The 55,508-nt window shown below is 57.5% G+C and carries 57 protein-coding genes, 1 tRNA gene and 1 pseudogene (2 of these 59 only partly in view); 30 read left to right on the plus strand and 29 right to left on the minus strand.

Translation table 11 applies throughout. From position 1 onward, the window contains the following. The 7 genes from Q0955_RS01665 to Q0955_RS01695 all read right to left on the minus strand — a co-directional run. Positions 1-442 carry the beginning of an FAD-dependent oxidoreductase gene (locus Q0955_RS01665; RefSeq protein ID WP_299419089.1) on the minus strand. The gene continues 797 nt to the left of window position 1, outside the view, so only the first 442 of its 1,239 coding nucleotides appear in the window; the start codon lies at positions 440-442; its stop codon lies beyond the left edge, outside the window. Between the two features lie 66 nt (positions 443-508). Continuing rightward, the gene (locus tag Q0955_RS01670; protein WP_299419091.1) at positions 509-1,441 is read right to left on the minus strand and encodes a proline racemase family protein; all 933 of its coding nucleotides are present in this window, start codon (positions 1,439-1,441) and stop codon (positions 509-511) included. Beyond that, positions 1,432-2,391 carry a dihydrodipicolinate synthase family protein gene (locus Q0955_RS01675; protein ID WP_299419093.1) on the minus strand — a complete coding sequence of 320 codons (960 nt, stop codon included), beginning with the start codon at positions 2,389-2,391 and terminating at the stop codon, positions 1,432-1,434. The genes Q0955_RS01670 and Q0955_RS01675 overlap by 10 nt, the downstream gene beginning before the upstream one ends. Before the next feature lie 31 nt (positions 2,392-2,422). After that, positions 2,423-3,145 carry an amino acid ABC transporter ATP-binding protein gene (locus Q0955_RS01680; protein ID WP_299419095.1) on the minus strand — a complete coding sequence of 241 codons (723 nt, stop codon included), beginning with the start codon at positions 3,143-3,145 and terminating at the stop codon, positions 2,423-2,425. After that, on the minus strand, positions 3,142-3,804 hold the full coding sequence (locus tag Q0955_RS01685) for an amino acid ABC transporter permease (protein WP_299419098.1): 663 nt from the start codon (positions 3,802-3,804) through the stop codon (positions 3,142-3,144). Before Q0955_RS01685 ends, Q0955_RS01680 begins: the two co-directional genes overlap by 4 nt. A 10-nt stretch (positions 3,805-3,814) precedes the next feature. Beyond that, positions 3,815-4,444: an amino acid ABC transporter permease gene (locus Q0955_RS01690; protein WP_299419100.1), complete on the minus strand. Its 630-nt coding sequence runs from the start codon at positions 4,442-4,444 to the stop codon at positions 3,815-3,817. A 99-nt stretch (positions 4,445-4,543) separates the two neighbouring features. Continuing rightward, complete coding sequence (locus tag Q0955_RS01695; protein WP_299419102.1) at positions 4,544-5,344, minus strand: transporter substrate-binding domain-containing protein; 801 nt, start codon at positions 5,342-5,344, stop codon at positions 4,544-4,546. Between the two features lie 359 nt (positions 5,345-5,703). Here Q0955_RS01695 and Q0955_RS01700 point away from each other — a divergent pair, with 359 nt between their 5' ends. Next, positions 5,704-6,798: a Xaa-Pro peptidase family protein gene (locus tag Q0955_RS01700; protein WP_299419104.1), complete on the plus strand. Its 1,095-nt coding sequence runs from the start codon at positions 5,704-5,706 to the stop codon at positions 6,796-6,798. A gap of 23 nt (positions 6,799-6,821) precedes the next feature. Here the strand turns inward: Q0955_RS01700 and Q0955_RS01705 are convergent, their stop codons facing one another. The 4 genes and pseudogenes from Q0955_RS01705 to Q0955_RS20855 form a co-directional block, all read right to left on the minus strand. Beyond that, entirely contained in the window at positions 6,822-7,724 is a 903-nt protein-coding gene (locus tag Q0955_RS01705) for an HAD family hydrolase (RefSeq protein ID WP_299419106.1), read from the minus strand. Positions 7,725-7,777: 53 nt separating this feature from the next. Next, positions 7,778-7,960: pseudogene (locus Q0955_RS01710) on the minus strand (phosphonate ABC transporter, permease protein PhnE); the annotation flags it as partial. 327 nt (positions 7,961-8,287) lie between these two features. Beyond that, positions 8,288-9,151, minus strand: coding sequence for a calcium-binding protein (locus Q0955_RS01715; RefSeq protein WP_299419108.1), 864 nt, complete (start codon positions 9,149-9,151; stop codon positions 8,288-8,290). A 462-nt stretch (positions 9,152-9,613) separates the two neighbouring features. Then, entirely contained in the window at positions 9,614-9,862 is a 249-nt protein-coding gene (locus Q0955_RS20855; protein ID WP_366140642.1) for a TerB family tellurite resistance protein, read from the minus strand. Between the two features lie 109 nt (positions 9,863-9,971). On the opposite strand from Q0955_RS20855, the gene Q0955_RS01720 reads away from it, so the two are divergent. The 6 genes from Q0955_RS01720 to Q0955_RS01745 all read left to right on the plus strand — a co-directional run bounded on the left by Q0955_RS01720 (position 9,972) and on the right by Q0955_RS01745 (position 14,189). Beyond that, a complete protein-coding gene (locus tag Q0955_RS01720; RefSeq protein WP_299419110.1) occupies positions 9,972-11,195 on the plus strand; it encodes an AIPR family protein in 1,224 nt (407 codons plus the stop codon). Positions 11,196-11,502: 307 nt separating this feature from the next. Further along, entirely contained in the window at positions 11,503-11,676 is a 174-nt protein-coding gene (locus Q0955_RS01725; protein WP_299419112.1) for a hypothetical protein, read from the plus strand. Then, positions 11,669-11,863, plus strand: coding sequence for a hypothetical protein (locus Q0955_RS01730; RefSeq protein ID WP_299419114.1), 195 nt, complete (start codon positions 11,669-11,671; stop codon positions 11,861-11,863). Before Q0955_RS01725 ends, Q0955_RS01730 begins: the two co-directional genes overlap by 8 nt. 34 nt (positions 11,864-11,897) lie before the next feature. After that, a complete protein-coding gene (locus Q0955_RS01735) occupies positions 11,898-13,214 on the plus strand; it encodes a DUF6538 domain-containing protein (protein ID WP_299419116.1) in 1,317 nt (438 codons plus the stop codon). Further along, positions 13,211-13,384 (plus strand): hypothetical protein, encoded by a 174-nt coding sequence (locus tag Q0955_RS01740; protein WP_299419118.1) that lies wholly within the window; start codon positions 13,211-13,213, stop codon positions 13,382-13,384. The genes Q0955_RS01735 and Q0955_RS01740 overlap by 4 nt, the downstream gene beginning before the upstream one ends. Positions 13,385-13,514: 130 nt before the next feature. Further along, the gene (locus tag Q0955_RS01745; RefSeq protein ID WP_299419120.1) at positions 13,515-14,189 is read left to right on the plus strand and encodes a hypothetical protein; all 675 of its coding nucleotides are present in this window, start codon (positions 13,515-13,517) and stop codon (positions 14,187-14,189) included. A 519-nt stretch (positions 14,190-14,708) separates the two neighbouring features. Here Q0955_RS01745 and Q0955_RS01750 read toward each other — a convergent pair. After that, positions 14,709-15,701, minus strand: a complete 993-nt coding sequence (locus Q0955_RS01750; protein WP_299419122.1) for a hypothetical protein — start codon at positions 15,699-15,701, stop codon at positions 14,709-14,711. 1,039 nt (positions 15,702-16,740) lie between these two features. Continuing rightward, positions 16,741-16,815, minus strand: a tRNA-Gln gene (locus Q0955_RS01755). Positions 16,816-17,036: 221 nt separating this feature from the next. On the opposite strand from Q0955_RS01755, the gene Q0955_RS01760 reads away from it, so the two are divergent. Both Q0955_RS01760 and Q0955_RS01765 read left to right on the plus strand, forming a co-directional pair. After that, the gene (locus tag Q0955_RS01760; protein WP_299419124.1) at positions 17,037-18,266 is read left to right on the plus strand and encodes an acyl-CoA dehydrogenase family protein; all 1,230 of its coding nucleotides are present in this window, start codon (positions 17,037-17,039) and stop codon (positions 18,264-18,266) included. 280 nt (positions 18,267-18,546) lie between these two features. Further along, positions 18,547-19,623: a hypothetical protein gene (locus Q0955_RS01765; RefSeq protein WP_299419126.1), complete on the plus strand. Its 1,077-nt coding sequence runs from the start codon at positions 18,547-18,549 to the stop codon at positions 19,621-19,623. A 146-nt stretch (positions 19,624-19,769) separates the two neighbouring features. Here Q0955_RS01765 and Q0955_RS01770 read toward each other — a convergent pair whose 3' ends face one another. The 3 genes from Q0955_RS01770 to carB all read right to left on the minus strand — a co-directional run bounded on the left by Q0955_RS01770 (position 19,770) and on the right by carB (position 25,647). Continuing rightward, entirely contained in the window at positions 19,770-21,014 is a 1,245-nt protein-coding gene (locus tag Q0955_RS01770) for an Hsp70 family protein (RefSeq protein WP_299419128.1), read from the minus strand. Positions 21,015-21,080: 66 nt separating this feature from the next. Beyond that, positions 21,081-22,061, minus strand: coding sequence for a hypothetical protein (locus tag Q0955_RS01775; RefSeq protein WP_299419130.1), 981 nt, complete (start codon positions 22,059-22,061; stop codon positions 21,081-21,083). A 256-nt stretch (positions 22,062-22,317) separates the two neighbouring features. Next, positions 22,318-25,647, minus strand: a complete 3,330-nt coding sequence (gene carB, locus Q0955_RS01780; protein WP_299419132.1) for a carbamoyl-phosphate synthase large subunit — start codon at positions 25,645-25,647, stop codon at positions 22,318-22,320. A 201-nt stretch (positions 25,648-25,848) separates the two neighbouring features. Between carB and Q0955_RS01785 the strand changes: the two genes are divergently transcribed. The 6 genes from Q0955_RS01785 to Q0955_RS01810 all read left to right on the plus strand — a co-directional run bounded on the left by Q0955_RS01785 (position 25,849) and on the right by Q0955_RS01810 (position 33,312). Next, on the plus strand, positions 25,849-26,973 hold the full coding sequence (locus Q0955_RS01785) for an aminodeoxychorismate synthase component I (protein WP_299419134.1): 1,125 nt from the start codon (positions 25,849-25,851) through the stop codon (positions 26,971-26,973). Next, positions 26,931-27,572: an aminotransferase class IV family protein gene (locus Q0955_RS01790; RefSeq protein ID WP_299419136.1), complete on the plus strand. Its 642-nt coding sequence runs from the start codon at positions 26,931-26,933 to the stop codon at positions 27,570-27,572. Before Q0955_RS01785 ends, Q0955_RS01790 begins: the two co-directional genes overlap by 43 nt. Before the next feature lie 263 nt (positions 27,573-27,835). Then, on the plus strand, positions 27,836-29,692 hold the full coding sequence (gene aspS, locus Q0955_RS01795; RefSeq protein ID WP_299419138.1) for an aspartate--tRNA ligase: 1,857 nt from the start codon (positions 27,836-27,838) through the stop codon (positions 29,690-29,692). A 179-nt stretch (positions 29,693-29,871) separates the two neighbouring features. Then, on the plus strand, positions 29,872-31,272 hold the full coding sequence (locus tag Q0955_RS01800) for a DUF1800 domain-containing protein (protein ID WP_299419140.1): 1,401 nt from the start codon (positions 29,872-29,874) through the stop codon (positions 31,270-31,272). 10 nt (positions 31,273-31,282) lie between these two features. After that, positions 31,283-32,530, plus strand: a complete 1,248-nt coding sequence (locus tag Q0955_RS01805) for a DUF1501 domain-containing protein (RefSeq protein WP_299419142.1) — start codon at positions 31,283-31,285, stop codon at positions 32,528-32,530. A gap of 65 nt (positions 32,531-32,595) precedes the next feature. After that, positions 32,596-33,312, plus strand: a complete 717-nt coding sequence (locus Q0955_RS01810) for a GNAT family protein (RefSeq protein ID WP_299419144.1) — start codon at positions 32,596-32,598, stop codon at positions 33,310-33,312. A gap of 78 nt (positions 33,313-33,390) precedes the next feature. Here Q0955_RS01810 and Q0955_RS01815 read toward each other — a convergent pair whose 3' ends face one another. Further along, positions 33,391-34,104, minus strand: a complete 714-nt coding sequence (locus tag Q0955_RS01815) for a response regulator (protein ID WP_299419146.1) — start codon at positions 34,102-34,104, stop codon at positions 33,391-33,393. A 174-nt stretch (positions 34,105-34,278) separates the two neighbouring features. On the opposite strand from Q0955_RS01815, the gene mce reads away from it, so the two are divergent. Together mce and Q0955_RS01825 are read left to right on the plus strand one after the other, a co-directional pair. After that, positions 34,279-34,683, plus strand: coding sequence for a methylmalonyl-CoA epimerase (mce, locus tag Q0955_RS01820; RefSeq protein WP_299419148.1), 405 nt, complete (start codon positions 34,279-34,281; stop codon positions 34,681-34,683). A 69-nt stretch (positions 34,684-34,752) separates the two neighbouring features. Further along, positions 34,753-35,058, plus strand: a complete 306-nt coding sequence (locus Q0955_RS01825; RefSeq protein WP_299419150.1) for a DUF1467 family protein — start codon at positions 34,753-34,755, stop codon at positions 35,056-35,058. Here Q0955_RS01825 and Q0955_RS01830 read toward each other — a convergent pair. The 4 genes from Q0955_RS01830 to Q0955_RS01845 all read right to left on the minus strand — a co-directional run bounded on the left by Q0955_RS01830 (position 35,003) and on the right by Q0955_RS01845 (position 37,892). After that, positions 35,003-35,725 (minus strand): EI24 domain-containing protein, encoded by a 723-nt coding sequence (locus Q0955_RS01830; protein WP_299419152.1) that lies wholly within the window; start codon positions 35,723-35,725, stop codon positions 35,003-35,005. The genes Q0955_RS01825 and Q0955_RS01830 overlap by 56 nt on opposite strands. Further along, positions 35,710-36,288, minus strand: coding sequence for a nitroreductase family protein (locus tag Q0955_RS01835; RefSeq protein WP_299419154.1), 579 nt, complete (start codon positions 36,286-36,288; stop codon positions 35,710-35,712). The genes Q0955_RS01830 and Q0955_RS01835 overlap by 16 nt, the downstream gene beginning before the upstream one ends. Positions 36,289-36,340: 52 nt before the next feature. Beyond that, positions 36,341-37,456 (minus strand): class II histone deacetylase, encoded by a 1,116-nt coding sequence (locus Q0955_RS01840; RefSeq protein ID WP_299419156.1) that lies wholly within the window; start codon positions 37,454-37,456, stop codon positions 36,341-36,343. Between the two features lie 196 nt (positions 37,457-37,652). After that, on the minus strand, positions 37,653-37,892 hold the full coding sequence (locus tag Q0955_RS01845) for a hypothetical protein (protein WP_299419158.1): 240 nt from the start codon (positions 37,890-37,892) through the stop codon (positions 37,653-37,655). Between the two features lie 115 nt (positions 37,893-38,007). On the opposite strand from Q0955_RS01845, the gene Q0955_RS01850 reads away from it, so the two are divergent. From Q0955_RS01850 to Q0955_RS01875, 6 genes are all read left to right on the plus strand, one after another. Next, positions 38,008-38,736, plus strand: a complete 729-nt coding sequence (locus Q0955_RS01850) for a M48 family metallopeptidase (RefSeq protein ID WP_299419160.1) — start codon at positions 38,008-38,010, stop codon at positions 38,734-38,736. 4 nt (positions 38,737-38,740) lie between these two features. After that, a complete protein-coding gene (locus Q0955_RS01855) occupies positions 38,741-39,094 on the plus strand; it encodes a YigZ family protein (RefSeq protein ID WP_299419162.1) in 354 nt (117 codons plus the stop codon). Between the two features lie 99 nt (positions 39,095-39,193). Continuing rightward, positions 39,194-39,463, plus strand: coding sequence for a DUF6455 family protein (locus tag Q0955_RS01860; protein ID WP_299419164.1), 270 nt, complete (start codon positions 39,194-39,196; stop codon positions 39,461-39,463). A 29-nt stretch (positions 39,464-39,492) separates the two neighbouring features. After that, the gene (locus Q0955_RS01865) at positions 39,493-39,774 is read left to right on the plus strand and encodes a DUF6455 family protein (RefSeq protein WP_299419166.1); all 282 of its coding nucleotides are present in this window, start codon (positions 39,493-39,495) and stop codon (positions 39,772-39,774) included. Further along, complete coding sequence (locus Q0955_RS01870; RefSeq protein ID WP_299419168.1) at positions 39,774-40,040, plus strand: DUF6455 family protein; 267 nt, start codon at positions 39,774-39,776, stop codon at positions 40,038-40,040. The genes Q0955_RS01865 and Q0955_RS01870 overlap by 1 nt, the downstream gene beginning before the upstream one ends. A gap of 33 nt (positions 40,041-40,073) precedes the next feature. Then, entirely contained in the window at positions 40,074-40,322 is a 249-nt protein-coding gene (locus Q0955_RS01875) for a DUF6455 family protein (RefSeq protein ID WP_299419170.1), read from the plus strand. 3 nt (positions 40,323-40,325) lie between these two features. Here Q0955_RS01875 and Q0955_RS01880 read toward each other — a convergent pair whose 3' ends face one another. From Q0955_RS01880 to rimO, 3 genes are all read right to left on the minus strand, one after another. Then, the gene (locus Q0955_RS01880; RefSeq protein ID WP_299419172.1) at positions 40,326-40,703 is read right to left on the minus strand and encodes a thiol-disulfide oxidoreductase DCC family protein; all 378 of its coding nucleotides are present in this window, start codon (positions 40,701-40,703) and stop codon (positions 40,326-40,328) included. Between the two features lie 118 nt (positions 40,704-40,821). Further along, complete coding sequence (locus tag Q0955_RS01885; protein ID WP_299419174.1) at positions 40,822-41,976, minus strand: Shedu immune nuclease family protein; 1,155 nt, start codon at positions 41,974-41,976, stop codon at positions 40,822-40,824. Continuing rightward, positions 41,930-43,318, minus strand: a complete 1,389-nt coding sequence (gene rimO, locus Q0955_RS01890; RefSeq protein WP_299419176.1) for a 30S ribosomal protein S12 methylthiotransferase RimO — start codon at positions 43,316-43,318, stop codon at positions 41,930-41,932. The genes Q0955_RS01885 and rimO overlap by 47 nt, the downstream gene beginning before the upstream one ends. 204 nt (positions 43,319-43,522) lie before the next feature. Here rimO and Q0955_RS01895 point away from each other — a divergent pair, with 204 nt between their 5' ends. The 3 genes from Q0955_RS01895 to Q0955_RS01905 all read left to right on the plus strand — a co-directional run bounded on the left by Q0955_RS01895 (position 43,523) and on the right by Q0955_RS01905 (position 47,656). Beyond that, the gene (locus Q0955_RS01895; RefSeq protein ID WP_299419178.1) at positions 43,523-45,466 is read left to right on the plus strand and encodes an AsmA family protein; all 1,944 of its coding nucleotides are present in this window, start codon (positions 43,523-43,525) and stop codon (positions 45,464-45,466) included. A 44-nt stretch (positions 45,467-45,510) separates the two neighbouring features. Continuing rightward, entirely contained in the window at positions 45,511-46,674 is a 1,164-nt protein-coding gene (locus tag Q0955_RS01900) for a multidrug effflux MFS transporter (RefSeq protein WP_366140643.1), read from the plus strand. 193 nt (positions 46,675-46,867) lie between these two features. Beyond that, positions 46,868-47,656, plus strand: a complete 789-nt coding sequence (locus Q0955_RS01905; protein WP_299419182.1) for a prephenate dehydrogenase — start codon at positions 46,868-46,870, stop codon at positions 47,654-47,656. Here Q0955_RS01905 and Q0955_RS01910 read toward each other — a convergent pair. Both Q0955_RS01910 and Q0955_RS01915 read right to left on the minus strand, forming a co-directional pair. Further along, entirely contained in the window at positions 47,653-48,372 is a 720-nt protein-coding gene (locus Q0955_RS01910; protein ID WP_299419184.1) for a hypothetical protein, read from the minus strand. The two genes, Q0955_RS01905 and Q0955_RS01910, sit on opposite strands and share 4 nt — an antisense overlap. 131 nt (positions 48,373-48,503) lie before the next feature. Further along, complete coding sequence (locus tag Q0955_RS01915; RefSeq protein WP_299419186.1) at positions 48,504-49,094, minus strand: GcrA family cell cycle regulator; 591 nt, start codon at positions 49,092-49,094, stop codon at positions 48,504-48,506. A gap of 173 nt (positions 49,095-49,267) precedes the next feature. Here Q0955_RS01915 and Q0955_RS01920 point away from each other — a divergent pair, with 173 nt between their 5' ends. Continuing rightward, positions 49,268-50,077 (plus strand): ABC transporter permease, encoded by an 810-nt coding sequence (locus tag Q0955_RS01920; protein ID WP_299419187.1) that lies wholly within the window; start codon positions 49,268-49,270, stop codon positions 50,075-50,077. A gap of 72 nt (positions 50,078-50,149) precedes the next feature. Here the strand turns inward: Q0955_RS01920 and Q0955_RS01925 are convergent, their stop codons facing one another. Together Q0955_RS01925 and gap are read right to left on the minus strand one after the other, a co-directional pair. Beyond that, on the minus strand, positions 50,150-50,293 hold the full coding sequence (locus Q0955_RS01925) for a hypothetical protein (RefSeq protein WP_299419189.1): 144 nt from the start codon (positions 50,291-50,293) through the stop codon (positions 50,150-50,152). Between the two features lie 86 nt (positions 50,294-50,379). Then, a complete protein-coding gene (gene gap, locus Q0955_RS01930) occupies positions 50,380-51,378 on the minus strand; it encodes a type I glyceraldehyde-3-phosphate dehydrogenase (RefSeq protein ID WP_299419191.1) in 999 nt (332 codons plus the stop codon). Positions 51,379-51,787: 409 nt separating this feature from the next. Here gap and Q0955_RS01935 point away from each other — a divergent pair, with 409 nt between their 5' ends. Together Q0955_RS01935 and Q0955_RS01940 are read left to right on the plus strand one after the other, a co-directional pair. Further along, the gene (locus Q0955_RS01935; RefSeq protein WP_299419193.1) at positions 51,788-52,246 is read left to right on the plus strand and encodes a (2Fe-2S)-binding protein; all 459 of its coding nucleotides are present in this window, start codon (positions 51,788-51,790) and stop codon (positions 52,244-52,246) included. A gap of 3 nt (positions 52,247-52,249) precedes the next feature. After that, positions 52,250-54,490, plus strand: coding sequence for a molybdopterin cofactor-binding domain-containing protein (locus Q0955_RS01940; RefSeq protein WP_299419195.1), 2,241 nt, complete (start codon positions 52,250-52,252; stop codon positions 54,488-54,490). A 35-nt stretch (positions 54,491-54,525) separates the two neighbouring features. Here the strand turns inward: Q0955_RS01940 and Q0955_RS01945 are convergent, their stop codons facing one another. Continuing rightward, positions 54,526-55,290, minus strand: coding sequence for an enoyl-CoA hydratase-related protein (locus Q0955_RS01945; RefSeq protein WP_299419197.1), 765 nt, complete (start codon positions 55,288-55,290; stop codon positions 54,526-54,528). 182 nt (positions 55,291-55,472) lie between these two features. On the opposite strand from Q0955_RS01945, the gene Q0955_RS01950 reads away from it, so the two are divergent. Beyond that, positions 55,473-55,508 carry the beginning of a response regulator gene (locus Q0955_RS01950; RefSeq protein ID WP_299419199.1) on the plus strand. 348 nt of this gene lie beyond the right edge of the window, so the window shows 36 of its 384 coding nt (coding positions 1-36); the start codon lies at positions 55,473-55,475; its stop codon lies beyond the right edge, outside the window.

A 55,508-nucleotide genomic window follows, 5' to 3' on the forward strand; every position in this document is an offset into this window, starting at 1 on the left:
ACTCTTTTTCGCCTTCATAAAGCTGCAACTGGCCCTCGCGCTGCATCATGTCTTCGCCTTTTGTGGCGGTGATCTGACGCTCCAATGCGGCGCAGGAATGGGTCATCAGCCGGGTTTGGGCATTCACGGAGGCGGTGTAGCGGTCTTGCCAGCTAGCGCGCCAGAAGCGGAGCATCCAAGGGGCGATTTTCAGAGCGTAGGCAGGTGGGATCGACAGGGGGCCGAGCGGATCAAGCAGCCACTTGGGGGCTTTGCGCATGATGCCGGGGGTTGCGAGCGGGACAATGTCGGTAAAGGCAAAAGCGCCTGCGTTGCCCTGTGAGGCTTCCGCCGCAATGCCCGCGCGATCCAGAACACGGACCTGATGGCCGCGGCGTTGCAGTTCCAATGCGGTGGAGATGCCGATGATGCCGGCGCCGATGACGATGATGTCGTTTGTCATGCCTGTGACCTGTCGTGAGAGGGAGGGACCGGACAGGCACGGGGCGGGATGTCTGTCCGGAAGGCGCTAATGCGCGATGCCGTGTTTGAACGGGTCTTCGGTTTCAAACAGGATGGTGCTTTGGGCCGTGACAAACGCCTGTCCTGTGATGGAGGGGATCACTCCGCCGTTGGGACCGGTCTGGTATGACAGCGTGTAGGGGCTGCCGATGACGCTGTGCTGCACGATCTCTTCTCCTGGCGCCAAACGATTGTCCGCAGCCAAACAAGCCAGTCGGGCCGAGCTGCCTGTGCCACAGGGCGAGCGATCGTAGGTGTCGTCCGGGCAGAGCACGAAGTTGCGGCTGTGAACGCCTTTTTCCGGAGCTTTGCACTGAAAGATCACGTGGTCGATTGGCTCTCCGTTCTCCCCGCCAGCACCAACTGCGATGGCGGCCTGACGGATGGCGATGCCCATGTCGGTCAGGGCCCGAATGTTGCCGATGTTGACCGGCAGCGGGCTGGGATCGAGAATGAAGAACCAGTTGCCGCCATAGGCCACGTCGCCTGTGACCGCGCCGTAACCGGGCACGTCCACGGTGACCTGTTTGCGTACGCGTCGGCTTTCGACGTTGCGCACGGTCACGGTGTTGGCGTCGCTGAGTTCCACCTCCACCACGCCCGCCGGGGTTTCGATACGATGCACGCCGGGTGTGATGCGGCCCAGATGGGCCAGTGTCACAGTGAGGCCAATGGTGCCATGGCCGCACATGCCAAGCACGGCGCCCATGTCAAAGTAGATCACTCCGGCCACACAGGTGGGGTCCACGGGTTCGACCAGAAGCGCGCCGACCATGGCGGGTTGGCCACGCGGCTCGCGCATGACGGAAAGATAGAATTCTTCATGCTCGGTCGCGAGGCGCTCGGCGCGCTCCGCAAGGGAGCCGGTCCCCAGATCCGGCCCCCCGTCCAGGATCACCCGTGTGGGCTCTCCTCCCGTATGGCTGTCGATCACATGCATTCAGCGATGACTCCGCCTTGCTTGGACCAATCGGCAAACCAGGTGCGAAACAGGCTGTATTGCGCCTCGCAGTAGTTGCGCTGGGCGTCGCTCAGAACGTCGGTCTCGTTGAAGTGCAGGCGGTATTCCTCTTCGCCGTTCAGCACGAGCAGGTACTTGTAGTAGAGCACCAGATCGGTGCCTTCATCAAAGCTGGCCAGAACGCCAAAGGCCTCTTCGAGTTCCTGTGCGCGTTTGCGGGCCTCGGCGTGACCTGCGGCAGCTTTCTGCGACAGGGCGGCGAGCAGCAGGGCTTCTTTGGGCAGAGCGGTGCCGATGCCAGTGATGGAGCCGGTGGCGCCACAGTTGACAAAACCGTGGTAGACTTCGGTGTCCACTCCGACCATCAGGGTGACCTGATCGTCTTGCGAAGTGATGTGCTCTGCGGCGTAGCGTAGATCGTCTTTGCCGCCGAACTCTTTGAAGCCAATCAGATTTATGTGCTCTGCGCGCAGGGCGAAGAACAGATCAGCCTTGGTGGCAAAGCCATAGACCGGGCTGTTGTAGATGATCGCTGGCACATCTGGTGCGGCCTCAAGGATGGCTTTGAAGTGGTACTTCTGCGCCGCCATGGAGGAGCCACGGGACAGCACACGCGGGATTACCATCAGGCCAACGGCGCCAACTTTTTGCGCGTGTGCGGCGTGGGCAACGGCGGATTTCGAGTTGATGGCGCCGGTGCCAACCACCACGGGGATGCCCGCCTCAACCAGGCGCTCCACGCCGGTCATGCGCTCTTCGTCGGTCAGCAGGGGCCAGTCGCCCATGGAGCCGCAGTAAACAACGGCGGACATGCCCGCTGCGATCATGTCGTGGCCTTTTTTCACAAGCGCGTCGTAGTCGGGGGTGCGGTCGGCTTTGCACGGGGTCATGAGGGCCGGCATGGTGCCGGAGAAGATGTTTTTGGTCATAGCTTTTGCCTTTTTGGTCTTGCGTGCGGGGTTAGCGCACGTTGGCGAGGAATTTTTGGGTGTGTTCAGATTGCGGGTTGCCGAAGATTTGCTCCGGTGGGCCGATCTCTTCCATGACGCCTTGGTGGAAGAAGGCGACGCGGTCGCTTACGTCGCGGGCAAAGCCCATCTCGTGGGTGACGCAGATCATGGTCATGCCTTCTTCGGCCAGCATGCGCATGGTTTCGAGCACTTCGCCGACCAGCTCGGGGTCAAGCGCGGAGGTAGCTTCGTCAAAGAGCATATACTCCGGCTCCATCGCGAGGGCGCGGGCGATGGCAAGGCGTTGCTGTTGCCCACCGGAGAGCGCTGACGGGTAAACGTCGAGCTTCTCGCCCAGGCCTACGTGCTTGAGCTGTTGCGCGGCAATCTCGCGGGCTTCGGCTTTGGATTTGCCCTTCACGATCTTGGGTGCCAGGGCGACGTTTTCCAATGCGGTCAGATGCGGGAAGCTGTTCCATTGCTGAAACACCATGCCCAGTTGCTGGCGCAGCTTGTTGATGTCGGTGCCTTTGGCATGCACGTCGGTGCCGTCCACCATCACGTTGCCCTGCTGCACGGGTTCTAGCCCGTTGATGCAATAAAGCAGCGTAGATTTACCGGAGCCAGACGCGCCGATGACGGAGAGCACTTCGCCTTTCTCGACGTTCAGGTTGATGCCTTTGAGCACATGCAGAGAGCCAAAGTATTTGTGCAGGTCATGAATTTCGATCATTGGGCCCACTTTCTTTCAAGCGACGCGGCATAGCGCGAAATTGGGTAGCTGAGCGCGAAGTAGAACGCGCCAGAAATTGTGAGGATGAGGAAGGGTTCCTGTGTCCGGGTGATCAGGATCTGGCTGGCTTTGAGCAGCTCGACGTAGCCGAGCACGGAGACCAGCGCGCTGTCTTTCATCACGCCAAGGGCAACCCCAACCCAGGCCGGGAACACGGCGCGGCCCCCAATGGGCAGCACCACATAGCGTAGATCTTGCCAGTAGCTCATACCCAGGCTGCGTGCGGCGCGGCGCATTGGCGGTTCCACAGCTTCGATCCCGCCGCGGGCGACGTTGGCCACAAGCGCAGCGGTGTAGATTGTCAGGATCACGACGCCAGAGGCAAAGGGATCGAGGTTGAGGCCAACAATGGGCGCGAAGTTATAAAACAGCACCAGTTGAATGATCAGAGGCACAGAGCGGAAGACGTCCAGGACGGGGGCAACGGTCAGGGCTGCGGCCCATTTGCCTTCGTACAAGATCCAGCCGAAGATCACGCCCAGCACGGTTCCGATGGAAATCGACAGGACCGAAATCCACATGGTGCGCAGGGCGGCTTCGCCGAGAAACAGGAGGTCTTTGGGAGCAAAGCCGCTGAAGAAGCTTACAGAAGGTTCCATGGGGCGCTCCTCAGTACCGGAAGAGCCGGGCCGCCAGTAGGCGGGAGGCTCCGAGGATGAGTTTCACGATCACGTAGTAGATGACCGCGGTGACGGCGAAGTATTCAAAAATCCGGAAGGTGCGGGAGGCAAAGAACTGCGTCTCACCAGAGAGTTCGCGGAAGCCCACCAACATGCCGAGAGAGGACATGAGCACAGCCCAGACCATCTGGTTGGTGATTGGGTGGTAGACGATGCGGAACACCTGCGGGATCACGATACGGGTGTAGGCCTGCCACGCGGTCATGCCGAGGCTGCGCGAGGCGCGGACTTGTGTGTCAGGAATGGCCTGAAAACCGCCGCGAAAGTTCTCCGCCAGATAGCCGGCGCAGTTGAAAGTCAGGCCCATGAGCACAATCATGTAAGGCGAGAGGTGCAGGCCAAAAGAACCGAGCCCAAAGCCAAAGAAGAAAAGCTGAAACAGGGCAGGGGTGTTGCGCGCCAGTTCGACCCAAGTGGAGGCGATCCAGCGCAGCGGGCCGCGCATGTGCAGGCGGATCAGCGCAAGGCAGAGGCCGATGACGATGCCAAGGATCATGGCCAGCACTGCCACCTGCAAGGTCAGCAAAGCCGCCTCAAGCAGGTCGGGCAGGCTTTTCATTACCGGTCGCCAATGGAAGTTGTAATCAAACATGTGGTTTGTTCCCGTGGCCCCCGTCCAGCTTTGGCAGGACAGGGGCGGGTTTTAGGGAGTGGTGGATCAGTACATCACGCCGGGGATGCGCAGCTCTGGCGCTTCGCCACCGACGTATTTGCCCCACAGCTCGGAGTAGCGGCCGGAGCGCACCTGGTGGGTCACAAACAGGTTGAGGTAGTTCAGCCAGGTCACGTCTTCTCGTTTGCCCACTACGGAGGTGTAGTCAGTGGTCCAAGGCATGCGTGGGCCGGCCACAATGGTGTCGTACTGCTGCGTGATAGGCAGAACGGCGGTGTTGGTGGTGATGCCGATGTCAGCTTTGCCCTGTGCTACAGCCAGGAAGACTTCGTTTTCGGATTGGTAACCCTGATAGTTGCCTTCTTCGCCCCATTCAGCGGCGATTTTCAGCCATTCTTGCTCTGGCACGGTGCCGATGGCAGCAGCGACTCGCTTGCCGCGGATGTCTTCAAAGGTTTCGATGCCGCTGTCTGCGTTCACCACGCCTTGGGCGTAATAGATGGCGTAGGGAATGGTGAAGCCAACGGTGCGCGCGCGAGCGAGGCTGTCAGATGTGGCGCCAAACACCACGTCGGCGCGTCCGGTGACGATCACTGGCAGGCGTTCTGCCCAAGTCACTGGCAGAACTTCGGCTTCTACTTCCAGCGCGGCAGCGAGGTCGTTGCAGTAGTCAACGTCGTAGCCCGCTGGTTCGTTGTTGGCATCGCGATAGCCGATTGGCGGGAAATCCAGAACCACGCCACAGCGCAGGGTGCCGCGATCAACGACGTCATCAAGGGTGTCCGCTTTGGCCGGAATGGCCGCGAAGGTGGTGAGTGCCGCGATGGCAGCAAGTTTCTTAAGCATAGGGTCCTCCCAAAAGTTGGTGGGTCGAGTGCTAAGGGAAATTGGATACAAAATCCAATATAAAATTTGCGCATGTGACTAACGGTGCGCATTGGATTGGGATGGATTGGATTTAACGCTTTGAAAATTCGCCATTATTTACTGTGAAGGGCGGATTGGGATTTTGGGGTCTTAGGTGAGGTGGGCGTCCATGGAACGGGGTGATGAGGCCGAAGCCGCAGCCCAAAGCTGCCTGCTGGCGCGATTCCTTGGATCACCGCGTCGGCTTGCTTATGGTGATTGTGCCCGGAGATGATTTGGGGATATTGTATCCAAAAAATCACGCATTGCGTTGAAACGAGAGTTTTCAGGAGATCAGAATGTCGAACCTGTCCGAATACCGCCAAGTGGCGCGGGATCTGAATGTGGATGCTGTGGCGCTGGTGCCGGGGCCAAATTTCACCCGCGCATTTGGCAAGCCTTTCATGAGCCACGAGCGCCCGTTTCTGGCGGTGATCCCGGCAGAAGGCACACCCGCAGCGATTGTGCCTAACCTGGAATTGGGCAGCTGGGCGCTGGTGGATTTTGACGGCGCGGTGTTTGATTGGCGTGATCAGGATGGCTACGACGCGGCTTTTGCCGCGATCGCAGAGCATTTGAAAATTGGCTCATTGGCCGTGGAGGGCCAAGTGATGCGGGTGTTTGTGCAGGTTGCCTTGGCGAAAGCACAGCCGGATTTACGGATCGTGGATGGCGAAAAGGCGATTTCCGGACTGCGGGTGATCAAAACCGAAGCAGATGTGGCCGCGCTGCAATCCGCAATTGATGTGTCTGAGCGCGCTTTGACGCATGTGTTGGATGGTGTGCGGATTGGGCAGATAGAAAAGCAGATCGAGAGCGCATTGATTCAGGCGCTGTTTGCCGAAGGCGCGGATGATCTGGCGTTTTCCCCCATCGTTGTGGCGGGCGATAACACCGCGCGGCCACATGGCAAGGCGCGGTCCGACTATGCAGTCCAGGCAGGTGATGCGCTGCTGTTTGACTTTGGCGCACGCAAAGACGGGTTTGCGGCGGACATCACGCGCACCGTGTTTGTGGGCGATGTAAGCGATGAAGGGCGGGCGGTTTATGAGACTGTTTTGGCAGCCAATATGCGTGGCTTTGAGGTGACGAAACCTGGGGTGACTGCGCATGAGATTGATGATGCTGTCACAGGTGTGTTGGAAGCTTCCCCCTTTGCGGATCGCATTCGCACCAAGACCGGACATGGACTGGGGCGCGAGGTGCATGAGGCACCCTACATCATGCGTGGAAACCACGAAGTCATCCGCGAAGGTATGGTGTGGACCAATGAGCCGGGGCTGTATGATCTGGGCAACTTTGGTGTGCGGATTGAGGACGATATGCTGGTCACGGCCGATGGTGTGCGGGCGTTGACGTCCTTTCCCAAAGAGTTGCTGATTGTGGGGCGCTGAGACGCGTCCCATTCTGTAACGCCTTAAGTTGTAGAGATAATCCAGTCCGGTTGAATGCCGGACTTTTGGATGTAAGGCGTGACGTCGAAGCCTTTGAACAGGCCATGATCGGTGATCAGGATGCTGCCGATGTCCGCTGCGGCCCCGCCAAGCACGTCGGTGTGCAAAGTGTCGCCGACCATTGCTATGCGATGGCGGGGGAGGCCGTCCAGACGCGCTAGTGCGGTGTCAAAGGCGTTGCCGTAAGGTTTGCCATAAAACGCAGCATCTGCCCCGGTTTGCGCAACGATGTCATGGGCGATCATGCCAGGCTCGATAGTCAGGCCGTCTTCCCGCGGGGCTACGAGGTCCGGATTGGCGATCACAAGTGGGCGCGGATTGGCTTTGAGGGCTTGGCATAGCGCCGTTGTGTTCGTGCCCTCCCAGCGCGCGGTTGAGAGGAATAGGAAGCCGCCAGCTGTGTTTAGGAGTTCTGGTTGGGCGATGAGGTCTTCGAGGCTGGCGTATTCCGGGGCATCGCTGAAGTCATCTCCTTTGTCAGAGATAGCAGCCCAGACTTTACCGTCTGCCAGCGTGGGCAGGTTTGCGAAGGCCACATCGCGGCTAGAGACCACTTCGTCTGCGGTGAAGTCAAAGCCAAGGCGATGGTATTTGGCGAGGATTTCCACACGGGTGTAGCTGGCGGCGTTGGTCAGCACGATCAGCTGTTTGCCTGCGGCGCGCAGGTCTGCCATGCGCTCAACGGCGCCTTCGATGGCGGTTTCGCCTCGGTTTAAAACACCAAAGGCATCCAGGATATAGGCGTCATAATGCGCGGTTGTGTCGGTGAGGTCTTGGCCAGTTTGGTACGTGGTCGGGAAGGTTGCGGACGGCAGCGTGTCGCGCAGGCTTTCGTAGCGGTCAAACGCCGTTTGCGTGTCGATCATAGATAGGGTCCGGAAAGAAATGGTGGCCGAGGGTGTCGTCCGCCGTTGTAAGGTCAGTGGATTTTCTTACGCAAGTAGGAAGAGACCATTTCGCGAAAGACCACCCGTGCGAGGATGGTGAGCAACACCATGGAGACCTCCGGCCGCTTGAAGGTGTCGATTGCCCCTTGCAGGCTGATGCCAATGCCGCCCAAGCCGACAATGCCGACAACGGCAGAGGCGCGCGGGTTGCTGTCGCGCAGGTGGATATCAAGGCCCACGAGACGGGGCATGATTTTCTGGAAGACTGCGTTGGCCAAGGTAGCTGATTTGATTGGGGAGACGAGTTTTGCTCGCCAACCACTCGGCAAATGAGCATGGCGGGTTTGAGGGGTATTTTGGTGCGGCTGCGTGACGTTTTGGGTTCGCTGAGAAAATGACGGGCAACCGATCAGATGGGGCAATGCTTTTCATCTCGGGTTACATGGCCACGAAAACAAAAAGTGGCCCCTAACAAACCAGGGCCACTTCAAAATCCCGTTCCACAGCGGATCTGGGACCCGCAGTCAGCCCTATAGGAGCTTTTAGCCCAGCGCGATGCCAAGATCCTCGAAATGATCTTGGACATCAGCGATGCTGACTCCCTCAAAGGTGATCGAGTCATTTGAGCCGATGTTAAGAACTGCGTTGCCATTAACTTCGGTCACCAAGTCCAAGCCAAATGTCGCCGCAAAAGCCAGATTGTTCGCCAGCCAGGTTTGCGAGTCCTGACCGCCAATGATCAGGTCATCAATACCCAGCTCGAAGTCGGTAATGACGACGTCGGAACTCTTCTTGTGGGTCTGATAGACAAATTCGAATGTATCGGCACCGTGCCCGCCGGTCAGAATATGGTCGCCGCCTTTTTTGAGGCGCGCCACGATGAGGTCGTCGCCAATACCGCCATCGGCAGTTGACGTGTGATCACCGGTGTTGACCGTATCATTTCCAGTACCACCGGACAGAGTGTTGAAGCCTTTTGTTCCAAAAATGAAGTCGTCGCCGGATCCGCCATTAATTGTGTCGTTGCCGTGATCGCCAGCGAGGTAGTCATTGCCCCCGGCGCCATTCAGGAGATCGTTGCCTTCTCCGCCAAAGACATCGTCGTTGCCATTGCCGGCGTTGACGATGTCGTTGCCGGAGCCCCCCAAAATGTAGTCTTCGCCGCGGCCGCCAAAAATGACGTCATTTCCGCTGCCACCATTGATTGTATCATTGCCACGATCACCGCTGAGTGTGTCGTTGCCCGCATCACCGGCGATCTCCGCGGGTGTGAATCCTGTTACAGTGATGACGTCGTCGCCATCGTTGCCAGAGATTTGAAAGCCTGTGTAGGCGCCTGGGTAAGTGAATTCATTGACCAAAAGGGTGTCAGCCAAATGGGTTCCATCAATGATCAAAGTTGGCATTATTAGATCTCCTCAAATGCGAAAAAGCTTAAAGAGCAAAGTAATTTGGTTGTGTATCTAAAACCGGTACCAAAATTTCGATCAGAAGTCGCCTAAAGTTTGCCACATTTTGTTAGTGTGACAATAAGTTTCCAAGGCGGGAGCACTTTCAAGCGCGGCTTCGCCGAAAGGGTTCGGTAGGGCGGGCTAAAAGGAAATCAATGTTCACTGATGTCCGAGGAAGTGGCTGGGGTGGTAGGAACCCTTGCGTCTCGATGAAACGCATCGGCTTTCCCGAACCAACTCAAAAACTGGGGCACTTATTGGGGCACTTTTGCCTGTCCGCGTCCCGATCTCTTGGCCCGTCCTGAAACCACGGGGGCGGCAAGCATTCAGCGACGGACATCGCCAATAACTCCATCTCATGTAGCTGACCATCCGCCTCAGCAATCTCTCTCAGCAGCGCCACCGCTCGCTCACGGACTAGCAGTCCTTGCTCTGTCTGAACCGTCTGAGGCCCTCGGTAAGCTCCTGGAGGGTCAGTTGGTCGAGGCGGTCTAGGAAGAGAGTGAGGGCAGCATCAACGAACACGGGATCGTACCCCCAGTTCTCAATGAAGTAACCGCGAATAACGTCTAGCTCCTCTTCAGAGACCTCACCATCCGCAGCGGCAACCTTCAGGCTGAGCGGGGCGATGAGATCGAGTTGTGGCGTTAGATTTCCGAGCCACAAAATATTGATTCACAACAGCTATGATGCTACATAACTTTTAGGCAATCCCGCCGTCCGGGGCCATCGTGCCCCGTAACATAGGTCCATCGTGACCAGTGGAGAACTTTACATGAGCATCAAGCCATACCGGTTTGAGGTGTCTGAAGCGCGCAGCGTTAAGCACCCAACACTACCTAACATCCTCAAGCACACTTTTCTCGTTCCAGCCCACCTTTTCCCAAAGGGTGTTCCGAGCGGTGCCAACCTGCGCGACCCAGTCGGAATGAACCGCCAAGTGTACAAAGACGTTAAAGCGAGCCTTGAGGGGAAGGAAGCACTTCCTGGAACTTTTGACCTTCTTAATCTCGGTATCACCATTATTGCAGAAGACGTGAAGGTTATCGATAAGCGCGTTTTCGACGTAATGATTGACGATGAGTATGGGATCGCAAATGGCTCTCATACAACGCAGATCATTTATGATTGCCAGGATGACGACTCGATCGCTGAAGGACAGCATGTCGAAGTAAAGATAATCACTGGGCTTGAAGGTGGTGATAACCATTCTCTACGGGTGGATATTGCTCGAGGTCAAAATACTGGCATCTCCGTACAGCCTCGTTCCATTTTCGAGTTGGACGGAGCTTTCAATAGCATCAAAGCCATCGTGGTGGATGAGGATTGGGCTGATGACATTGGCTACAAAGAATCGGACAAAAAGGACATTGACGTTCGGGAACTCGTAGCGGTTCTGGAGTTGCTGAATGTAGTTGATTTCCCAATCCGCGACACAAAGCACCCAATTCCAGCTTATGAAAAGTGGTCGACTCCCTTGAACAAGTTCGGTGACGACTACAAACTCAACCGCGCAACACCGGACAATCGAAAATATGCCATTTTTGAGCCTCTTCTTCTCGAAGCGTTAGAGCTCTACGATCACATTCGTCGGGACTTTTTACGTGTTTACAATGAAACTGTCGGTGGGCGTGCAGGTAACTTGCGGATAGTTGAGAAGGCTCCTGCAAGCAAAGGGCGCTTTAAGTTTCCATATGCCAAGCTGGACGAGCACGAACAGCGCCTCACCAAAGGTGCCGCATATCCAATCTTGGGGGCGTTTCGGAACTTCGTAAAAATTAACGAAGAAACTGGGATGGCAGAATGGCAAGGTGGCTTTGAGAATGTTCTGAACTCTTGGCGTGACTTGGCCCCTGAACTAGTTGCGGAAACCAAGCAAGCCATAAAAGACATCGGCAATGCCCCTGACTCTCTTGGTAAAAACCGAAATCACTGGGCCAACTTGTTTAAGACTGTCCGGCTGCATGTGATGGAGCAGCAACTGGATGCGATGGGTTGAGGGGAGTGTGGTCATGAAAAGCCAAGAAAACAAGGTCCTAATCAAAATCGGCAAACATTTCGAGGCAAACGCTAGCGGTAACTTTGCGGTGTTTGTTGTGTGCTTTGCGATCGTAGTTCTCCTAGTTACAGGAGTGCTATTAGAGTGATTGTCGTTGGCGATCGGCGGCTGTTTCAATATTCCACTTGAATCGCAACTTTGGCATGATGACAACTCGCTCGAAATGATCTGCTTGCAGAGGCCGCCTCAGGTCCAAAAAAGAGCACCCTTGCGTATCTAAAATAGAAACAACGTAAGGAGATACATCATGAAATCGTTTTGTACCCTCGGCGATGCCGCCGGGGGTTTTCTTATGAGCGCACCACCGCGTTCAGTGTTGACCGCGATCCTCTGGCTTGGGGCTCGCACACATCCCGCCGTGTCGATGATGTTGATACTGGTCTTCCTAGCCGCCTGGATAAAGGGCGCAAGTGATGGCTGAGCTCACGCTCCAACCCGACGACATCGTAGTAATTCGCGCAAGCGACGATTGGCCCGAACATCTGTTTCGGGTCGATTTCGTTTTTGACGACTGTGTGGGTGGCTACTCGATCACTGGACCTTTGGCGGGGGAGTACGGCGAGCCGGAGTTCGACCTCATTCTCAGGGTCCACCATCGCGGTGGCTAACCGCTCTTTCCCAAAACAGAAAAGGAGGAGACACATGTCTGCTCATATCAAGTATGCGTACTTGAAGGGTCACACATGGCTCTATCGACGCAACTGGCCCAAGGACGTGGCGATGGTCCTTGGTCAGCAAGCCCTAAAGCAACCGCTGAAGACCAACTCAACTAACACCGCTCGCACAAGAGCCGCTGAGGTCAATCTTCGTTACGAGAGGACAGTCTCTGAGGTGCGGGATCGCTCTGAGGAGGCTCTCTCTGTGCCTGAGCGCAACGCTACCTCTCTCGATTGGGAAGCAGCATCGGGAACTGCTCTCGACCACCTACGGGCCACTCTGGAGCTCTCTGGGCAACTGGGTGAACGGTCGCGGTTCGAACGTCGGACACCGCGAGAGAAGATCTCAATTCAGGATAGGGGTACTGTCTACTTATCTCGAAGGTCCAACGAGCTACGGCCCGGTGGGTTTAAATCGGTTCGCTACTCTGTTGGGTTGTTTCTCTCGAAGTATGGCGATCGGTCCCTGTGCAGCCTGACCAGAGCTGAGGGGCGCGAGTTCCTTGGTTTGGTGGCTCAACTCTCTCCGGTCATTGGTAAGTCGGAGAGAACCAGAGGGCTATCGCTGGATCAGTTGGTGACCTTCTCCGCTCAAGGAACGGCTCGAATCACTACGCGAACTCAGAAGCGGATTTGGGCTCAGGTCAACGCCTTCATCGATTGGACAGTCTACGAAGGTCATCTTGAGCAGAACCCGTTCAAGACGGTCTTGTTCGATCAGAAGATCAAGCCACAGCCTTATGCCGTTCCAACGGACGGGGAAGTGGTTCAACTTCTATCCACCAAGGATGATGTCTTACGTCCGGTGATGCTGACCTGTCTTTTGACGGGAATGCGTGCTGGAGAGGCGATTGGTTTGCTCCGAGGGGATCTAGTCTCAAAGGGAAACCTCGGCGGCTTCATCCATGTGCGACCCAATGACCTTCGGTTGCTCAAAACCGATGCGGCTGAACGGCAGGTCCCGATGCATCCGGTGCTGGAGGAGGTGTTTCGCTCACTGCCAAGCGAAGGACCTCTGTTCCCTGAGACCAATGTCGAGCAGGTAACCAAACGGTTCGCCCGTTTACGGCAAGCCAAGAAGTTGGATCGGCCTCGTCTGGTGTTTCACTCGACGCGCAAGTGGTTCATCACCCAATGCGAACGCACCGGTGTGCCAGAACACTTCACGGCAAGCATCGTTGGCCATAAGTCTGCCCGGTCCGAAAACGGGATCACCTACGGCATCTACAGCGCCGGTATCTCGGATGAGCAAAAACGGGGTATCGTGGATCAGATACGTCTTCCCAAGGGCGTATCACCATGATCGTTCCAGACATCGACGCATTCGAAGAGAGGGCCGCTATCGCTGAACACGATGGCGGTCTTTCTCGTTTGGAGACGGAGAACTTTGCAGCACGAGTTCAGGGCTTTGATAGCGCTGAGGCTTACTGGCAGTGGCTCGCAGACTACGTAGTGACCCGAAAGGTGCCCTAAACTTACCCCGGCTGGCTTCGTGCTGGCCGGGGTTCACTTCTCTTTTTTTCTTGCCGCTTCAAAACTACGCGGGTGAAGGCCTCAATCTGTGGCTATAGTGGGATCACTGAATTTAACCTTAGGATTTCCCATGCTCAAACGAAGCATTCTCTCTATGTCATTGCTTTTATCCACACAATCGATTGCCTACGCATCTAATGTCGAGGCTCTGTTGTGTCATTTTGGAGAACAAGAGATTGGGCTTATTTTCGCGACCGGCTCTGATCAAAAGAAAGGGTTTATCAATGAATTCCCTGTGGAAGTCATGTACTTGAATGACGGTGTTACCCTTGTCGATGCTAATGCACAAACCATGGTACTCATCAAAGAGATGCGCGATCGAATACTTGCTGAAGGTTTATTTCGAGGTCGCGTTGTCAATGGTGGCTGCCTCGACTTTGGCGAACAACTGCTTGCAACTACGGAACTTTTATTGCCTGCAATCGTAGACGAGTTAACTAACCAATCGGGTCAGCTTAAATTGAAATTGGAAGAGAAAAAGGCAGTCATTAATGGACTAACTGCAGCGGTAGACGAGGCTTCAACAGAGCTAGAACTGGCCAAAGCTAGAGTTGATGAACTGGAGGGGCTATCCGCTGCAGTAATACTCGCCAACGAAGAGGCAAATAGACAATGCGGCGAGAAAGAAAACACGCTAACTGCGCAAGTCGAAGCTCTGTCAGCTGAGAACTCCAGACTTGAGAGAAGTCGCAACACACTTCGAGGATGGGTTGCCGAACTGGAAAAGAAGAGTGAGTGCAACTGAAAAAGCCGCCCTGTCTCTCTTCCTAGACCGCCTCGACCAACTGACCCTCCAGGAGCTTACCGAGGGCCTCAGACGGTTCAGACAGAGCAAGGACTGCTAGTCCGTGAGCGAGCGGTGGCGCTGCTGAGAGAGATTGCTGAGGCGGATGGTCAGCTACATGAGATGGAGTTATTGGCGATGTCCGTCGCTGAATGTTTGCCGCCCCCGTGGTTTCAGGACGGGCCAAGAGATCGGGACGCGGACAGGCAAAAGTGCCCCAATAAGTGCCCCAGTTTTTGAGTTGGTTCGGGAAAGCCGATGCGTTTCATCGAGACGCAAGGGTTCCTACCACCCCAGCCAACAATCCGAACATCAGTGTTTATTAATCTTCCAGGCCCTCTAGGCATCAAAAATGCCCCTAAAAGTGCCCCTGCTTTAGGCTCTGTCTGAGTATAGTCAGCAAGGCCAACGATAGAGATAAGTAATGATGGCGCAGGATAGAGATGCGGAGAAGCCCGGAAGCTCCCCCGCCTTGCATAATCATCCTCCCAAACCCAAAGAACGAAGATAAGAAACTCTCTCTCCGAACAGCCTCTGACGGATACGATACTCAGAGCAGCGGTCCCGATGACGGAACTCGATATAGTCTGCTACCAGCTCCGGACTATCCCGCTCCATCTCATCCAGACCCTGATAGTTGTTGGAGAGAGCTACTTGCCTCCCAACCTCGAACAGGCAGGCGCCCCGCATGACCGTCTTCAGCATGTTGGCGTGGCGGTAGTTGATGAGGAAGCTGTCATGAACACACAGAACTGGGATTTGCCTCTTCGTTAGGTAGTTGATGACACGAGACGCAATCCGACTGTCGATGTTCATCAAGCGAATACCCTGATCCGAGCAAAGACCATCCGCCAAGAAAGGATGTTTCTCCGAGAACGCATCAAGCACCCGAAGCAACTCCTTGTTGGTCATTGACTTCTCCTCCGAACCCACAGGCGCATCTTGACGAAACGCCTTGCAGGCTGTGCCTCGGTCACGGGCATTTAGAGCCATAAGAACAAGAGACTTCACCAGCTTTCGCTGGCTCGGCGCATCAAGCCCTGTAACCAAACCCTCAGGAAGCTCATATGGGTCTCCAGAAAGATCAACTCCTTTCTCTGCCGCCAAGATCGCCACGTGAAGAGCCTGATAGTCCACCTCAACAGTTGGCTCATCGTCTAAGTGAATCCGCTTCCTGAATTCGGAGCCAACACTCTGCCACCATCCGCCATAGAACCGACCGCCAGACCTCCAGTCAGAACGATTGAAGATGCGCCGGACATGGTGATCCCAGCCGCAGATCGGAACTCGATTCAGTTCACCTTGGCGCGGACCAGACTTGATTGGTCGCTGAATGAACGTCTCAACCTGATCCGGAACATCGATGAAAGTCCGAGCGAGCAGTTCGTTGTAGGCCTTCAGATCTGCCCGGATGGCTTTGGTAAAATCTGTGTCTTGGTATTCAGCCTCTTTTTTGCGTTCATCATGCAGCACAACACTCTCTTTGCTCGGAAACACAAAAATGTGCTCCCGACCAAATTTGGCTTTCCGAAATAGCTTACGAAGAGGCTCCGCTGCGATGATCCGTGCGGTTCGGTTGGTCTTCGCTCCTGAACCTGCGAAACTTCCCTTTGAAAGCTCTATATAGCCTTGTTTCGCCAGCCTATGAACCAATCTCGGGATTATCCTCGAAAGGCCAATCGCGTTGTACCTAGAGTTAGTGTTCCAAGCTGTGTTGGACAGATGAACCCCTATCGAAAGCTTAGGGTCCGTTTTCCAAGCAACATAGAGATCAAGGATCAGAACTCTCAATTGACCGCGATAGTTAGTCTTCGGACGAGCTCCCCCTCGTGGTTTGCTGCATGGCGAGAGATCCAAGCAACTTTTCTGCCAAATATGCTCCACCGTTTTCCCAATCTCTGAATGCTCCGAATACACGTGAACATCGAGTGGTCGCGAATACGAAGGGTCGAGCCCCATTGTGATAGGCTTGGTGCTTCTGTTTCTTGATCCGTTTCTTTCCATAGATCATTTCCTGACCTTTCAAGTGTTTCAAATGAAAGCATCAGGGAAGACCTCCCCCCCTGACGCAGAGCGAAAGGTGGGAATAAAAAAAAACGCCTCAGCGAAGACGCTAAGACGTACGTACTCTGTTCGTTATGTGTGCTAAGTCCAGCCTCTCCCACCTCAGGCAAATAGTCGATACTAAATCAACAGGTGGTAATGGGCATGGGTACTCCTTTGGTTGCCTCAAAATCACCTAAGAGCGGCTCAGCCTAACTACAAGTGTTTTCTTCAAAAAAAATTCGGAGAGAGAGTTTCTTATCTTCGTTCTTTGGGTTTGGGAGGATGATTATGCAAGGCGGGGGAGCTTCCGGGCTTCTCCGCATCTCTATCCTGCGCCATCATTACTTATCTCTATCGTTGGCCTTGCTGACTATACTCAGACAGAGCCTAAAGCAGGGGCACTTTTAGGGGCATTTTTGATGCCTAGAGGGCCTGGAAGATTAATAAACACTGATGTTCGGATTGTTGGCTGGGGTGGTAGGATTCGAACCTACGATGCGCTGTACCAAAAACAGGTGCCTTACCACTTGGCTACACCCCAACTGTGAGGCAGGGTTTACTTAGCAGCGCGGGGAGGTGCAAGAGCAGAAATGCATTTTTGGCAGAAAAAATTTCACTCAAAATGCAGAAAAATTTTCGGAATTTTTTAGGGCTTCGCTAACCCCTGATTTTTAAGACCCTGCGTCATTTTCAATCCCTCTCGTGGACAAGAGGACCGCCCGCGCGACATGGTGGGACAAAGAGTTGGAGAGGAGTTGGGCGATGTTTCTGGGAATACGACCTGAAAACGAAAAGCTGTTGGCGCAGGTCAAAGAGACGATCCGCGAGGAGGTGATGCCTCTGGAGGATGAATACCATGCGGAGATCGCTAAAGGCGACCGCTGGACCTACACAGAGCGACAGGCGGAAATCCTTGAGGGGCTTAAAGCCAAGGCCAAAGAGCGGGGCTTGTGGAACTTCTGGCTGACCGATTCCGACAAGGGATTTGGGCTCTCCACCGTGGAATACGCCTTCTTTGCCGAGGAGATGGGCAAGACGCCTTTGGGCGCCGAAGTGTTCAATTGCTCGGCGCCGGACACCGGCAATATGGAGGTGTTTGAACGCTATGGCAGTGACGCTATGAAAGAAGACTGGCTGAAGCCGCTTCTGAATGGCGAAATCCGCTCAGCCTACCTGATGACAGAGCCGGACGTGGCCAGCTCGGACGCCACGAACATCGAGATGTCCTGTGTGCGCGATGGCGATGACTATGTGCTAAATGGCGAGAAATATTGGGCTTCTGGGGCAGGGGACCCGCGCTGCAAAGTCTATATCGTGATGGTGAAAACCGGCGGTGAGGAGCTGCCGGTACACAAGCGTCAGTCGATGATTGTGGTGCCAGCGGGGGCGGAGGGCATCGAGGTTTTGCGGCCCATGATGGTCTATGGGCAGGACGACGCGCCGCATGGGCATATGCATCTGAAGTTCACCAACGTTCGGGTGCCAGCGGAGAATATTTTGCTGGGCGAGGGGCGTGGCTTTGAGATTGCGCAGGGGCGGCTTGGGCCGGGGCGCATTCACCATTGTATGCGCGCGATTGGACAGGCTGAGGCGGCGCTGGAGCGGATGTGCAAACGCGCGCTGAGCCGAGAGGCCTTTGGCAAGAAGCTGGCGCATCTGGGCGCAAACTACGACATCATTGCCGAGTGCCGCATGGAGATTGAGCAGGCGCGGCTGCTGTGCCTGAAGACCGCCTGGATCATGGATCAGGGCGACGCACGCGCGGCGGCGCCGTGGATCAGCCAGATCAAAGTGGTGGCGCCCAATGTGGCCCTAAAAGTGATCGACGAGGCGGTGCAGATGTTTGGCGGCACCGGCATATCGCAGGACACCCCGCTGGCGCAGGCCTGGACACACGTGCGAACGTTGCGCCTTGCAGACGGTCCCGACGCGGTGCACCGCCGCCAAGTGGCCCGCAAAGAGCTGCGCCAATACACGCAAGAAAAAGTCTGATTTTCACGTCGGTATAACGTCGGTATCGCGACTGTTTTGCGGCGGTGCGTGTTTTGAGGCCCCGACTCGGTGAGACGGGGCCTGTTTTTGTTGCATAGGCGGGGAGTGCAACAGCGGGCGGTGGGGTTAGAAAGCTTAATTTGCTTTGTTTTCTGTGATCCGATCTTTGAAACAATAAAGTCGCTAAAGCCAATACTTTTGAATTCTGCAAGGTATAGCTGTATTCAAAATTTAATAATGCGCATAGCCTTTCAAGTGAAAGGACCAACTTGGGCGACCCATGTTTTTTAAGCTTCAGCATTCTCTAGGTAACCAGTTTGCCAGCAACTCAGTTGACCTCCCGGTTTGTATTGAGATGGGAGAAAATCAGAGAAAATTTGAGTTTTGGAACTTTGAAGGCACACTTCCGCATCAACCCAAGTCGCAACTGTGTTGTGACTATGTGTCTTCCCTAGAGCCGCCAGACCGAGTGGTGGCAACCTTGACCGCTCTCACCGAGGGGCTGCTACTGCTCGACGAGCCTGTTCAAAGTGGTATTCCTTTTCACGCGGGGCAGACAGAGATTGTGAACTCCGAAGGACAAATAAAACCGGGGTTTGGATTTCCTTTTGAACTTCTTCCTAGGGGCAGCAAGCCTTGGCTAAAGTGTCTGCACCAACAGATGACTGATCAATTGGTTCAGTTTTTGAAGTGTGTACGTTGGCATCAGTCGAACTCAGGCGGCTATCAAGTTTCCCGGGAGATCAGTTTTCGGTACTCGTTTGATGGTTTGGAGTGGCATGGGATTCCAAGAAACAGCGACCTTCGCGTTGTCGAGTGGGAAGGGCTTTTGCTGAAGAAAGATTCATTGGATTTCGCGGTTAACTTGTTCGAAAACTCATATCGCGAGCCTGTTTCGCATGAGCTTGCTCGAGAGGCTTCTGAATTGGTGCAAGTCGCGCCAAGGAGCGCCCTTCTTGTAGCGGTTACAGCACTTGAAACTGGTGTTGCAGACTTGTTGAGTTCCTTACTCCCGAAAGCCTCTCCCCTTTTGAAGGAAATTCAATCTCCCCCGCTGATTAAACTTCTCAATGAGGTAATTCCGCAAATTCTTAAGGAGAGTGGGACCCCTAGTGAATTTTTCCCGATTAATAACGAAGCCACGAAGTACTTAAAGAAGTGGATAAGTCAGAGAAATGAACTCGCCCACGGACGAAGAGAGCAAGTGGATGCGACAAAAGTTAGTGAGTTCGTGGAGTTTGTTATTTCGGCTTTGTACATTCTTGATTGCACAAGAGGCCATTCTTGGGCGCTTAAATACGTCACCCACGATTGCTTTCTCAATGATAGTAGGTACGAGAAACACCCTGACGCTTAGCGGCATCTTACTGTGGCGCACGAACCGAGGGGCTAGGAAGCGAAGCGCCCGCCCCGTGGGGGCGGTTCGGGCGCTGCCAATGCAAAGCATTGGCATAAGGAGGGGCGGTTCACTTCTCGGGCGTTTGGTGGGCAAGGGGGCGGACGCTACCGCCGCTCCGCTGCAATTGCCAAGCCATCTGCGACGGCTGTGAAGACCTCGGAAACTTTATGCTTCGCCTGCGGGAAGCGCGCTTTGGCGGTGTCTTGCACCACCGACAACAGGCTAGAGCCGCCGACGTAGATCACTTGGGTGACGTCCGGCGCGGCGGTGCCTGTGTCTGTCAGAATGTCCACCATGGCTTGATCGAGCTTGGCGGCGTGGCCGGCGAGGATGTCGGGCAGTAGCGCGGGGGGAAGGGGGACCGTCAGGTTGCTGTCGAGCACTGAGAGGTCGACTTTGGGGTTGGCCGTGGCCTTGCTGGCGGAGACTTTGCCGGCCTCCACTGCAAAGGCGATGTCGTGGCCCAGCTCATCGCGCAGGACTTCGGCGAGGCGGGCGATTTGGTCGGGCGCTTGGGCTTGGCGCAGCATGTCGTCCACGGCGCGGCGGGTTTGGGCGGTGTAGAGGAAGGGGATTTTCTCCCAGGTAGCGAGGTCGTTGAAGATCGCCGCCGGGGCGGTGTGGGTGCCGCTGCCAAACTGGTTGCGCAGCTCGGTGCCGCGGCCAAGCAGAGGCATCACGCGGTCGATGCTGATGGCGCGGTCAAAGTCGGTGCCGCCGATGCGCACGCCGTGATTGGCGAGCGTGTCGATGCCTGCGTCAGTGGTGCGGAAGAGCGTGAAGTCGGAGGTGCCGCCGCCGATGTCGACGATCAGACCGAGTTGGCCGGGGTGTTCCAGCGCTCCGTTGGCGATGGCGGCGGCCTCGGGTTCGGCCATGAAGGTGACGTCCGTGAAACCGGCGGCCAGATAGCATGCGCGCAGGTCGGCTTCGGCTTGCGCCTCGCGCGGGTCGTCTGCGCCGTGGAAGACCACTGGACGGCCGGAGAGGGCGTGGGCGAAGGTCAAGCCGGTTTGGGCCTCAGCCGTGGTTTTGATGTGGCGCAGGAAGCGGGCGATGATGTCGACAAAGGTGACGCGCTCGTTCAGGATCTGGCGCTTTTCGTGCATCAGCGTGGTGCCGAGCACGCGTTTGAGGGCGCGCATGAAGCGGCCTTCGATGCCGTCCAGAAGGGCTTGGTTCGCCGGGGCGCCAAGCAGGGTTTTGCGGCTGTCAAAGTCAAAGAAAAACGTGGTTGGCAGGGTGGTTTCGCCATGCGCAAAGGTCATCAGATGGGGCGCGCCATTGACGGCCACACCTGCGGCGGAGTTGGAGGTGCCAAAGTCGATGCCAAGGGTGTGGGTGTGCATGGTCCGGTCTCCGCCACTCAAATCGAAGGCGCGGGTTTAGGGTTTGTTGCGGAGGTGGTCAAGAGGTCAGAACAGGGGACCTGACGGGGCGCTGAGCAGCAGGGCCTCGTGTTCGTCGTAGAGGCCGCGCATTTGTGGGGTTTCGAGGTGTGTCATGAACAGGCGGGTGACGGGGACGTGTTGCCAGTAGAGTGCGGCGTGGCGTTTGGCTTGACCGGCTTTGAGGAAACGCAGGGCAACCTCTTGGCTAAAGGTGGCAGAGGTGAACCCGCTCGGTCGCGGCGGTGTGAGTGCGGTATCGGAATAGATCACGCGGTAGAGCGGGACGTGGGACATTCCGAGCAGGGCGAAGACGGCGCGGAGGAATGCGAGGCGGGCGAGGATGTGGCGCCTGCGGTGGGGCATGGCTTTGGAGCCGGTGAGCTCGGTGGTGTCGCGTAGGATGCGGCCTTCAAAAGGGCAGAGCCCGAGGTCTGCCAAGGCGAGGCGGTGGGCTTTGATGGTTTCGCCGGCGTGGGGATTGCTGACGTATTGGGTGGCGACATCGGTTTCGATGTGCTGGACGTTGTGGTGTGTGAGCCAAGCCGACAGGGCGTCGGGATCGGTGAGGGCGGAGAAGGTTTCTGGAGTTGATGCAGGGGCAGTGCGGAGGCCTGCGTTGGTCAGCCAAGCGTGGGCTTGGGCCGTCAGTTTGGTGAGCTTTGCTTCGGTGCTGGCGCGTTGGGCGGTCTTTGTGGGAACGAGGAGTGGTCTGTTGAGCCGCTGACTGGCCGTTTGTAGCGCCTCTTGGGTGACCGTTGGCAAGGTCGGCATCTCTACGTTGCAAAGGAACTTGTCTGACTGCCAAACGGGGAACGTCCACCGAGCGCCTCTGTCTTCAAAGTCGAGAACCTCAACCGTAAAGCTGGCGGTATCCTCATTAAGGGCGGTGACACAAACCGGGGTGCGCCGCGGGTCACGCATCCAGAGCGTGGCGCCGCGTGTTAGGTTGGCGAGCGTGGCGACTTTGGCCTTCGGAGGAGGTGACGTGTGTGTGATTTGGATCACCGGGCTACCTACACGCCCCTTTAAGCGGCGAGGCTGGCAAGGGTGATCAGGGTTGCAAGAATTAGGATAACGCGTGTCATTGGCCTGCTCTCAAATTAGCTTTTTCAATCAGCTTGAGTGCTGCGGCGGCTTTAGGTCAAGGGTGCGGCAAAATCCCTGCCAAAAGCGAGTCTTTTTGGCATCGGCTCACAGGTGAGGCGCAAAGAGAAAGGACGGCTGGAGAGCCGCCCTTCTGAAGTCTCCTAACAAGCGTGGCTTAGCCTTGCAGGCTGCGCACTTCCAGATCGCCTTCTTCGCGGGCCTTCATGGCGCGGGCGGCGGCGTGGGACGCAGCAGCCGTGGTGAAGTAAGGGATGCGGTCATACAGCGCCACGGAGCGGATTTCGCGGCTGTCGTTCACGGCCTGCGCGCCTTCGGTGGTGTTCATCACCAAAGAGATGTCGCCGTTTTTGAGCATGTCGACAATATTCGGGCGGCCTTCATAGACTTTGTTGACCTTTTCACAGGCCACGCCGTTTTCAGACAGCCAGGCGGCGGTGCCGGAGGTGGCAACCACGGTGAAGCCCATGCCAATCAGGATGTTGGCGGCGTCAATCATCATCTCGGTTTTGTCGTCGTCTTTGACCGAGATGAAGGCTTTGCCCTCAGTAGGCAGCACCATGCCAGCACCCATTTGGGCCTTCAGGAAGGCGCGGGCAAAGGAGCGGTCCCAGCCCATGACTTCGCCGGTGGAGCGCATTTCTGGCCCCAAGATGGTGTCGACACCGGGGAAGCGGGCAAATGGCAATACGGCTTCTTTCACTGAGAACCAAGGCATGTTGGGGTCTGCCAGCGTCATTTGATCCGCAATTGGCTGATCCTTGGTGGCGTCGAGCTCCACGTAAGGCGCGCGTTTTGGGAAGTCCGCCAGTTTCTCGCCCGCCATGATGCGCGCGGCGATGGAGGCAATCGCGCTGTCGGTAGATTTTGCCACAAACGGCACGGTGCGCGACGCGCGTGGGTTCACCTCGATGAGGTAGATCTCGCCGTCTTTGACTGCGAACTGGACGTTCATCAGGCCAACAACATTGAGCGCAATCGCAAGCGCGTGGGTCTGACGCTCAATTTCCGCGATGGTGTCTCTGTCCAGCGAGTAGGGCGGCAGCGAACAGGCGGAGTCGCCAGAGTGTACGCCAGCCTCTTCGATGTGCTGCATGATGCCGGTGATGTGCACGTCGGTGCCGTCACAGAGCGCATCCACATCCAGTTCAACCGCACCTGCGAGGTAGCTGTCGAGCAACACAGGGCTGTCGCCAGAGACCACAACCGCTTCGGCGATGTAGCGTTCCAGCTGGGCCATGTCGCGTACGATTTCCATGGCGCGGCCACCCAGAACGTAAGATGGGCGGATCACCAGTGGGAAGCCGATGTCTTCGGCAATGGCCAGCGCTTCGGCATCTGTCGACGCGATGCCGTTCTTAGGCTGCTTCAGCTCCAGCTTGTTGACCAGCGCCTGGAAGCGCTCGCGGTCTTCGGCCAGGTCGATGGCGTCCGGGGTGGTGCCCAGGATTGGCACGCCTTCGGCTTCCAGCGCGTTGGCCAGTTTCAGTGGGGTTTGGCCGCCAAATTGAACAATCACCCCGTGCAGGGTGCCGTTTTCCTGCTCAACGCGCAGGATTTCCATCACGTGTTCAAAGGTTAGCGGCTCAAAATACAAACGGTCGGAAGTGTCGTAGTCGGTGGACACGGTCTCCGGGTTGCAGTTGATCATGATGGTTTCATAGCCCTGCTCGGTCAGCGCGTAGCAGGCGTGACAGCAGCAGTAGTCAAACTCGATCCCTTGGCCAATGCGGTTTGGACCGCCACCCAGGATGACCACTTTTTTGCGGTCGCTTGGGCGGGCCTCACATTCCACTTCGCCCATCATCGGGGTTTCGTAGGTGGAGTACATATAAGGCGTCTGCGCTTCGAACTCAGCGGCACAGGTGTCGATGCGTTTGAACACGGCGGTGACGCCCAGACCGGTGCGGGCTTTGCGCACGTCACTTTCGGACTGGCCAGTCAGCTTGGAGAGGCGGGCGTCAGAGAAGCCCAGCATCTTGAGCTGGCGCATGGCCTTCTCATCTGTTGGTAGACCGTTGGCGATCACCTCCGCTTCGGCGTCCACAATCTCGCGGATGCGGTCGAGGAACCACGGGTCAAACATGGTGACGTTGTGGATTTCATCGTTGGTCAGACCATGACGCATGGCTTGCGCGATGGTGCGCATGCGGTCCGGGGTGGCCGCGCTGATCGCTTTGGTCACAGCGGCTTTGTCAGGCGCGCCTTCGATTTCGACCTCATCAAAACCGGTCAGGCCGCTTTCCATCGAGGCCAGCGCCTTTTGCATGCTCTCGTGGATGGTGCGGCCAATGGACATGGCTTCGCCCACGGATTTCATCGCGGTGGTCAGGTTTGGCTCGGAACCGGGGAATTTCTCAAACGCGAATTTCGGGATCTTGGTGACAACATAGTCAATGGACGGCTCAAAGGAGGCCGGGGTGACTTTGGTGATGTCGTTGTCGAGCTCGTCCAGCGTGTAGCCGACCGCCAGCTTCGCGGCGATCTTGGCAATTGGGAAGCCGGTGGCTTTGGAGGCCAGCGCGGAAGAGCGGCTTACCCGTGGGTTCATCTCGATCACAACCATGCGGCCGTCAGCCGGGTTCACCGCCCACTGCACGTTGGAACCGCCGGTTTCCACGCCGATCTCACGCAACACGTTGATCGAGTGGTTGCGCATGATCTGATATTCTTTATCGGTCAGCGTGAGGGCAGGGGCCACGGTGATGGAGTCACCGGTGTGCACGCCCATAGGATCGACGTTTTCGATGGAGCAGACGATGATGGCGTTGTCCGCTTTGTCGCGCACCACTTCCATCTCGTATTCTTTCCAACCCAGCAGGCTTTCATCCACCAGGATCTGGTTCACCGGGGAGGCATCCATGCCGGTGCGGCAGTAGTGGATGTAGTCTTCGCGGTTGTACGCCACGCCGCCACCGGTGCCGCCCATTGTAAACGCGGGACGGATGATGGCTGGCAGGCCAATGTCGTCAAGTTCTTCGAGCGCGAGGCGGATGCCTTCGTCCAGATCAGCTGTGCCGTCGTCGTTCTTCGGTGCGGTCACGATGGAAGCGCGGGGGTTTTCGATGCCGAGACGGTCCATTGCCTCGCGGAAGAGTTTGCGGTCTTCGGCCATTTCAATGGCGTTGCGGTCCGCGCCGATCATCTCCACGCCAAATTTTTCCAACACGCCCATCTCTTCGACCGCCAGAGCGGTGTTCAGGCCAGTTTGGCCGCCCATCGTTGGCAGCAGCGCGTCGGGGCGTTCTTTCTCGATGATCTTGGCGACCATTTCGGGGGTGATCGGCTCGATGTAGGTTGCGTCCGCCATGTTGGGGTCGGTCATGATCGTCGCCGGATTGGAGTTCACCAGGATGACGCGATATCCCTCTTCTCGCAGCGCTTTACAGGCTTGTGCGCCGGAGTAGTCAAATTCACAGGCTTGGCCAATCACAATGGGGCCGGCCCCGATGATCATGATCGAGGAGATGTCGGTTCTTTTGGGCATGGTGGACCTCGGGCTGGTGGCAGCGATGTCTTGGCGGGCAGGAAACGCCAAATACGCAAATTGTCGTGCGTTATACGGATCAGAAGGGCGGGCGCAAGGGGGATCGGAAATTTGTCGTAAAGCGCCGCAATTGACCACTGTTTTTTAATAAAATGCAACGTATATGGCTGGCAAGGATTTACCAGCGACCGGGGGGCGGACGTGCAGATTCGATTTGATCATGGGCCAGATGGCGGGGCGACGCTGTTTCAGAAGCCTGAACATGTGATCACGATCACCGATCCCAACGAAGTGGGCATGGCCTTTGACGTGCTGACACAGGCGCAGGACGCCGGGTTCTGGTTGGCGGGCTATGTCAGCTATGAGCTGGGCTATGTGCTGGAGCCAAAGCTGCGGCGGTTGTTACCTAAGACGCGGCGGGTGCCGTTGATCAATTTTGGTGTGTTCCGTGCGCCGGAGATGGCGGGACCATTGCCGCGGGATGGCAAGTTTGATCTGCGGCCGTTTGAGACCCGCTGGAGTGCCGCGACCTATCGGGCGGCGTTTGATCGGGTGCATGGCTATATCGGGGCTGGCGACATCTATCAGGCCAATCTGAGTTTCCCAATGGAGGCGAAGTTTGAAGGTGATCCGGTCGCGCTTTACGGGGCCTTGGCGGCGCGGCAAGCTGTGGGGCATGGCGCGCTTATTCGCCAAGATGGCTTGCCGGACATTCTGAGCCGGTCACCTGAGCTGTTTTTCCGCACAGATGACAAGGGCCGAATTGAAACACGCCCAATGAAAGGGACGCAGCCGAGAAGTGATGATCCGCGTGAGGATGCGCGGCGGCGGCAGTGGTTGGCGACGGATGAAAAGAACCGCGCTGAGAACCTGATGATTGTGGACCTGCTGCGCAATGACATCAGTCGGGTGAGCAAGCCGGGCTCGGTGCATGTGCCAAAGCTGTTTGAGGTCGAGAGCTACGCCACCGTGCATCAGATGACCTCCACCGTGGCGGCAGAGTTGCAGGAGGATGTGCGCTTGGCTGATATTCTGAAGGCGCTGTTTCCTTGCGGGTCCATAACGGGGGCGCCAAAACTGCGGGCGATGGAGGTCTTGCGCGATTTGGAGCCATGGCCGCGTGAGATTTACTGTGGCTCTATTGGCTGGGCCGCGCCGGATGGGCGATCTGAGTTCAGTGTGGCGATCCGCACCTTGATGGCACAGGCGGGACAGATGACATTGAATGTCGGTGGTGGTGTTGTCTGGGACAGCACTGCACCGGATGAATATGAGGAAGCGCTGTGGAAAGCACGGTTTGCCCAGTTCCAGCCGGAACCCGCCTGATTGAGACCTTTGCCTGGCGTCCCGAGGGGATTGCGCGACTGGATTTGCATCTGGAACGGCTGAAGCGGTCTGCGCGGGCGCTGGGATTTGAGTATGATCCTGAGCGCGTGGCGGAGGCGATTGACGCGCTGGGCGGGGAGGGCGCGTTGCGCTGTCGGCTGACACTTGGCGCGGCTGGCGATGTCGAGATCACAACGGCGGCGTTGCCAGAGGCGTCAGCGCAGTGGTCGGTGCGGATCGCGCCAGAGAGGCTGCGTTCGGAGGATGCCTTGTTGCGGCACAAGACAACGCGCAGGGAGGTATATGACCGCTGGCGGGCGGATTTGCCCGACGGCGTTCAGGAGTGGCTGTTTCTGAATGAACGGGATGAGCTGTGCGAGGGCACGATTTGCAATGTCGTTCTAACAATGCCGGATGGGGCGCGGCTGACACCGGCGTTGACGTCTGGGTGTTTGCCGGGAGTTTATCGCCAGAGTTTGTTGGATGCTGGTGCGGTCCAAGAGGCGGTTTTGACGGTGGATGACCTGCGGTCCGCAAGGCGTATTGTGCTCACAAATGCGCTGCGTGGTGAGGTCGGTGCCGTTCTGTCTGACGTTTGAGGCGGGAGGGCTGCGACTGCCTGGGTAGGCGCTTTTGACTCAATTGAACTTCGTGTGATGGTGATATTGCCGATACAGGTCGTTTGAGTGTCGCGTTGCAAATGCGCCTGCCTGCCGGGGGGGCAGGCAGGCGCAGCCCTCCCTGCGGTTGGGCGAAGAGGCCTCCTTTTTGTGCCGAATCCAGCGCCGTTCTCTTGACTTTGGTGGCGCAAAAAGGTGTATCGGGCCGACTGTAGTTATTCACCCTGAAAGAGGGCCCGCACATGCACGCCTATCGCAGCCATACCTGCGCCGATCTGACCAAATCCAACGTGGGCGAAACCGTCCGCCTGTCTGGCTGGGTGCACCGCATCCGTGACCACGGCGGCATTCTGTTTGTCGACCTGCGCGACCACTATGGCATCACTCAGGTTCTGTGTGATCCAGACAGCCCGGTTTTCTCCGACATGGAGAAGGTGCGCAGCGAGTGGTGTATCCGCATTGACGGCAACGTAAAGGCGCGTGATCCCGAGCTGGTGAACGACAAAATCCCAACCGGTGAAGTTGAGGTGTTTGTACGTGACCTGGAAGTGCTGGGCGCAGCGGACGAGTTGCCGCTTCTGGTGTTTGGCGATCAGGAATACCCTGAAGAAACCCGCCTGAAGTATCGCTTCCTCGACCTGCGTCGTGAGCAGATGCAGCAGAACATGACCATGCGCTCGGACGTTGTGGCTTCCATGCGCAAGCGTATGTGGGACAAAGGCTTTCGCGAGTATCAGACTCCAATCATCACAGCCTCTTCGCCAGAAGGTGCGCGTGACTTCCTCGTGCCGTCCCGTATTCACCCTGGCAAATTCTACGCACTGCCGCAGGCCCCACAGCAATTTAAACAGCTGATGATGGTTGCGGGCTTTGACAAGTATTTCCAGATTGCGCCGTGCTTCCGTGACGAAGACCCACGTGCGGACCGCTCGCCAACCGACTTCTACCAGCTCGACATGGAGATGTCCTTTGTGGAGCAGCAGGACGTCTTTGACACCATCTCGCCAGTGATTGCAGGTGTGTTTGAAGAGTTCGGCGGTGGCCGAAAAGTGGATGCGCCAAACGAGTGGCCGCAGATCCCCTATGCGGAAGCCGCGCTGAAGTACGGCTCTGATAAGCCAGACCTGCGCAACCCGATCGAGATGCAGGTTGTTTCTGAGCACTTTGCAGGCTCCGGCTTTGCGATCTTTGCCAAGCTGCTGGAACAGGAAGGCACCGAAGTGCGTGCGATCCCTGCGCCAACCGGTGGTTCGCGCAAGTTCTGTGACCGCATGAACAAATTTGCCCAAGGCGAAGGCCTGCCGGGCATGGGCTACATTTTCTGGCGCAAACAGTCTGCGGACACCATTGCACAGGAACAGGGCATCTCTGTGAAAGAGGTGAACGCGAAGATCAAAGCCGGTGAAATTGTTCTGGGCGAAGAGGCGGCAGGCCCGCTGGCCAAGAACATCGGCCCTGAGCGCACCGAAGCGATCCGTCAGCAGCTGGGTCTGGGTGTAGGCGACGCGGCCTTCTTCCTGGGCGGCAAGCCAAAGGCGTTTGAAGCAGTTGCTGGCCGTGCACGTAACGTGATTGGGGAAGAGCTGGGTCTGATTGACAAAGACCGCTTTGCCTTTGCCTGGATCGTGGATTTCCCGATCTATGAAGCAGACGAAGAAAGCGGCAAGATCGACTTTGAGCACAACCCGTTCTCCATGCCACAAGGGGGCCTTGAGGCGCTGAATGGCGATCCGTTGGAGGTCAAAGGCTATCAGTACGATCTGGCCTGTAACGGCTACGAGCTGGTGTCTGGCGCGATCCGGAACCACATGCCAGAAGTGATGTTGAAGGCGTTTGAAATTGCCGGGTACGATGAGAATGAAGTGAAAGAGCGCTTTGGCGCGCTTTACAAAGCATTCTCCTACGGTGCCCCTCCGCACGGTGGCTGTGCCGCAGGTGTGGACCGCATTGTGATGCTGCTGGCGGATCAACAGAACATCCGCGAAGTGATGATGTTCCCGATGAACCAGCGCGCCGAAGACCTGATGATGAATGCGCCAAATGAGCCGTCCAGCGATCAGCTGATGGAGCTGGGTCTGCGGGTGATCCCGCAGGAGTGATCCTCGCACTCAGCGTTTGAGATTTGAGCCGCCTGCGACCCTGTCGTGGGCGGTTTTTTGTTTTTCAGGCGTCGCATCGGCGGATTTTTGTTGAGATATGTCTGGAATTCCTAAGCCGCGTAGAAGCGGCTTTCCTATATGTTAGGGTGAAGTGAAGGTGAACGAGGAGCGCTGTGACCGTGGTGTTTGATCCAGATATTGCACAGACCCGATTTGGCTATGGGTTGTCCCCCAAGGTGGCGGGACCGGCGGACATCGCGGAGATGATGGCGCTTTTACGTGCAAACGAGCCGGAAATGCCGTGGTTCCCGTTGCCCAGTGACGCGGAAATGCGAGAAAAAATGTTGGCGTTGTTGGATGCGCGTCGCAAGATTTCCAAAGCGGAAAAGGGCAGTGATGCGCAGCAGGCGCTGCAAAAGGCGTTCAAAACGGCCAGGCGTGCTTCCAAGCAAGAGGGGGCAAAGTGGATTGGTGCCACATTGGCGCGGCGGGTTTGGAGCCGCGATGGTTTGCGCGAGCGATTGGTTGCCTTTTGGAATGACCACTTTTCCGCGCCCGGGAAAAATGTGATCTATCGATTTGCCGAACCAGCTTATGTCGCCAATGCCATTCGTCCCTTTGTGAACGGGCGGTTTGAGGACATGCTGATCGCGGCTGTTTTGCATCCACAAATGCTGCATTTCCTAGATCAGAATAATTCAGTGGGGCCCAACAGCACCGTTGCCAAGAAGCGGTCGGAGAAAAAACTTGGCCTCAATGAAAATCTGGCGCGCGAGATTTTGGAGCTACACACGCTGGGGGTGGACGGTCGGTATACACAGAAGGATGTGCGCCAGTTTGCGGAGCTTCTGACCGGCGTGACCACCATTCAGAAGAAAGGAACTGCGTTTTTGGCCAAGCGGGCTGAGCCTGGGGCGGAGACGGTTCTTGGCAAGGAATATGGCTCCCGTCGCGCGCAAATGGCGGATGTGCATGCGGTGTTGCGGGATCTCGCACGGCATCCGGATACGGCGCGTCACTTAACGCGTAAACTGGCCGTGCATTTTGTGTCCGACACGCCGGATGAGGATTTGTTGGTGTCGATGGGCGCTCGGTATTTGGAAACAGATGGCGACTTGGCTGAAGTTGTGGAGGCGATGCTGCGGCATCCTGCGGCTTGGGCGCCGGTGGGCAATGGCACCGGCAACTTCAAACAGCCGGAGGTGTTTGTCAGTTCGGCGCTCCGGGCGTTGGCCGTCCCCAAAACACGGCTTCGGGAGGTAAAGAGCCCTCAGTTGGAGCGCTTGCTTGGCACGCCATTGCGCACGATGGGCCAACCTTGGCGTCGACCCTTTGGACCGGACGGATTTGAAGAGGGGGATGCGCATTGGCTGACGGCGCAAGGCATGGCGGCGCGCCTGCAATGGGCGCTGGGCGTGTCCACGGCCGTGTTGCAAGAGTTGCCGGACCCACGTGTCTTTGTGGAGACAACTCTGGGCGAACAAGCGCCGGCGTCGGTGCGGTTTGCGGCAGACGCAGCAGAAAACCGGCGTGAGGGGATCGCGTTGGTGCTGATGTCACCCGCGTTCCAACGGGTGTGAGGAGAGCGTCATGGGAAAAACAGTGATGGATCGACGGGGCTTTCTTGGGCGTGGTTTGGCGGTGGGGTGTTCGCTCGCCGCAAGCCCGTTGATGACGCCGGTGAGTTTTGCCGCAACGGAAGGCGAAAACCGACTGGTGGTGATTATCCTGCGTGGCGGCTTGGATGGGCTGGATCTGCTACAACCTGACAATGCGGGATTGCGCGCATTACGTCCCACCCTGTTGGCGCGCGCGCCGTCCGGAATGGAAATATCTGAGGGCATGATGTTGCATGCCGCAGCCAAGCCATTGTGGCCAATGTGGCAAGCTGGAGAGTTGGCTTTTGTCCAGGGGGTGTCGACACCATACCGTAACAAACGCAGCCATTTTGATGGGCAGGATTTGCTGGAGGCGGGGACAGCGCAGTTGCCAACAGGAGCAACCCGAGACGGCTGGCTAAACCGGATGTTGCAGAACATGCCGGGCAGTCAGATGACCACTGCCTACGCGGTGGGGGCAGATCCGATGTTGCTCAGCCAGGGCGCGGCGGCGGTGGAAACATGGTCGCCGGACGTGGGCTTTGTGTTGTCCAGTCAAGGCGCGCGATTGTTGGAGATGACCATGGAACGGGATCCGGCCATGGCATCAGCGATGCAGAAAGCCATGGTGCTCGCGGGCGACGGAGGCGGCGGTGTTTTGGAGATGGCTGACAGCGGCATGATGAGCGATCTGGACAGTATGATGGATGCGCAGATGAGCCCGAAGGGACGCGGTCGCGCGGGCGCGCATGTGCGGGTCGCAGAATTTGCAGCGCAGCAATTGCGGGACGCTGCGCGGGTGGCGTGTTTTTCGATTGGCGGATGGGACACACATGCGGCGCAGGCGCGGACGTTGAAAGCGCCGCTCAAACGCCTGAGTGACAGTTTGTTGGCTCTGAAAGACGGTGTTGGTGAAAAGGTCTGGGCCCGCACAACTGTGCTGGCGATGACTGAATTTGGCCGCACCGTGGCAGAAAATGGCACCAAAGGCACGGATCACGGGACCGGCGGCATGATGGTTATGGCAGGCGGCGCGATCCGGGGGCAAATCGTGCATGGCCAGTTGACGGGTTTTGAAGAAGCCGACCTGTTTCAACGCCGCGATTTGATGCCCACTGATGATGTGCGCCGCTATGCGGCCTGGGCCATTCGCGAGAGTTTTGGCTTGGATCAGGCGGCCCTTGAGGGCGTGGTGTTCCCAGGGATGCAGTTGGGAGATGCGCCCGGATTGTTGGCTTAAGCCAGAAGGGCTTGGCGCGCGGGGCGGGCTGTGCCACTACTTGGCCAACTGAAGGAAGACCACTCATGCAAACATCCCGCCCTGTGGGCTTTGCCGTGCCCGATTGGACCGTACCACCACGGCCATCGGGCGAGGTTTTGGACGGCCACTATGTGCGGCTTGAGCCGTTAAACGCGGAGGCCCACGCGGCGTTGTTGTATAGGGCCTATCAGGCGGATGACTGGGTGTGGGACTACATGCCTTATGGGCCATTTCATTCGGCGGCGCAGTATCATCGCTGGGTGCGGGAAACGGTTGAAAACCAAGACCACTTTTTTTACGCGATCTACAGCAAAGCGGAGCGCACCTTCACGGGCGTGGCGTCGTATCTGCGCATCTATCCAGAGCGCGGCTCTATCGAGGTGGGCAACATCAACTTTGCGCCGGTGATGCAGGGCACGCCTGCGGCGACCGAGGCGATGTTTCTGATGATGCAATGGGCCTTTGACACTGGCTATCGCCGCTACGAGTGGAAATGTGATGCGCTCAACGCCCCGTCTCGCCGGGCTGCGCAGCGGTTGGGGCTGAGTTATGAGGGCATCTTCCGGCAGGCGCTGGTGTACAAAGGGCGCAATCGTGACACTGCCTGGTTTGCGGCGATTGACCGAGAGTGGCCCGCACTTAAAGCGGCCTTTGGGGCATGGCTGTCGCCAAGCAATTTTGACGAGACAGGCCAACAGCGCGAGCGGTTGAGTGATTTGACCCAATTGGTGCGCGCGAGTAGCGATCCTGAACAAGGGTAAACCCAAATAGAAAAGGCGAGGCCAATGGCCCCGCCTTATTGTCCCGTGTCTTACGTCTTCGTTTCGGCGGTGTAGGTCCTAAATCACCGCCGCTTCGGTTAGGCGGCTTTCCACCACACCGTTAAGCTCGGCCACATTGGCGCGCACGCCGCTGCCTTCTTTGCGGGCGCTTTCCACCGCTTTCACCGCGTTGAGCAGGCCTTTGTCTCCGGCACTACGGGCAAGGCCACCTAGAAACTGCGCCACATAGTCGATCAGCTCTTCATCGCCTTCTTTTAACGTGTCAGCGGCGTGCAGAAGATCGTCGCGGAAGGCCACCGGGTCCGGCTTGATGGCTTCGTTGTCGGCAACCCGTGCCACGGTAGGGCGATAAGCGTCAGGCAGGCGGCGTAGGATGGCCTGCTGGAAATCTGTGAGCGTGCCGTAGGGTTTGGCGATAAACCCGTCCGCCCCCGCAGCCAACGCGGCTTCCTGGGCAAAGTCGTCCCCGGATGTGCCAAGGATCAGTTCGATCCGCGGCGTGGCTTTGTTCAGCTCTTCGATCAATTCGGCACCGGAGCCATCCGGCAGCCCCATGTCCACAATCGCCACGGTTGGCATGTACACTTGCAGATGTCGTCGGGCGGAGGTCAAGCAGTCTGCGCGGCGGATGCGGGCACCGGAGCGCACACACATCAGACGCAGCGCGTCAGAGGAGAACCGGCTGTCTTCCACCACCAGAACGGTCATGCCCAGAAGCGGGCGTGCGGCTGATGGGGTGGTCAGCGGTGAGAAAGGCGATTTGTCGTCCATGATTGAATTCCTCAACGATGCGAAAACTACAAGTACCGAAACGTGCAAACAGGCTAAGAACACATGCCTAACGAAAGGTTAAAGCGATCCGCGACGCCCTGTCGCTTGCGCCTGCGCATATCAGCGCACATAAGAACGGTGAGCGGGAACCATGTCCAATTGGAGGAGAAAAAAATGATCGGAAGATTGAACCACGTGGCCATTGCGGTTCCAGATCTTGAAGCCGCAAGTGCGCAGTATCGTGATGCGCTTGGCGCCAAGGTTGGCGCGCCACAGGATGAGCCGGATCACGGCGTGACGGTGGTGTTCATCGAGCTGCCAAACACCAAAATCGAGCTGCTTTATCCACTGGGAGAAGACAGCCCGATCAATGGCTTCCTTGAGAAGAACCCGTCCGGTGGCATTCACCATGTGTGCTATGAGGTCGATGATATTCTGGCGGCGCGGGACCATCTGAAATCAACTGGCGCACGTGTTTTGGGCAGTGGTGAGCCAAAGATCGGGGCGCATGGCAAACCCGTGCTGTTCCTGCATCCGAAAGATTTCAACGGTTGCCTTGTGGAACTGGAACAGGTCTAAGAGGCCAACCCCAAAACAGACCAGGATAGGCGGGCCATTTGTGTCCGCCTTTTTTATCAGGAGCGCGCAATGACCATCACTTCAGCCCTCGTTTTATACGCCGTGCTTTGGTTCATGACTTTTTTGATGGTGATCCCGATTCGCCTCAAAACACAGGGTGACGTCGGTGAGGTTGTGCCTGGCACACATGCCAGCAGCCCGGAGCATCACTACCTCAAAACCAAGGCCTGGATCACCACGGGCGCTGCCGCGGTGATGTGGGTGATTTTGTACTGGATCATCACATCAGGTGTGATCACCGTGCGTGATATTGATTGGTTTAACGTGATGGGGCCCGCCGAGGTGACGGCTCCAGCTGATGGTACAGATGGGTAAAGGTCGCCGCGCCTAAGATCGGGATCACCAGGTTCAATAATGGCACGACCAGTGGCATCGCCATAAGTGTGCCGGCGAGCCAGATGGTGCCGAGATGCTTTTTGCGCAGCTTCTTGGCTTCAGCCCGTCCGACACGGCGCATGGCAACCATCTGAAAGTACTCCCGCCCCAGCAAGAAGCCGTTCAGGCCCCAAAAGATGAACAGCGCAAGCGGTGAAAAGAGGGCGTAGAGGATCAAGGCCAATATGTTGGCTGCGACCAACACGCCAAGAAAATTCACACTGTCTTTGAGACCTTCTGCAAAAGTCACGCCCGGGACATCGGGCAACTCTGGATAGTGTTTGTCTTCCACCGCATCGGCCACTTCATCCAGAAACAACGAGGTGATCGCGGAGGCCACGGGCACCATCAGGAAGATCGACAAAAAGATCATCAAGAAAAGGGAGGCAAAGGTGAAGAGGTCGCCAACCCAAGAGACGTTGCCCAAGAGCTCCTGCACGGTTTGGCCTGCGCCAATCCAGTTCAAGAACATCAGGAAGGCGGTGTAGACCGCAACCAGCAAGACAAAGGTCAGGCCAATGCCTTTGAATAGGACCCGGCGAAAACGCGGGTCCCCAACTTGTGACAGGGTCTTGCCAAAAGACGAGATTGCTAGGCTGACAGCCATGTGACTTTGGTCTCCATGTTGGGACGTGGGCGCTCGGGCGGCGCGACTTTTTCGGTGCCGATGTGGATGAAGCCTGCGACACGCTCACGCGGGGTGAGGTCGAGACCTTTCTCCACAAAGCTGCGATCGTGGCTGGCCCATCCGGACAGCCAGTTGGCGCCCCAGCCAGCCGCCAGTGCGGCGTTTAAAAGTTGCAGGCATACGCAGGCGGCAGAGTAGCTTTGCTCAATCTCAGGCACCTTTTCGCTGATCACCGGGGCTTCGATCACGGCGACCGCAAGATCGGCGCGGTCAAATTGGTCGTGCGCCTTGGTGATCTTGTCGGCATCCATCCCAAGTGCTTCACCGCGCTCTTGCGCGAGTTTTGCAAGTTTGGTCAGCGCGGCGCCTTCCAGCACGATCAGGCGCCAGGGTTCGAGTTTGCCGTGATCGGGGCTGCGTAGCGCTGCCTCCAATAACGGCTCCAGTTCCGCGCGGGTGGGCGCGGGACCAATCAGGGTTTTGGCGGGACGTGAGCGACGGCTCAGCAAGAAATCCAGCGCGGCTTGATTTGGGTGAGGCATAAATTCTTCCCTCAGGAGTTGATTGGGTATGTTGGCGTGGCGCGGAAAAGTTTCAACCGGGCGGGCTTGCGAAAATTTCAGCCATTTCATCCACCAGCGTGGCAAAGAAGGCTTCGACGCGGGCGTTGGGCTGGCGAATTGTGAGGGAGGCGGCCATGGGATCTTCGGCTGTGATGTCTGATCCAGAGAGTTCTTCGATCACAGCGTGGCCACAGAATGGCACATAGGCTTCGGAATAGCCGCCTTCGTGCACAAGCAGCAGTTTACCGTCACAGAGGCTGTCTGCGGCACCCATGACTTGTTTGGTCATCTGGCGGAATGTGTCCGCTGTGGCCAGCATACGAGACAGCGGGTCAAACGCGCCTGCGTCAAATCCACAGGCAACAATGATTACATCTGGTTTGAAGGTGTGCAGGGCGGGCAGGACAATTTTGTCCATCGCGTGCAGGTATGTGTTGTGCCCCGCACCGGGGGGGAGCGGGATATTGATGTTTGTGCCCAGGCCCGCGCCTTTTCCGCGATCAGCGACGTCGCCGGTGTCGAGCGGGTAATTGTGCTCCTGATGCAGAGAAAGCGTCAGAACGTCGTCACGGTCATAGTAGATTGCCTCGGTGCCGTTGCCGTGGTGCACATCCCAGTCCAGCACCGCAACACGTTGGGCCAACCCTTGGGCTTGCACCTCTTCGATGGCCACGGCGATGTTGGCCAGCAGGCAAAACCCATTGGGCCAATCTGGCAGGCAATGGTGGCCGGGGGGACGGGACAGGGCATAGGCGTTTTGCACCTCACCTGAGGTGACCGCACGCAAGGCTTCGGTGGCGATGCCGGCAGACAGCGCTGCTATTTCGTACCCGCCTTTGCCAAACGGGGTGCGCAGGCCAATTTCGCCGCCGCCAGCGTCAGAGACCTCTTTGAATTTGGCCAGGAAGTCTGCTGGGTGCACACGCTTGAGCATGTCGTCCGTTGCAGGCGCTCCGCTTCGCACGTCGAGTTCCGCCGTGAGGCCGGTGACATCCATGAGGTTCTTGAGGCGGCGTTTGGTTTCCGGGCTTTCCGGCAGACCGCCGGCGGCCAGAGGCTGTACGAGATCACCAACGGGCAGCGTCAAGGCGTAGTTACCGCCCGCGTGCCAGAAGCATTTTTCGTCAAAAAAGAATCCGGTAGCCATGTGGTCAATTCCCCCTCCACGTTGTGCGAGGGCTACCCTATGCGGCGCGGTTGGGAAATGTAAATCGCTGTGACCGACGTGAGGCCAGGGCTTTCAGGTATTGGGATTTTTCATTTGGCCCTAAATATCCCGGGGAGTCACAGCTTGCTGTGACGGGGCAGCGCCCCAGTTGTGCCGGACCACAATGTCAAATCCCTCAGTCAGGCGCGCGCTTGAGCATGTAAACGCCTTCGGGCAGATCCAAAGCAGCGGTCAGATCCTGCACCATCGTGTTGGACAGGGTGATCTTCTGAACCGTATCTGTGCGGGCGTCATATTGCTCGATGGTGACACAGTCCTCAAACATGTGAATGATCACATCTTCCCCTAATGGGGCGGTGCCTTCGTCGACCAATGTGACAACGGTGGCGTCAAATTCGTGCTCGATGCTGAACATGCCCCCAGCGTAGCGCAAAGGGGAGGGGGTGCAAGCATTTCCCTCTGGTCTCGGCAGGCTTAGATGATAAATTTACGCCTGTGTCCTAATGTGGGCCGTTTGTGGGAGGGATGTCATGCGTCAGAATTTGCCAGTGAAAGCCAGCGTTGTCAGCGTGGTGGCCGCTGCCGTTTTGAGCGGCTGTGTGTCAACCACCACCAGCTCGACGCCGCAACCGGCGGTGCAGCAACAGCCTGCGCCCAAGATTTCCACGTCGCAGGCCACCTCGCGTTTGGCGCCGGTGAAAGCGCGGATGGAACCATTGGTGGAGCGGGAATGTAAGGCACGTACACCTGCAGGGACCAATTGTGACTACAAGATTTATGTGGATCCGAAAGAGACCAAAATCGCCAACGCCTATCAGACATTGGATAAGAATGGCCGTCCGCTGATCATTTTCACCGCGCCTTTGGTGGCGGAAACGCGCAACAAACATGAGTTGGCCTTTGTCATGGGACATGAGGCGGCGCACCACATCAAAGGGCACATTGCCCGCAGTCAAGGCAATGCAGCTGCCGGTGCGGCACTGGGGGCCATTCTGGTGGCAGCAGCCGGCGGCAATGCGCAGGCGATTGAGGCGGCGATGGATTTGGGCGCGGGCGTTGGGGCGCGCAGCTTCTCCAAGAACCACGAGTTGGAAGCCGACCAATTGGGCACGATCCTAACCAAGAAGTCGGGCTATGATCCGCTGATTGGCGTGAACTTCTTTGAGCGCACGCCAGATCCAGGCAACCAGTTCCTGGGCTCGCACCCGCCCAACGCCTCGCGCGTGGCGGTTGTAAAACAAACGGCGGCAGGGCTGTAGGCGCGTGTTGCAGCTGACCAATGTGGTCACCGACCGGGGCAGCAAATATGCGGTGTCGGGCGGCAAGGTGACCAGCCGCAAAGAGGCGGATGCCTTTCTGAAAGAACTTAAACGCAGCAAGAAATTTGCCAAGGCGACGCACAACACTTGGGCTGCTTTGATGGCGGACGGCACACCGTTGAAAGGGGATGACGGCGAGAGCGGCGCGGGCTTGGTGATCTTGCGCATGTTGGAACGCGAAGAGCTTACAGATCACATTGTGGTTGTAACCCGTTGGTATGGCGGCACAAAGCTTGGCGGAGATCGGTTCCGTCGGGTGCAGGATTGTGTGCGGGCCTATTTTGAGGCGCTGATTTAAGCGCGATCAAATTCATCTCAGATTGGCGATTGATGCAGGTCAAAGGGGGATTGCGCCTCTGCTGATAGGCTGTGTTGGTCAGCCATTGGAGATGCGCCTATGACCCTTGTTTCAGATCGGACTGCCCAGTTGCGCCACCATGCGGCGCTGTTGGATGACACGGCCAGCCGTTTGGGGATGGACCTGCAAGAAGCGGCCATTCGCGGCGCGCTCAAGTTTGAAGAGATTTCCGAGGCGGTTTTGCGCTGCACCACCTGCAGTGAGCCGGAGGCCTGTGCTCATTGGCTGAAGGAGGAGGGCGCGGTGGTGGCTGCGCCGCGTTACTGCCGCAACACCAAGCTGCTGAAGCGGCTGCAAGGTGAGCCATAGGCCTCGGTCGCGGGGCAGGAAGGTGAGAGATGAAACCGCTGGGAGATCGTACGCAGCATTATTGGTTGGCACAGCGCATGGCGCAGTTGACCCAGACCGATTTGGTGGCGGCGATGACGCGAGCGCAGCTCTCACAAGAAGATTGGGCCGAGATGGTGGAGAACTGTCGCGGCTGTGACTGGGAAGCCGGATGTTACCGTTATCTGACGGCGCATGAACGCGATGCTTGCAGCGAAGAGCGGGCGCCGGCGCCCTGTGTGAACAAAGACCGTTTCAAGCGGCTCAAAGATGCGTTGGAGGCGCAGGGGTGATGGGAAACGTACAGCCATTGGGAGACCCGGTGACACATTTCTGGCTGACGCGCAGCATGGCGCGGGTATTGGGGGTGTCGCTGAGTGAGGCGATGATGGATCAGACCCTGAGTGCAGAGGACTACGCGGCGATGGTCACGCGCTGTCGTATGTGTCCGCACACCGAGGCGTGTCAGAGTTTTCTGGGGCAGCAGGCCGGGACGGAGAAAAGCGCACCGGAGTTCTGCTGTCATGCGGAACTGTTTGAGAGATTGGCGGCGGTCTGATCCCGCGTGTCACAATAGGAAAAGGAGCCAGCGATGTTTGAGAAAATGAGCCAGCACACTGCTTTGGTCACAGGCATGTCCAAACGCGTTGGCGTGGATTGGGAGGAAGTGATCATGGCCAACCCGGAGAAGGCAAAAGAGTACCGCAGCGCGGTGATGCAATGCACCAAATGCAAAGAGCTGGGGGCTTGTCAGAAGTTTCAGGAGCTCAACGACAGCGCGGCCAATGCGCCGGATTACTGTATGAATGTGGAGCTGTTCAAAGAGATGCAGCAGGGCTAAGGCTTAAGCTGCTTTGGCCTTGGCCTGCCGCCGTAGGTGTTTGCGGTAGAGCCATGGGGCCAGTGCGTGGTCGTAGGCGAGGCAGGCCAGCTGATTGATGCCGGGCAGGCCAACGAGGCGCGCGAGCCAGCGGAAGCGCGGCATTTCCTGCCAGAGAATTAGGAACGCTGGGATGCCGGAATAGAGCTCCCTGTTGGCCGTGACATGCAGGCGCTTGGCGGCGGTTTCTGGATCGACGCCCCATTGCGCGAGGGCGTCGGAGTTCAGATCGTCATAGGCGACGGGGATGTCACGCTGTTCGGTGTAGGACCGATAGTGGCAGATTTCTGCGTCACAGATCGGGCAGTCCGCATTGTAAAGCACGCGCGTTTGGTTGGACATGTCACTCTCCTTAAGAGGGATGTGTCTCGGGCCGTATGTGGCTGTGTGAAAAGCCTACGCCTCGGGGGAAGAGGCCTCAAGGGACAGGATGTCGCTGTTTTTGGGGTGGGCATATTGCTCAACGCAAAGGAACCTCATCTGGAATCTCGTTTGGGTTCTGCGAGGTCGAAACATTTTCCAAAAGCGCCTTAGCGCGGCCAAATAACTCGTCAAAGGTAACGATTTCAGGTGATGAGACGTTTTTTCTAAACAACTCAAAGCTCGCGATTTTGTCTGTATTTTCGGCTAGTTCCTTAAGGTCTCCAACGACAATAAACGACTTTGGCTTTACCGAATAAACTTCATCTAAGCGGTTTCCCTCTGCATCTTTGAGAAAAACTTCAAGCCTATCTTGTTCAAACTCAAAAACAGTCTTTTGGCATTGAGCTACCGCTCCAGCAAGTTCACCGCTTATAGGCCAACATCCTGATCTATAACTTCGTTTGTCCAGCAAAGGAGTGTCCGGTCGTTTTATTTCGGCGAGGACGAACTGACTGATTTCCGCTCGGGTTTTCATCAGAGCATCAGTTCTTTTGCCTGGCTGATCGAACTCGTAACCCGTTGTTACTGTTTCAAACTTTTTTGCGACTTTGGCCAGAGGTACGAAATTCAGACCAATTCCGAAAATCCATTGATTTCTTTCGAAGAATGATTGCCAGTCCGCTTCCGAACGATCATCGCTCAGTAAGTCTTCAAATTCACATAAAGCCCGTCTCTTTGTTTCCAAAGCAAAGATGTCTGTTTTCAAATTCGGTGATTGAGAGAGTTTTTCTGTAAACTCTTCAGCTTTGTCTGAGTCGAGAAGGTCAGCTAGGCGCTCAATGGATATTTGGCTGAGGTCCAAGCGAGTCTTTTGGGCATCCGCGAGGTCAAGCGACGCGATTACTTCAGTCAACCGACGAATTTTTTCTAACTGGAACCCGTTTAATGATATCGATCCATCGGGCTGCCAACCGTAGGTTTTGTGAAATTTCAGTTTGTGGATTTTGAAAGTTCCAAAATCTTCGCGATCCGCGACATAGAATGCTGAAACACAAAGTTTGAACCTAGCTCCGACATCTATCTCGTCGATAACGACTTCGCCTTCCTCAGCGAGTGAGGCGTAAGCGCCGCCCTTAGCGCTAGGGTTTATGTATAGTCGGCCGCTCTTGAAGTTAGCTATGTACGCAGAGTCTTCGTTCAATTCTTTATCCGTTTGTGGTGCATCCCCACAAATCATACTCCCCAGCTTCATCCACTTCAACGGTCACGATGTCACCGACCTTCAACCCATCCGTGCCTTCGTCAATAAACAGGTTGCCGTCGATCTCTGGCGCGTCGGCTTTGGTGCGGCAGGTGGCGATGCCGTCTTCGTCAATGTCGTCCACGATCACATCCATGGTCTGACCAACTTTGGCGGCAAGTTTGGCCTCGGAAATGGCCTGCGCCTTCTCCATGAACCGTTCCCAACGCTCTTGTTTGACCTCGGCGGGGACGTGGTCTGGCAGGTCGTTGGAGCGGGCGCCGTCGACGTTTTCGTATTGGAAGCAGCCAACACGGTCGAGTTGGGCTTCGCCCATCCAATCCAGGAGGTGCTGGAACTCGGCTTCGGTTTCGCCGGGGTAGCCGACGATGAAGGAGGAGCGCAGGGTGATGTCCGGACAGATCTCGCGCCAGGCGGCGATCTCGGTCAGGGTTTTGGAGGTGTGTGCGGGCCGGGCCATGCGTTTGAGCGTGTCCGGGTGGCTGTGTTGGAACGGGATGTCCAGATAGGGCAGAATGTTGCCCTCTGCCATCAGGGGGATCAAATCCCGCACGTGGGGGTAGGGGTAGACGTAGTGCAGGCGCACCCAGGCGTCAAATTGCCCGAGCTCGCGGGCCAGATCGGTGATGTGGCTGCGCACCTCGCGGTCTTTCCACGGGTGGGTGCTGTATTTGCGGTCGAGCCCATAAGCGGAGGTGTCTTGCGAGATCACCAGCAGTTCGCGCACGCCGCTGTCGACCAGTTTCTCTGCCTCACGCAGGATAGCGTGCACTGGGCGCGACGCCAGCTTGCCGCGCATGTCCGGGATGATGCAGAACTTGCACTTGTGGTTGCAACCCTCTGAAATCTTTAGATAGCTGTAGTGACGCGGGGTGAGCGACACGTTTTTGGCGGGCAGCAGATCAATGAAAGGATCGGGGCTGGGTGGCACGGCGCCGTGCACGGCATCGAGCACCTGCTCGTATTGGTGGGGGCCAGTTACGGCGAGCACTTTGGGATGCGCGCCGGTGATGTACTCAGGCTCTGCGCCAAGGCAGCCGGTCACAATCACTTTGCCGTTTTCCTGAATGGCCTCGCCAATCGCTTGAAGGCTTTCGGCCTTAGCGGAATCCAGGAAGCCACAGGTGTTCACAATCACCGCATCGGCGCCAGAGTAGTCCGGCGAGATACCATAGCCTTCGGCGCGCAGACGGGTGAGGATGCGTTCGCTGTCGACCAAGGCTTTGGGACAGCCAAGGGAGACCATGCCGATGGTCGGCTGGCCGGGGCGCGCATCCCCTGTGAGGGTGGTGCGGGCGAGGTCGGGGCGGAGTTCTGGCGGATTGCTGGACATGGGGCGCATATAGGGCAGTGCGCGTGATTTGGCAAAGGGGAAGGGGCGAATGGGAGGGGCTTTGCCCCCGCCCCATCAGAGATGGGCCTCCCCCAGGATATTTGTGGCAAGAAGAAACCGTGTCGGGGTGTTTGATCATATGCGTGATTGCGTGTGTGTTCTCGGGCGCTTAGGCTCCGGTTGAGCAGTAAAGGGAGGTCTCCGATGAAGATAATCCGGGGATTGGTGGCAGCGGTCTTGATTTTGGCAATTGGCGCGGTGGTGCTGATTGTGGCGTTGCCGGGGGAGAAGATTGCCAAGCTGGCGGCGGATCAGGTCAAGGCAATGACCGGGCGGGATCTGACGTTTGAGGGCAAAGTCGGGATCAGCTGGTATCCGGTGTTGGGGGTGACCACGGAGAAGGTCAGCTTTGGCAATGCGGATTGGTCGGAGCGCGGGCCGATGTTCACAGCCGAGAAGGCGGTGATTGGCGTTGATGTGATGGCGGCGATTGGCGGCGACATTCGGGTCAAAAATGTCGAGCTGGTGGCGCCGGATGTGGTGCTGGAGAAAACCGCTGACGGGCGAGTGAACTGGGATTTGAGTGGGGGTGCGGCTGTGGCTGGTAAGCAGGCTGCGAGCGCGCCATCCAGTGGCGAGGCAGTGCCCACGTCTGCGCCTGATGCGGCCACGGGTCTTGAGAGTTTCGCGCTGGAACGCTTGGTGATTACCGATGCGCAGGTGCGCTACATCGAGCATGGCGGGGCGCGGCAGGAGCTGTCTGGCGTGTCGTTGCAGATGGCTTGGCCAGGTGGCGACAAGGCGGCGGATATTGCGGTTGAGGCCAGCCCGTTTGGTGCGCCAATTAAAGTGGATGCAATGATTGCCGCGCCGCTGGACATGATCAGCGGTAGCGTTTCTGCGGTCGAGCTGGCCATGAAGGCCGGAGGCGGCACGGCACGTTTTACCGGACGTGCCGGAATTGCGCCGGAGGCCAGCGGCAAGCTGGATCTATCGGCATCTGATGCGGCGGCGTTTTTGGCGGCGCTGGGTGCGGGCGGTTTGGAAGGACCGCTGGGGGTCACCGGTGATGTGACCCTGACTCGCGACAACGTGGTGACAGTGCGCGGTGGGCAGGTGACAGCGCTGGGCAATGAGCTGTCGGTTCAGGCGGATGTAAACCTAAACGGCGTGCGGCCCAAAGTGGCGGCGCAGGTGGCGACACAGACGTTGCGGTTTGCGGCCAAGGACGGCGGCGAAGGCACGGCGAATGATAGTGCAGCCCCGGTGGGCTGGTCCAAAGCACCAATAGATGCCAGCGCGCTTGGGCTGGTTGACGGCACTGTTAGTTTTGCGGCTGAGGCGATGGATTTGAACGGCATCGCCTTTGGCAAGACCCGCGCGACAGTGGAGATTGATCGCGCGCGTGCGGTGGCGACGATTCAAGAGATGGCGGCATATGAGGGCGCGGTGACTGGTAGTTTTGTGGCCAATAACCGCAGCGGGTTTTCCATGCGCGGGGATTTGAACGTCACGCAGATTGCGTTGCAGCCGTTTTTGGCGGCGACGGCCGATTTGGACAGGTTCACGGGCAAGGCGGATTTTGAGAGCCGGTTTCTGAGTTCGGGCGAGTCTTTGGATGCGTTGATGAACAATATGAGCGGTGATGGCAGTGTTGAGATTGGGCGCGGGACCATCGAAGGCATGGATCTGGACAAGCTGCTGCGTGGCGATGTGACGGGGGGCACCACTGTGTTCAACAGTATGGTGGCGACCTGGACAATTGCCGAAGGTGTGCTGACCAACAACGATCTGTTGATGAGCTTGTCGAAGTTGGCGGCCAGCGGCGAAGGCACCGTTGGACTTGGTCTGCGCACCATAGACTATGTCTTCTCGCCACAACTGCGCGGGCCGGATGGGCCCCGTTTGATTGTGCCGGTGAAAATTATCGGTAGCTGGAGCAACCCTAGCATTGTGCCGGATCTGGAGAAAGCTTTGAAACGCAGCTTTGATAAGGAAATCAAAGCGGTGGAAGATGAGGCGAAACAGAAGCTGGAGAAAGAACTAGGGTTGGAAACGCAAGAAGGTCAATCGACTGAGGATGCGATCAAGGACAAGCTGGAGAAAGAGGCGCTGCGCGGCTTGCAGAACCTTCTTGGCGGCAATTGAGCGGGAGTGCGACGCGGAGTGCGCCCCATCTAAATACGTTGATTTTGCTGACCGCAATGTCGGTGTTGACGCTCAATATGTTCCTGCCATCGCTGTCTGCGATCGCTGAAGAATTTGGTGTGGACTATGGCGTGGCGAACCTCTCGATGGGGGCGTTTTTGGCGGTGACCGCCGTGCTTCAGCTCATCATTGGGCCATTGTCGGACCGGTTTGGGCGGCGGCCTGTGATGTTGGCTGGGGTGGCGGTGTTTGCGGTTGGCTCAGTGGGATGCCTTCTGGCGCAGGACATTGTCAGCTTTCTCGGGTTTCGCATGTTGCAGGCCGCCAGCGTGGTCGGCATCGCGCTGAGCCGGGCGGTGGTACGGGACATGTATGGGCCACAAGAGGCGGCGAGCACGTTGGGATACATTTCGATGGTGATGGCCATTGCCCCGATGACCGGCCCAACGGTCGGCGGCTTGCTACATGAAGCCTTTGGGTGGCGAGCCAGTTTTGCGGTCTATTCGCTTGTGGGCGTGGGTTTGGTCTGGCTGACGTGGCGCGATCTCGGAGAGACCAATCAGTCCCGCGCGACTACGATGGGAGAGCAGTTTGTCACTTATCCAGAGCTGCTTCGGTCTCGTCGGTTCTGGGGCTATACCCTGTGCAGCAGTTTTTCGGTTGGGGCGTTTTACATCTACATCACCGGGATTGTGCTGGTGGGGGCGTCGGTGTTCCAGATGAGTCCAACCACGGTGGGCATGGCAGTGGGCACCATTGCCATCGGATTTGCCTTTGGCTCGTTTTTGTCTGGTGTGTTGGGCAAACGGGTTCCGCTGTGGGTGTTGATGGTCTCAGGCCGAGTTGTGGCCTTGGCGGGATTGTGTCTCGGGCTTGCGGTTGTCTTGGCCGGGATTGTGCATCCGTTGACCTATGTCGGCACCGTGGTTTTTGTCGGTCTGGGCAACGGGTTGACCTTGCCGGCCTCCAACAGCGGCGCGATGTCAGTGCGGCCCCGTTTGGCGGGCAGCGCCTCAGGGCTGTCCGGAGCCATGAGCGTGGCCACGGGAGCGGCGCTGACCAGCCTGACAGGGGCGGTTTTGACGCCGCAGAATGGTGTGGTGCTGATGATGGGCATGATGATTGCAATTGTGGCGGTGTCGCTGCTGTGTTCGGTGTATGTGCGTTGGCTCGACCTTGTGGACCCTCTGCCTCTTGAAGCGGGTTGACGGCGGCGCGCTGCCCGTGCCATCACTTGCCCCATGATCAAGAACAGCATCTTTTTTGGCACGTATTATACCCTGACCACATAGTGGCGGGGTCTTTGGCATCTTCATCCGCTGCGTTTGACGGGGATGAAGACACAGAAACCTTCCTAGACAGCTAGTCCCGGCAAACGTGGCCTCACAAACGAGGTCCACTATGGGACAGACAAAACAGACAGATGAACAGAGCACCATTGGCTTGGTGGGCTTTGGTGGCTTTGGCCGGTTGATTGCTCAGGAGCTTTGGGCAGGATGCCCGATCCGGATTTGTGATCCAAGTTACACGCGGGCGAGCCTGCGGGATGGGCGGCGGGTGCCGATGGAAGGGCTGGCTGAGGTAGCACAGTGTGACATCGTGATCCTGGCGGTGCCTGTGGCGCGTATGGCGCATGTGTGTCGGGTGTTGGCGCCACATTTGCGGCCGGGCACACTGGTGTTGGACGTGGGCTCGGTGAAGGTGGCACCGATGCGGGACATGCGGGAGTTGTTGCCGCCCCATGTGGAGATCCTTGGCACACATCCGTTGTTTGGACCGCAAAGTGCAAAAGACGGCGTGGTGGGGCGCAAGATTGCCCTGTGTCCGGAGCGCGGGGACCGCTGGCGCAAGGTGGCGGCTTTCCTGAAGGCGCGTGGGCTGGAGGTGATTGTCACCACTGCAGAAGAGCATGATCGCGAGCTGGCGATGGTGCAGGGGCTGACCCATCTGATTGGCAAGGTGCTGACCGATTTGGGACCACTGCCGGAGCGCATGACCACGGCCAGTTTTGACCTGCTGCGCGAGGCAGTGAGCATGGTGCAGGATGATCCGCCCACAGTGTTGCACGCGATTGAGGTGGCCAATCCCTATGCGGCGGAAGTGCGGGAGGCATTTTTTGCGCGGGCCTCGGAGTTACAAGCGCAGTTTACGCCGCCGCCGGTGGTCAGCGAGGTGGCGCAAACGGCTTAGAAGGCGCCCAAAAGACTGTACGCGACGGATGCGCTGGCCGCGGCAAACACCCCGGCCAGAAAGGGGGTAATATTGACCCTGGCCCGGGCGGGCAGCTTTAGGCGCACAGACAGAATGATGATGATCCCGCCAACCAGAGCGGTTGCAACGGAAACATAGTGGCTGTGTTTTTCAGTGTATCCACCTGCGATGGCTCCGCAAATGACCGCCACAACAAACAGCCATTTCATCCAGCGGGCAAAGTACTTGGGATACATGCGCAGCAGAAAGCTGTTTACCCCAAACAAGTGGAGACAGAACACAAGTGCCGCCACAACGTAGATCGCCAGGTTGCCGTGGTTCAAGTGCACAACCGTGGCGCCAACCAATGCATTGTAGATTGAGAAACTGATGGCATTTAGAGCCAGACCCAGGCGGGACGGGCGCGCGGAGCTGCCTTTGAAGTCAACGAGATAGTAGATGAGAAACCCGAACAACATGTAGAGGTACAGCCGCTGAGTGACCAGCGGGTGCGCGTCTGGAAACCGGTTTGCGAGTGCCACTGTCATATAGCCAATTTTGGGCAGCAAATAGAGGAAGGCGTAGCCAAGTCCCAGCCCGGAGGAAAAATCCAGAAGCCAGCGCGATGCACTTGGTCGGTGGTGGTAAAATGGAGCGGAGCCAAGGTGTACCGCTGCAATCAAGAGCAGGGTCACGGTTTCAAAAAGGGAGAGCATCGCGCGTTAGGTCTTTGCGTTGAAATTGCCTGGCCTGGAATACGGGGTTCCATCTGAAGCTATCGCTTGTTGCGCCATAAAAAAAGCCCTGGCGCTTGGCTCAGGGCTTTCTGATGTAGTGCATCCGGAGGTTACCGTTTGCGATCGCGGCGGGCACTCATTGGCTGGAAGGCCACACCAACATGGGCTTCGCAATAGGGTTTGCCTGCTTGCACAGGCAAGCCGCAGAACCAGAATTCGTCAGTCGCAGGGTCACCCACCGGCCACTTGCATGTACGCTCGGTCAGTTCCATCAGGGAAAGTTTCTTGGCGGTCTTTTCTACTTCGTTGACCTTGGCCAGAGCTTCCGGGCTGATCTCATTGGCGGACGGCTGCGGTGGCAGCGGCTGACCGGCTGGAATGATCTGCTTACGCAGCGATTGTGCCGGGCGCGGCGCGACGGCCGGTTCGGTTTTGGGTTCTGGCTTGGGCTCAGCTTTCGGCGCAGCCTTGGGTTTGGGCGGCGCCTTGGGTTTGGCGGCTGCTTTAGGCTTCGCGTCAGCTTTGGGCTTGGCATCTGCCTTGGCGCCACCGGTGGCCCGGTTGGATAGGCCCAGACGGTGCACCTTGCCGATCACCGCATTGCGGGTCACCCCGCCCAGTTCCTTGGCAATCTGGCTGGCCGATTGGCCTTCGCCCCACATTTTTTTCAACAGCTCTACGCGCTCGTCGGTCCAGGACATCCGTCACTTCCTCAGCTAAAAAGCGGCCTCAACAAAGGCCGCCTCTGCATTTCTTGGTCAGGCACCTATTCTAATCACCCCAGCCCGAGTTACAAGGCGAAGAATCACTCCGGCGCGTGGCAATTGCCAGACTGGGGAGGGAATACCACAGCGACTTGGGGAAAACGGCAGCGATGGCACAGGATCAGGCAACAGAAATGGGCGTGCGGCGCTTTGGTCGGGTGAATTGGCTGGGGCTTGGCACGTTGGCCAAACGCGAGATCCTGCGCTTCCTGGCGGTGTGGACCCAAACCTTGTTGGCGCCACTTGTGACCGCCGGTTTGTTTTTGCTGATCTTTTCGATTGCGATCGGGCCCAGCCGTGGCGCGGTGATGGGGGTGCCGTTCCTTACGTTTCTGATCCCGGGCATTATGATGATGACAGTGATCCAGAACGCTTTTGCCAACACGTCATCGTCGCTTGTGATCACCAAGGTGCAGGGCAATATTGTCGACACACTGATGCCGCCACTGTCGCCTATGGAGCTGGTGCTGGGCTATCTGGCAGGGGCGGTCACGCGTGGGCTGTGCGTGGCCGTGGCCATCACCATCGCCTTGGCTTTGATCTTGGGGCAGGGGGTGGCGCATCCGCTTTGGGCGCTTACTTTTGTGTTGCTAGGCGGCACGATGATGGGCGCGGTAGGGATCATTGCAGGGATTTTTGCCAATAAGTTTGACCAGATGGCGGCGATCACCAACTTCATCGTCACGCCATTGGCCTTTCTGTCGGGCACATTCTACTCGGTAGAGGCTTTGCCAGAGAGCTTACAGGCTTTCACCCGCGTAAACCCAATCTTTTACCTGATTGATGGCACCCGCTACGGCATGATTGGCGTGTCAGATGGGGCGCCAGTGCTCGGCTTGACGGTGGTCGGCGCAGTGACAGTGGCGCTGATTTCCGCGGCTTACGTAATGTTTAAAACCGGCTACCGTCTTAAGAGCTAAACCGGTTTTCTTCTTGCCGAATATATCCAGGGGGAGTCCGTGAGGACGGGGGCAAAGCCCCTGCGTCTGGCCTCAGCGCCAGAACGCCAACCATTCGATCAGCTCAAAAAACTTCTTGGCAAACAGCAAGAATGTCGCGCTGTCGTTGAACACCACGTCGATCCCGAGCAACGCCACAAGAAACAAAAACAGAAAGATGGCAATTTGGTTGGTCATGACGCACTGCGCCCCCGGATGTGTCGTGGTCGGACCAGATATGCCCGACCCCATCCGAGGGCGCAAGTTGTTGTATTGATAAGGGCTTAGACGCGGCCCATCAGTGCAGCCACATCCGCCATGCGCGCGGAGAAGCCCCACTCATTGTCATACCAAGCCAGCACGCGCACCAGACGCTTGCCCAGTACTTTGGTCTGGTCCGCGGCAAAGGTGGCGCTTTCGGTGGTGTGATTGAAGTCAACGGAGACCAGTGGCAGGTCGTTGTAGCCCAACACACCTTTCATTTCGCCGGCAGCAGCTTCGGCCATCACAGCGTTCACGTCTTCCAGAGTTACATCCTTGGAAGCGGTGAAGGTCAGGTCCACAGCGGAAACATTTGGGGTTGGCACGCGGATTGCGGAACCGTCCAGCTTGCCTTTGAGCTCCGGCAGCACTTCACCCAGTGCTTTGGCGGCACCGGTGGAGGTTGGGATCATCGACATCGCGGCCGCACGGGCGCGGTACAGGTCTTTGTGACGACGGTCCAGCGTTGGCTGATCGCCGGTATAGGCGTGGATTGTGGTCATGATGCCTTCTTCGATGCCGAAGGCATTGTTGAGAACCTTGGCCACCGGCGCGAGGCAGTTGGTGGTGCAGGAGCCGTTGGAGATCATGTTGTCGTTGGCTTCAAGCTGCGCGTCGTTCACACCAAACACGATGGTTTTCTGCACGTTTTTCGCCGGGGCGGAGATCAGCACCTTCTTGGCGCCGCGTTCCAGGTGCTTTTTGGCTTTCTCACCGTCGTTGAAGTTGCCGGTGCATTCCAGAACAACGTCCACGCCGTCCCAATCTAGCTCGTCCATGTCGTAGGTGGAATACATGCGCATGGGGCCTTGGCCCACGTCCATGGTGCCGTTGCCGGCGATCACTTCGTTGCGGAAGCGGCCATGTACGGAGTCATAGCGGATCAGGTGCGCGGCAGTGTCCAGCGGGCCGGTGGCGTTAATTTTGACAACGCGGACATCTTCGCGTGCTTCTTCGGCGATATGCATGAGGGTCGAACGGCCAATGCGGCCAAATCCGTTGATGCCGACGGTAACAGTCATGAAGAGCTCCTGTCCTGCTCTGAACGGTGGAAATATGGTCTTGGCTATAGTCCGGTGACGCCCTTTTAGAAAGGTAAAATCCTGAGAAAAAACGGCATGTTAGCGTTAAAATGTTGCGGTGTCGCTATCGGTTCCGCTGCCGGTGGCGCTAACGGTTGTGGTGGGTGTTGCCGTGGTGCGGCGAAAGCCGTGCGCGCGCAGCAAAGCGCTGTGGAATGAGGGGTGCTTTCGAATCGCTGCTGATGTGTTGGAGCCCGGCGACGCATCCGTCCGGCAGAGCGCAGCGCAGGATTTTTGGAAAATGTCACAACATGCAGGTGAAATGGCACGATTTGCGAGTGGTTTCCTGCTGGTTTGGCTTATTCTATCTTCGACAACGCAAATGGCGCCAAAGGACGGGAGGCAGCTTATGCAACTGATCGTGGATGGAAAATCCCATGAAGTGGATGTCGAAGAGGACATGCCGCTGTTGTGGGTGCTTCGGGATGAATTGGGGATCAAAGGGGTAAAGTATGGCTGCGGTGTCGCGGCCTGTGGCGCTTGTACTGTGCACATCGATGGCGTGGCAGTGCGGTCGTGTCAGACGCCGGTGGCGGATGTGGATGGACCGGTGACAACCATTGAGGGCCTCGGGCAGCCAGAGGCATTGCACGCGGTTCAAGAGGCCTGGGTGGAACATCAGGTGGCGCAGTGCGGTTACTGTCAGTCAGGACAGATCATGCAGGCGGCGTCTCTGCTATCGGAGATCAAGATGCCGTCGGATGCCGAAATTGACGAAGCGATGAGCGGCAACCTGTGTCGTTGCGGAACATACCCGCGTATTCGCGCGGCGGTAAAGACGGCTGCGGCCAAGATGCAGGAGGCGTAAGGTATGGGCAAGGTTGGAAAAATTGCGCGCCGCACGTTCCTGTTTGGGGCCGTTGCTGTGGCAGGTGGCGTGGCTTTTGGCGTCTACAAAGTGCGTACGCCATATGAGAATCCGCTCAAAGATGGACTGGCTGATGGGGCGTCCACCTTTAACCCTTGGGTGGTGATTGATGGCGAGAAGATCACCCTGATCACGCCGCACGGCGACAAAGGCCAGGGCGTGGCACATGCACAGGCGACATTGATTGCGGAAGAACTGGACGTGGAGTTTGGTCAATTCGAGATCGACTTTGGCAAGCCGGACAAAGCCTATTGGAACCGCGCGTTGGCCGGGGATGGCGCGCCGTTTATGGCGACGGACGAGAGCTTCACAGCCGAGGCCACCCGCAGCTTTATGGGCGGTATGATCAAGCTTCTGGGCATGCAGATCACCGGCGGCTCTACGGCAATGCCCGACAGCTATGAGAAGCTGCGTGAAGCAGGGGCTGTGGCGCGGGAAACTCTGAAGCTGGCGGCGTCCAATGTGAGCGGCGTGCCGGTGGCGCAGTTGAAAACCGCAAATGGTGCCGTTCAACTGCCAGATGGCACAGAGCTGGCCTATACGGCGCTGGCTGGGGAAGCGGCAAAGGTTGAGCCTGTCACCGAGATCACTTTGCGCAACCCGTCAGAGTGGCGCTTGATTGGTAAGCCGATGCAACGGTTGGACATGGTGGCAAAATCCACCGGCACTTTGGACTATGGCATCGACGTTGAGGTCGACGGCATGGTGCATGCGGCGGTGATGTGTAACCCGCGTCAAGGCGGGACACTCGAAGGCTATGATGCCAGTGAAGCGGAGAGCATGCGCGGTGTGCAAAAAGTTGTTGAGGTCAGCGGCGGTGTTGCGGTGGTGGCCGACAATACCTGGCGGGCCATTCAGGCTGTGCAGGCGATTGACTTTGATTGGGGCGCCGCGCCTTATCCTGCGGAGCAAGATGGTCATTGGGCCGCGATCGAAGCCTCTTTCAATGAGGACCAACTCGACAAAGAGTGGCGTAATGAAGGGGATGTGACAGCAGCCTTGGCCGGCGGCAAGGCCGTGGACACCGCGTATCGCGTGCCTTATGTGGCGCATGCGCCGCTGGAGCCGCTTAACGCCACGGTTTTGGTTGAGGATGACAAAGTCACCGTTTGGACAGGGCATCAGATTCCACGCATGTTGCAGGATCAGGTGGCAAAGGTCACTGGCCACAATTCTGAGCAGATTGAGCTGGTGAACCATTTCATGGGCGGAAGTTTTGGGCACCGGTTGGAATTCAAACACGTGGAGCTGGCGGCAGAGATTGCCAATCAGATGCGTGGCACGCCGGTGAAGCTGACATACAGCCGTGAGGAAGATTTCGCGCATGACTTCCCGCGCCATATTGGCTTGGCGCGCGGCAGTGGTGCGGTCAAGGACGGCAAAGTGACGGCGATGGATTTGCAGGTGGCGATGCCATCGGTGGTTGGTTCTCAAATGGGCCGCGCTGGCCTGAATGTGCCGGGACCGGACATGCAGATCGCGGCGGGGGCCTGGAACAATCCCTATGGGTTGGAGAACTTCCGTATGCGGGCGTATCGCGTGCCGGAGTTGGCGCCGGTGTCGAGCTGGCGCTCTGTTGGGGCCTCTGCCGGTGGGTTTTTCTTTGACAGTCTGTTGGATGAGTTGATCCATGAGGCGGGCGCCGATCCGCTGGAAGAGCGCATTCGTCTGATGCAGCACGACGTGAGCCGCAAGGTGCTGGAAACTGTCGGTGAGATGTCCAATTGGGGCAGTCCGTTGGGGCCAAACAAAGGGCGCGGTGTCGCCTTTGTGGAGAGCTTTGGCGTGCCAACTGCCGAAGTGATTGAGGTTACCAACACCGCAGATGGCATCACTATCGACAAGGTCTGGGTGGCGGCCGATGTGGGCACGGTGATTGATCCGGTGAACTTTGAGAACCTTGTGCAAGGCGGTGTCATCTTTGCGCTGGGCCACGCGATGAACAGCGAGATCACCTATTCCGACGGCATGGCGCAGCAAGCCAACTATTGGGATGCCGAGGGCATGCGCCTGAAGCAGTGCCCAGAGATCATGGTGCGTGGCTTGGAAAACAGCGACCAAGTGCGCGGCATTGGCGAGCCGCCGGTGCCACCAGCGGCACCAGCCCTGGCCAATGCGATTTTTGCGGCGACGGGGCAGCGTATTCGCGAATTGCCGCTGTATCACCACATTGATTTTGCCTGAAAAAGAAAGGCCCGCCGAGTTGGCGGGCCTTTTGCTTAGCTGGGTTTGAAGTTTGGCGGGCGTTTCTCAAAAAACGCTGCACGGCCCTCTTTGGCGTTGTCGCTGCCTAAGAGAAGCGGTTGCAGGTCGCGTTCATAGTCTATCGCGCGGTCCATGCGGCCGCTGTCAAACGCCTTGATGGCGCGCAGGGCTTCCGGCCCCAGTGTTTCGACATGTTTGGCAAGTTCCAGCGCAGTTTCGAGTGCTTTTCCATCTTCAACCAACTCATCCACCATGCCGATGCTTTCGGCCCGTTCTGCGCTGACAGGTTTGGCGTAGAGCATGATTTGGCGGGCGCGGGATTGGCCGACACGGGCGGGCAGGGAGGCCAGCAGGCCGTAGTCCGGCATCAGGCCGATCTTTGGAAAGGCCGCCATGAAGCGGGCGGAGCTTCCTGCGATCACGGTGTCGCACATCATGGCAACCGCCAGACCTGCCCCTGCGGCCCAGCCTTCCACAGCAGCAATCACCGGGACCGAGCCGCCTGTGATTTGGTTCACCATGTGTTTGACGTGTTCAAAGTTGATACGCTTGAGGCGCGCCGGTGCATCCATGGTGGAAATGTCCCCGCCAGATGAGAAATTTCCGCCTGCGCCGGTGAGAATGATCGCGCGAATGGAGGTGTCCTCTTCGGCCTCCTCCAGGGCTTTGGAAATCGCTTCGCGGGTGGCCACGCGGATCGGGTTGAGCCGCGCCGGATCGTTGAGGGTCAGCACCAGCGCGTTGTCGATGCGTTTTGACAAAAGAGGTTGGTCTGACATGGAGGCTCCTCGGCTTGTTTTCTGGCAATTGTAGGCGTTGGCGTAGAAGGCTCAAGTAGGGCGATAGCGTTTGATACGTGACGTCATAGTCAGATCAGCCAATACGCGAGTTCACGGCGTGGTCTTCCCTTTCGTTGCTTGCAAAGATACGGTCGGGGTGACCGAGATTGAGGGGACAGGACATGACGGAAATCCAAAAAATTCTGCATGTTGAAGAC

It is taken from the genome of uncultured Shimia sp., from assembly GCF_947493595.1.
Lineage (GTDB): Bacteria > Pseudomonadota > Alphaproteobacteria > Rhodobacterales > Rhodobacteraceae > Shimia.

Bases quoted from the DNA above. Each gene is read 5' to 3' on its own strand.
- Q0955_RS01875 (WP_299419170.1), top strand. From the start codon at position 40,074: ATGTTTGAGAAAATGAGCCAGCACACTGCTTTGGTCACAGGCATGTCC.
- Q0955_RS01940 (WP_299419195.1), top strand. From the start codon at position 52,250: ATGGGCAAGGTTGGAAAAATTGCGCGCCGCACGTTCCTGTTTGGGGCC.
- Q0955_RS01845 (WP_299419158.1), bottom strand. From the start codon at position 37,892: ATGTTCAGCATCGAGCACGAATTTGACGCCACCGTTGTCACATTGGTC.
- Q0955_RS01840 (WP_299419156.1), bottom strand. From the start codon at position 37,456: ATGGCTACCGGATTCTTTTTTGACGAAAAATGCTTCTGGCACGCGGGC.
- Q0955_RS01680 (WP_299419095.1), bottom strand. From the start codon at position 3,145: ATGATCGAAATTCATGACCTGCACAAATACTTTGGCTCTCTGCATGTG.
- Q0955_RS01720 (WP_299419110.1), top strand. From the start codon at position 9,972: ATGAGCATCAAGCCATACCGGTTTGAGGTGTCTGAAGCGCGCAGCGTT.
- Q0955_RS01815 (WP_299419146.1), bottom strand. From the start codon at position 34,104: ATGGACGACAAATCGCCTTTCTCACCGCTGACCACCCCATCAGCCGCA.
- Q0955_RS01910 (WP_299419184.1), bottom strand. From the start codon at position 48,372: ATGCTCTCCCTTTTTGAAACCGTGACCCTGCTCTTGATTGCAGCGGTA.
- Q0955_RS01905 (WP_299419182.1), top strand. From the start codon at position 46,868: ATGGGACAGACAAAACAGACAGATGAACAGAGCACCATTGGCTTGGTG.
- Q0955_RS01765 (WP_299419126.1), top strand. From the start codon at position 18,547: ATGTTTTTTAAGCTTCAGCATTCTCTAGGTAACCAGTTTGCCAGCAAC.
- Q0955_RS01865 (WP_299419166.1), top strand. From the start codon at position 39,493: ATGAAACCGCTGGGAGATCGTACGCAGCATTATTGGTTGGCACAGCGC.
- Q0955_RS01925 (WP_299419189.1), bottom strand. From the start codon at position 50,293: ATGACCAACCAAATTGCCATCTTTCTGTTTTTGTTTCTTGTGGCGTTG.
- Q0955_RS01740 (WP_299419118.1), top strand. From the start codon at position 13,211: ATGATCGTTCCAGACATCGACGCATTCGAAGAGAGGGCCGCTATCGCT.
- Q0955_RS01745 (WP_299419120.1), top strand. From the start codon at position 13,515: ATGCTCAAACGAAGCATTCTCTCTATGTCATTGCTTTTATCCACACAA.
- rimO (WP_299419176.1), bottom strand. From the start codon at position 43,318: ATGTCCAGCAATCCGCCAGAACTCCGCCCCGACCTCGCCCGCACCACC.
- Q0955_RS01730 (WP_299419114.1), top strand. From the start codon at position 11,669: ATGGCTGAGCTCACGCTCCAACCCGACGACATCGTAGTAATTCGCGCA.
- Q0955_RS01895 (WP_299419178.1), top strand. From the start codon at position 43,523: ATGAAGATAATCCGGGGATTGGTGGCAGCGGTCTTGATTTTGGCAATT.
- Q0955_RS01670 (WP_299419091.1), bottom strand. From the start codon at position 1,441: ATGCATGTGATCGACAGCCATACGGGAGGAGAGCCCACACGGGTGATC.
- Q0955_RS01805 (WP_299419142.1), top strand. From the start codon at position 31,283: ATGGGAAAAACAGTGATGGATCGACGGGGCTTTCTTGGGCGTGGTTTG.
- gap (WP_299419191.1), bottom strand. From the start codon at position 51,378: ATGACTGTTACCGTCGGCATCAACGGATTTGGCCGCATTGGCCGTTCG.
- Q0955_RS01945 (WP_299419197.1), bottom strand. From the start codon at position 55,290: ATGTCAGACCAACCTCTTTTGTCAAAACGCATCGACAACGCGCTGGTG.
- Q0955_RS01725 (WP_299419112.1), top strand. From the start codon at position 11,503: ATGAAATCGTTTTGTACCCTCGGCGATGCCGCCGGGGGTTTTCTTATG.
- Q0955_RS01760 (WP_299419124.1), top strand. From the start codon at position 17,037: ATGTTTCTGGGAATACGACCTGAAAACGAAAAGCTGTTGGCGCAGGTC.
- Q0955_RS01700 (WP_299419104.1), top strand. From the start codon at position 5,704: ATGTCGAACCTGTCCGAATACCGCCAAGTGGCGCGGGATCTGAATGTG.
- Q0955_RS01830 (WP_299419152.1), bottom strand. From the start codon at position 35,725: ATGGCTGTCAGCCTAGCAATCTCGTCTTTTGGCAAGACCCTGTCACAA.
- Q0955_RS01810 (WP_299419144.1), top strand. From the start codon at position 32,596: ATGCAAACATCCCGCCCTGTGGGCTTTGCCGTGCCCGATTGGACCGTA.
- aspS (WP_299419138.1), top strand. From the start codon at position 27,836: ATGCACGCCTATCGCAGCCATACCTGCGCCGATCTGACCAAATCCAAC.
- Q0955_RS01870 (WP_299419168.1), top strand. From the start codon at position 39,774: ATGGGAAACGTACAGCCATTGGGAGACCCGGTGACACATTTCTGGCTG.
- mce (WP_299419148.1), top strand. From the start codon at position 34,279: ATGATCGGAAGATTGAACCACGTGGCCATTGCGGTTCCAGATCTTGAA.
- Q0955_RS01920 (WP_299419187.1), top strand. From the start codon at position 49,268: ATGGCACAGGATCAGGCAACAGAAATGGGCGTGCGGCGCTTTGGTCGG.
- Q0955_RS01835 (WP_299419154.1), bottom strand. From the start codon at position 36,288: ATGCCTCACCCAAATCAAGCCGCGCTGGATTTCTTGCTGAGCCGTCGC.
- Q0955_RS01695 (WP_299419102.1), bottom strand. From the start codon at position 5,344: ATGCTTAAGAAACTTGCTGCCATCGCGGCACTCACCACCTTCGCGGCC.
- Q0955_RS01935 (WP_299419193.1), top strand. From the start codon at position 51,788: ATGCAACTGATCGTGGATGGAAAATCCCATGAAGTGGATGTCGAAGAG.
- Q0955_RS01850 (WP_299419160.1), top strand. From the start codon at position 38,008: ATGCGTCAGAATTTGCCAGTGAAAGCCAGCGTTGTCAGCGTGGTGGCC.
- Q0955_RS01685 (WP_299419098.1), bottom strand. From the start codon at position 3,804: ATGGAACCTTCTGTAAGCTTCTTCAGCGGCTTTGCTCCCAAAGACCTC.
- Q0955_RS01715 (WP_299419108.1), bottom strand. From the start codon at position 9,151: ATGCCAACTTTGATCATTGATGGAACCCATTTGGCTGACACCCTTTTG.
- Q0955_RS01675 (WP_299419093.1), bottom strand. From the start codon at position 2,391: ATGACCAAAAACATCTTCTCCGGCACCATGCCGGCCCTCATGACCCCG.
- Q0955_RS01915 (WP_299419186.1), bottom strand. From the start codon at position 49,094: ATGTCCTGGACCGACGAGCGCGTAGAGCTGTTGAAAAAAATGTGGGGC.
- Q0955_RS01825 (WP_299419150.1), top strand. From the start codon at position 34,753: ATGACCATCACTTCAGCCCTCGTTTTATACGCCGTGCTTTGGTTCATG.
- Q0955_RS01860 (WP_299419164.1), top strand. From the start codon at position 39,194: ATGACCCTTGTTTCAGATCGGACTGCCCAGTTGCGCCACCATGCGGCG.
- Q0955_RS01705 (WP_299419106.1), bottom strand. From the start codon at position 7,724: ATGATCGACACGCAAACGGCGTTTGACCGCTACGAAAGCCTGCGCGAC.
- Q0955_RS01690 (WP_299419100.1), bottom strand. From the start codon at position 4,444: ATGAAAAGCCTGCCCGACCTGCTTGAGGCGGCTTTGCTGACCTTGCAG.
- carB (WP_299419132.1), bottom strand. From the start codon at position 25,647: ATGCCCAAAAGAACCGACATCTCCTCGATCATGATCATCGGGGCCGGC.
- Q0955_RS01880 (WP_299419172.1), bottom strand. From the start codon at position 40,703: ATGTCCAACCAAACGCGCGTGCTTTACAATGCGGACTGCCCGATCTGT.
- Q0955_RS01770 (WP_299419128.1), bottom strand. From the start codon at position 21,014: ATGCACACCCACACCCTTGGCATCGACTTTGGCACCTCCAACTCCGCC.
- Q0955_RS01885 (WP_299419174.1), bottom strand. From the start codon at position 41,976: ATGAAGCTGGGGAGTATGATTTGTGGGGATGCACCACAAACGGATAAA.
- Q0955_RS01735 (WP_299419116.1), top strand. From the start codon at position 11,898: ATGTCTGCTCATATCAAGTATGCGTACTTGAAGGGTCACACATGGCTC.